53 protein-coding genes, 1 tRNA gene and 1 pseudogene (1 of these 55 only partly in view) are annotated in these 56,234 nt (G+C 56.2%); 30 read left to right on the forward strand and 25 right to left on the reverse strand.

Annotation, left to right across the window (positions count from 1 at the left end; translation table 11 throughout):
* Positions 1–2: 2 nt before the first annotated feature.
* Complete coding sequence (locus RGV06_RS21220) at positions 3–692, reverse strand: crotonase/enoyl-CoA hydratase family protein (protein ID WP_019827429.1); 690 nt, start codon at positions 690–692, stop codon at positions 3–5.
* 307 nt (positions 693–999) lie between these two features.
* On the opposite strand from RGV06_RS21220, the gene RGV06_RS21225 reads away from it, so the two are divergent.
* The 6 genes from RGV06_RS21225 to RGV06_RS21250 all read left to right on the forward strand — a co-directional run bounded on the left by RGV06_RS21225 (position 1,000) and on the right by RGV06_RS21250 (position 5,713).
* Positions 1,000–1,089 (forward strand) — tRNA-Ser (locus RGV06_RS21225).
* A gap of 175 nt (positions 1,090–1,264) precedes the next feature.
* Positions 1,265–1,783 carry a hypothetical protein gene (locus RGV06_RS21230; RefSeq protein ID WP_019827430.1) on the forward strand — a complete coding sequence of 173 codons (519 nt, stop codon included), beginning with the start codon at positions 1,265–1,267 and terminating at the stop codon, positions 1,781–1,783.
* Between the two features lie 362 nt (positions 1,784–2,145).
* Entirely contained in the window at positions 2,146–3,321 is a 1,176-nt protein-coding gene (locus RGV06_RS21235; RefSeq protein WP_322151208.1) for an acyl-CoA dehydrogenase family protein, read from the forward strand.
* 2 nt (positions 3,322–3,323) lie between these two features.
* Entirely contained in the window at positions 3,324–3,599 is a 276-nt protein-coding gene (locus tag RGV06_RS21240; protein ID WP_019827432.1) for a MoaD/ThiS family protein, read from the forward strand.
* A 4-nt stretch (positions 3,600–3,603) separates the two neighbouring features.
* The gene (locus RGV06_RS21245; protein WP_322151210.1) at positions 3,604–4,437 is read left to right on the forward strand and encodes a hypothetical protein; all 834 of its coding nucleotides are present in this window, start codon (positions 3,604–3,606) and stop codon (positions 4,435–4,437) included.
* Positions 4,438–4,501: 64 nt separating this feature from the next.
* Positions 4,502–5,713: a ThiF family adenylyltransferase gene (locus RGV06_RS21250; protein WP_322151212.1), complete on the forward strand. Its 1,212-nt coding sequence runs from the start codon at positions 4,502–4,504 to the stop codon at positions 5,711–5,713.
* Positions 5,714–5,815: 102 nt separating this feature from the next.
* On the opposite strand, the gene RGV06_RS21255 is transcribed toward RGV06_RS21250, so the two are convergent.
* Positions 5,816–6,151 (reverse strand): hypothetical protein, encoded by a 336-nt coding sequence (locus tag RGV06_RS21255; RefSeq protein ID WP_046809643.1) that lies wholly within the window; start codon positions 6,149–6,151, stop codon positions 5,816–5,818.
* A gap of 210 nt (positions 6,152–6,361) precedes the next feature.
* On the opposite strand from RGV06_RS21255, the gene RGV06_RS21260 reads away from it, so the two are divergent.
* A complete protein-coding gene (locus tag RGV06_RS21260; protein WP_046809644.1) occupies positions 6,362–6,880 on the forward strand; it encodes a DUF4142 domain-containing protein in 519 nt (172 codons plus the stop codon).
* Between the two features lie 62 nt (positions 6,881–6,942).
* Here RGV06_RS21260 and RGV06_RS21265 read toward each other — a convergent pair whose 3' ends face one another.
* The 3 genes from RGV06_RS21265 to RGV06_RS21275 all read right to left on the reverse strand — a co-directional run bounded on the left by RGV06_RS21265 (position 6,943) and on the right by RGV06_RS21275 (position 9,013).
* Positions 6,943–7,239 carry a DUF6388 family protein gene (locus RGV06_RS21265; RefSeq protein ID WP_019827437.1) on the reverse strand — a complete coding sequence of 99 codons (297 nt, stop codon included), beginning with the start codon at positions 7,237–7,239 and terminating at the stop codon, positions 6,943–6,945.
* A 106-nt stretch (positions 7,240–7,345) separates the two neighbouring features.
* Positions 7,346–8,548, reverse strand: coding sequence for an MFS transporter (locus RGV06_RS21270; protein ID WP_019827438.1), 1,203 nt, complete (start codon positions 8,546–8,548; stop codon positions 7,346–7,348).
* Between the two features lie 147 nt (positions 8,549–8,695).
* Positions 8,696–9,013, reverse strand: a complete 318-nt coding sequence (locus RGV06_RS21275; RefSeq protein WP_019827439.1) for a DUF883 family protein — start codon at positions 9,011–9,013, stop codon at positions 8,696–8,698.
* A 178-nt stretch (positions 9,014–9,191) separates the two neighbouring features.
* On the opposite strand from RGV06_RS21275, the gene RGV06_RS21280 reads away from it, so the two are divergent.
* A complete protein-coding gene (locus RGV06_RS21280; protein ID WP_016779998.1) occupies positions 9,192–9,446 on the forward strand; it encodes a hypothetical protein in 255 nt (84 codons plus the stop codon).
* Between the two features lie 30 nt (positions 9,447–9,476).
* Here the strand turns inward: RGV06_RS21280 and RGV06_RS21285 are convergent, their stop codons facing one another.
* A complete protein-coding gene (locus RGV06_RS21285) occupies positions 9,477–9,959 on the reverse strand; it encodes a GreA/GreB family elongation factor (protein WP_046809645.1) in 483 nt (160 codons plus the stop codon).
* Between the two features lie 124 nt (positions 9,960–10,083).
* Here RGV06_RS21285 and earP point away from each other — a divergent pair, with 124 nt between their 5' ends.
* The 3 genes from earP (at position 10,084) to RGV06_RS21300 (ending at position 12,727) form a co-directional block, all read left to right on the forward strand.
* Positions 10,084–11,217 (forward strand): elongation factor P maturation arginine rhamnosyltransferase EarP, encoded by a 1,134-nt coding sequence (gene earP / locus RGV06_RS21290; RefSeq protein ID WP_322151219.1) that lies wholly within the window; start codon positions 10,084–10,086, stop codon positions 11,215–11,217.
* A gap of 49 nt (positions 11,218–11,266) precedes the next feature.
* On the forward strand, positions 11,267–11,839 hold the full coding sequence (locus RGV06_RS21295) for an elongation factor P (protein ID WP_016780001.1): 573 nt from the start codon (positions 11,267–11,269) through the stop codon (positions 11,837–11,839).
* A 135-nt stretch (positions 11,840–11,974) separates the two neighbouring features.
* Entirely contained in the window at positions 11,975–12,727 is a 753-nt protein-coding gene (locus RGV06_RS21300; protein WP_322151222.1) for a sulfite exporter TauE/SafE family protein, read from the forward strand.
* On the opposite strand, the gene RGV06_RS21305 is transcribed toward RGV06_RS21300, so the two are convergent.
* Complete coding sequence (locus tag RGV06_RS21305; protein ID WP_019827443.1) at positions 12,717–13,574, reverse strand: LysR substrate-binding domain-containing protein; 858 nt, start codon at positions 13,572–13,574, stop codon at positions 12,717–12,719. The two genes, RGV06_RS21300 and RGV06_RS21305, sit on opposite strands and share 11 nt — an antisense overlap.
* 96 nt (positions 13,575–13,670) lie before the next feature.
* Here RGV06_RS21305 and RGV06_RS21310 point away from each other — a divergent pair, with 96 nt between their 5' ends.
* Positions 13,671–13,850, forward strand: a complete 180-nt coding sequence (locus tag RGV06_RS21310) for a DUF1127 domain-containing protein (protein ID WP_019827444.1) — start codon at positions 13,671–13,673, stop codon at positions 13,848–13,850.
* 135 nt (positions 13,851–13,985) lie between these two features.
* Here the strand turns inward: RGV06_RS21310 and RGV06_RS21315 are convergent, their stop codons facing one another.
* Entirely contained in the window at positions 13,986–15,332 is a 1,347-nt protein-coding gene (locus tag RGV06_RS21315; RefSeq protein WP_019827445.1) for a class II 3-deoxy-7-phosphoheptulonate synthase, read from the reverse strand.
* A gap of 159 nt (positions 15,333–15,491) precedes the next feature.
* Here RGV06_RS21315 and RGV06_RS21320 point away from each other — a divergent pair, with 159 nt between their 5' ends.
* A complete protein-coding gene (locus tag RGV06_RS21320; RefSeq protein ID WP_019827446.1) occupies positions 15,492–16,247 on the forward strand; it encodes a spermidine synthase in 756 nt (251 codons plus the stop codon).
* 370 nt (positions 16,248–16,617) lie between these two features.
* Positions 16,618–18,291 carry a DEAD/DEAH box helicase gene (locus RGV06_RS21325; protein ID WP_019827447.1) on the forward strand — a complete coding sequence of 558 codons (1,674 nt, stop codon included), beginning with the start codon at positions 16,618–16,620 and terminating at the stop codon, positions 18,289–18,291.
* 99 nt (positions 18,292–18,390) lie between these two features.
* On the opposite strand, the gene RGV06_RS21330 is transcribed toward RGV06_RS21325, so the two are convergent.
* Positions 18,391–19,158 carry a DODA-type extradiol aromatic ring-opening family dioxygenase gene (locus tag RGV06_RS21330; protein ID WP_019827448.1) on the reverse strand — a complete coding sequence of 256 codons (768 nt, stop codon included), beginning with the start codon at positions 19,156–19,158 and terminating at the stop codon, positions 18,391–18,393.
* A gap of 101 nt (positions 19,159–19,259) precedes the next feature.
* Here RGV06_RS21330 and RGV06_RS21335 point away from each other — a divergent pair, with 101 nt between their 5' ends.
* On the forward strand, positions 19,260–19,925 hold the full coding sequence (locus RGV06_RS21335) for a thiopurine S-methyltransferase (protein ID WP_019827449.1): 666 nt from the start codon (positions 19,260–19,262) through the stop codon (positions 19,923–19,925).
* A 58-nt stretch (positions 19,926–19,983) separates the two neighbouring features.
* On the opposite strand, the gene htpX is transcribed toward RGV06_RS21335, so the two are convergent.
* Both htpX and RGV06_RS21345 read right to left on the reverse strand, forming a co-directional pair.
* On the reverse strand, positions 19,984–20,871 hold the full coding sequence (gene htpX / locus RGV06_RS21340; RefSeq protein WP_019827450.1) for a protease HtpX: 888 nt from the start codon (positions 20,869–20,871) through the stop codon (positions 19,984–19,986).
* A 313-nt stretch (positions 20,872–21,184) separates the two neighbouring features.
* Entirely contained in the window at positions 21,185–22,396 is a 1,212-nt protein-coding gene (locus tag RGV06_RS21345; RefSeq protein WP_019827451.1) for a pyridoxal phosphate-dependent aminotransferase, read from the reverse strand.
* 301 nt (positions 22,397–22,697) lie between these two features.
* Between RGV06_RS21345 and msrB the strand changes: the two genes are divergently transcribed.
* The gene (msrB, locus tag RGV06_RS21350; RefSeq protein ID WP_019827452.1) at positions 22,698–23,093 is read left to right on the forward strand and encodes a peptide-methionine (R)-S-oxide reductase MsrB; all 396 of its coding nucleotides are present in this window, start codon (positions 22,698–22,700) and stop codon (positions 23,091–23,093) included.
* 16 nt (positions 23,094–23,109) lie between these two features.
* The gene (locus RGV06_RS21355) at positions 23,110–23,595 is read left to right on the forward strand and encodes a glutathione peroxidase (RefSeq protein ID WP_019827453.1); all 486 of its coding nucleotides are present in this window, start codon (positions 23,110–23,112) and stop codon (positions 23,593–23,595) included.
* A gap of 71 nt (positions 23,596–23,666) precedes the next feature.
* On the opposite strand, the gene RGV06_RS21360 is transcribed toward RGV06_RS21355, so the two are convergent.
* Complete coding sequence (locus tag RGV06_RS21360) at positions 23,667–25,982, reverse strand: hybrid sensor histidine kinase/response regulator (protein WP_019827454.1); 2,316 nt, start codon at positions 25,980–25,982, stop codon at positions 23,667–23,669.
* A gap of 175 nt (positions 25,983–26,157) precedes the next feature.
* Here RGV06_RS21360 and RGV06_RS21365 point away from each other — a divergent pair, with 175 nt between their 5' ends.
* On the forward strand, positions 26,158–27,051 hold the full coding sequence (locus tag RGV06_RS21365; RefSeq protein WP_046809652.1) for an ATP-binding protein: 894 nt from the start codon (positions 26,158–26,160) through the stop codon (positions 27,049–27,051).
* Positions 27,044–27,526, forward strand: a complete 483-nt coding sequence (locus RGV06_RS21370; protein WP_322151228.1) for a GAF domain-containing protein — start codon at positions 27,044–27,046, stop codon at positions 27,524–27,526. The genes RGV06_RS21365 and RGV06_RS21370 overlap by 8 nt, the downstream gene beginning before the upstream one ends.
* Before the next feature lie 6 nt (positions 27,527–27,532).
* Here the strand turns inward: RGV06_RS21370 and RGV06_RS21375 are convergent.
* From RGV06_RS21375 to RGV06_RS21410, 8 genes and pseudogenes are all read right to left on the reverse strand, one after another.
* Positions 27,533–30,486, reverse strand: a pseudogene (locus tag RGV06_RS21375) (HD domain-containing phosphohydrolase).
* Positions 30,487–30,581: 95 nt separating this feature from the next.
* Entirely contained in the window at positions 30,582–34,205 is a 3,624-nt protein-coding gene (locus RGV06_RS21380; protein ID WP_322151230.1) for a transporter substrate-binding domain-containing protein, read from the reverse strand.
* A gap of 8 nt (positions 34,206–34,213) precedes the next feature.
* Entirely contained in the window at positions 34,214–34,840 is a 627-nt protein-coding gene (locus RGV06_RS21385) for a response regulator transcription factor (RefSeq protein ID WP_019827459.1), read from the reverse strand.
* A gap of 382 nt (positions 34,841–35,222) precedes the next feature.
* Positions 35,223–36,554, reverse strand: a complete 1,332-nt coding sequence (locus tag RGV06_RS21390) for a deoxyguanosinetriphosphate triphosphohydrolase (RefSeq protein WP_019827460.1) — start codon at positions 36,552–36,554, stop codon at positions 35,223–35,225.
* Between the two features lie 195 nt (positions 36,555–36,749).
* Positions 36,750–37,088, reverse strand: coding sequence for a hypothetical protein (locus RGV06_RS21395; protein WP_019827461.1), 339 nt, complete (start codon positions 37,086–37,088; stop codon positions 36,750–36,752).
* A complete protein-coding gene (locus RGV06_RS21400; RefSeq protein ID WP_322151233.1) occupies positions 37,085–37,459 on the reverse strand; it encodes a phage holin family protein in 375 nt (124 codons plus the stop codon). Before RGV06_RS21400 ends, RGV06_RS21395 begins: the two co-directional genes overlap by 4 nt.
* A 1-nt stretch (position 37,460) precedes the next feature.
* A complete protein-coding gene (locus tag RGV06_RS21405; RefSeq protein ID WP_019827463.1) occupies positions 37,461–37,775 on the reverse strand; it encodes a DUF883 family protein in 315 nt (104 codons plus the stop codon).
* Between the two features lie 141 nt (positions 37,776–37,916).
* Entirely contained in the window at positions 37,917–39,650 is a 1,734-nt protein-coding gene (locus tag RGV06_RS21410) for a cation:proton antiporter (protein WP_322151235.1), read from the reverse strand.
* 210 nt (positions 39,651–39,860) lie between these two features.
* Between RGV06_RS21410 and RGV06_RS21415 the strand changes: the two genes are divergently transcribed.
* Together RGV06_RS21415 and RGV06_RS21420 are read left to right on the forward strand one after the other, a co-directional pair.
* Positions 39,861–40,097, forward strand: coding sequence for a glutaredoxin family protein (locus RGV06_RS21415; RefSeq protein ID WP_048350880.1), 237 nt, complete (start codon positions 39,861–39,863; stop codon positions 40,095–40,097).
* 99 nt (positions 40,098–40,196) lie between these two features.
* Entirely contained in the window at positions 40,197–41,087 is an 891-nt protein-coding gene (locus tag RGV06_RS21420; RefSeq protein ID WP_322151238.1) for a pseudouridine synthase, read from the forward strand.
* A gap of 74 nt (positions 41,088–41,161) precedes the next feature.
* Here the strand turns inward: RGV06_RS21420 and RGV06_RS21425 are convergent, their stop codons facing one another.
* The gene (locus RGV06_RS21425; RefSeq protein ID WP_019827467.1) at positions 41,162–41,383 is read right to left on the reverse strand and encodes a YgdI/YgdR family lipoprotein; all 222 of its coding nucleotides are present in this window, start codon (positions 41,381–41,383) and stop codon (positions 41,162–41,164) included.
* A gap of 104 nt (positions 41,384–41,487) precedes the next feature.
* On the reverse strand, positions 41,488–42,057 hold the full coding sequence (gene mobA, locus RGV06_RS21430; protein WP_019827468.1) for a molybdenum cofactor guanylyltransferase MobA: 570 nt from the start codon (positions 42,055–42,057) through the stop codon (positions 41,488–41,490).
* Between the two features lie 78 nt (positions 42,058–42,135).
* Here mobA and moaB point away from each other — a divergent pair, with 78 nt between their 5' ends.
* Positions 42,136–42,675 carry a molybdenum cofactor biosynthesis protein B gene (moaB, locus tag RGV06_RS21435; protein ID WP_019827469.1) on the forward strand — a complete coding sequence of 180 codons (540 nt, stop codon included), beginning with the start codon at positions 42,136–42,138 and terminating at the stop codon, positions 42,673–42,675.
* Positions 42,659–43,885 carry a gephyrin-like molybdotransferase Glp gene (gene glp, locus RGV06_RS21440; RefSeq protein WP_322151241.1) on the forward strand — a complete coding sequence of 409 codons (1,227 nt, stop codon included), beginning with the start codon at positions 42,659–42,661 and terminating at the stop codon, positions 43,883–43,885. Before moaB ends, glp begins: the two co-directional genes overlap by 17 nt.
* Positions 43,886–43,955: 70 nt before the next feature.
* Here the strand turns inward: glp and RGV06_RS21445 are convergent, their stop codons facing one another.
* The gene (locus RGV06_RS21445) at positions 43,956–45,401 is read right to left on the reverse strand and encodes a mannose-1-phosphate guanylyltransferase/mannose-6-phosphate isomerase (protein WP_019827471.1); all 1,446 of its coding nucleotides are present in this window, start codon (positions 45,399–45,401) and stop codon (positions 43,956–43,958) included.
* 158 nt (positions 45,402–45,559) lie between these two features.
* Here RGV06_RS21445 and yegS point away from each other — a divergent pair, with 158 nt between their 5' ends.
* The 3 genes from yegS (at position 45,560) to RGV06_RS21460 (ending at position 48,362) form a co-directional block, all read left to right on the forward strand.
* Complete coding sequence (gene yegS / locus RGV06_RS21450) at positions 45,560–46,453, forward strand: lipid kinase YegS (protein WP_019827472.1); 894 nt, start codon at positions 45,560–45,562, stop codon at positions 46,451–46,453.
* A 95-nt stretch (positions 46,454–46,548) separates the two neighbouring features.
* Positions 46,549–47,484, forward strand: coding sequence for a chemotaxis protein CheV (locus tag RGV06_RS21455; RefSeq protein WP_019827473.1), 936 nt, complete (start codon positions 46,549–46,551; stop codon positions 47,482–47,484).
* A 71-nt stretch (positions 47,485–47,555) separates the two neighbouring features.
* Positions 47,556–48,362, forward strand: coding sequence for an MOSC domain-containing protein (locus RGV06_RS21460; protein WP_322151243.1), 807 nt, complete (start codon positions 47,556–47,558; stop codon positions 48,360–48,362).
* Between the two features lie 168 nt (positions 48,363–48,530).
* Here RGV06_RS21460 and RGV06_RS21465 read toward each other — a convergent pair whose 3' ends face one another.
* A complete protein-coding gene (locus RGV06_RS21465; protein ID WP_019827475.1) occupies positions 48,531–50,459 on the reverse strand; it encodes a transglycosylase SLT domain-containing protein in 1,929 nt (642 codons plus the stop codon).
* A 215-nt stretch (positions 50,460–50,674) separates the two neighbouring features.
* On the opposite strand from RGV06_RS21465, the gene RGV06_RS21470 reads away from it, so the two are divergent.
* Positions 50,675–52,591, forward strand: a complete 1,917-nt coding sequence (locus RGV06_RS21470; protein ID WP_322151245.1) for an ATP-binding cassette domain-containing protein — start codon at positions 50,675–50,677, stop codon at positions 52,589–52,591.
* 77 nt (positions 52,592–52,668) lie between these two features.
* Here RGV06_RS21470 and RGV06_RS21475 read toward each other — a convergent pair whose 3' ends face one another.
* A complete protein-coding gene (locus RGV06_RS21475) occupies positions 52,669–53,109 on the reverse strand; it encodes a universal stress protein (RefSeq protein ID WP_019827477.1) in 441 nt (146 codons plus the stop codon).
* Between the two features lie 103 nt (positions 53,110–53,212).
* On the opposite strand from RGV06_RS21475, the gene RGV06_RS21480 reads away from it, so the two are divergent.
* The 3 genes from RGV06_RS21480 to fadA all read left to right on the forward strand — a co-directional run.
* Positions 53,213–53,650, forward strand: a complete 438-nt coding sequence (locus tag RGV06_RS21480; protein ID WP_322151247.1) for a hypothetical protein — start codon at positions 53,213–53,215, stop codon at positions 53,648–53,650.
* A 407-nt stretch (positions 53,651–54,057) separates the two neighbouring features.
* Positions 54,058–56,205 carry a fatty acid oxidation complex subunit alpha FadB gene (gene fadB, locus RGV06_RS21485; protein ID WP_019827479.1) on the forward strand — a complete coding sequence of 716 codons (2,148 nt, stop codon included), beginning with the start codon at positions 54,058–54,060 and terminating at the stop codon, positions 56,203–56,205.
* Between the two features lie 27 nt (positions 56,206–56,232).
* Positions 56,233–56,234 carry a 2-nt sliver of an acetyl-CoA C-acyltransferase FadA gene (gene fadA / locus RGV06_RS21490; RefSeq protein ID WP_019827480.1) on the forward strand. It continues 1,174 nt past the right edge of the window, so just 2 of its 1,176 coding nucleotides fall inside the window; the start codon is cut by the window's right edge — 2 of its three bases fall inside, at positions 56,233–56,234; its stop codon lies off the right edge, out of view.

Here is a 56,234-nt window from a genome sequence, read left to right on the forward strand (position 1 = left end):
GGTTAGAGCGGGTGGAGCTGATCTTCTTCGATGGCCTTTTCCAGCGTTTCCAGCAGCGCTTTGCGCACCTTCAGTTTGGTGTTTTTGTGAGCCTTCATATTGATCTTCTTTAGCTGACGGGCCGCTTCCAGAGCCGCAGCCTGCAATTCTTCAGGCTTGACCACCTTGTCGAGGAAGCCTGCGTCTACTGCGGTATGCGGGTTAAACATTTCGCCATTGATGACCGAGCGATGGAATGCCGATTTGCGCAGCCGGTCGCGGGCCAGCTCAATGCCGGCGTGGTGCATGGTCATGCCGATCTGCACTTCGTTCAGGCCGATGGTGAACGGACCTTCGACGCCGATACGGTAGTCCACCGACAACAGCAGGAATGCGCCCTTTGCCACCGCATGACCCGGGCACGCGATAACCACCGGGAACGGGTGGGCCAGCATGCGGCGAGCCAGGGTCGACCCCTGCCTGACCAGTTCAATGGCTTGCTCGGGGCTGGCCGTCATTACTTTCAAGTCATAACCGCCGGAGAGAATGCCTGGTTGCCCGGTAATAATGACCACGGCCCGATCCTGCTCTGCGCGGTCCAGGGCGGTATTAAACGCACTGATCACATCCGGGGAAATAGCATTGACCTTGCCATTGCTCAAGGTCAGCGTGGCGATACCGTCTTCCAGGTGATAGGCAATCAAGTCACTCATGGCGCAATTCCTTGTAATGAAGTGGGGCAGACGTTACCCAGCCCCACGGCGCAGGTAAAGGGCTATGACTGACCGGTGAGTCATGGGATTGGCTTGCGCCTTCTATATAGAAGGCGCTGGCGCGGCGATTGCGGCTGAACGCGCAAAGCGTCAGGACCGGGATTTGGCAGAAACACCCGCGAAAGGCATGCCCCCCAAAACGACTATTTTCGTAAGCACATGAAAATTCTGAAAAAACATTTGTCATATCGAAAGCTTTCGACTACATTAGCGCGCCTCGACAGACAGAACTTGTTTGAAGAGATACGGTGAAGTGTCCGAGTGGCTTAAGGAGCACGCCTGGAAAGTGTGTATACAAGAAATTGTATCGAGAGTTCGAATCTCTCCTTCACCGCCACATTAAGTAAACACAAACCCCTGATTTTCCTAGAGAAAGTCGGGGGTTTGTGGTTTCTGGCGTCTGGAAAAAGGCGATATGGGAACAATATGGGAACAATATGGGAGCACGACCGCTGAACTGCCCGTATTCTGCTTGAAGGCTCTTCTTCGAACTCAAATGGATTTAGATGATTATGAAAGTGCTCCCCCTTGGTGTGCTGGTGTTGCTGACTGCAGGTTGCGTCCAGGTCCAGCAGTACACGCCCCCTCCCGGTGTACCCCAGGCACAGATCCGCAGCGAAATGGACGCCTTGAGCAATTATCGAAACTACCTGACCCTGACCGAAGCTCCGATTGTGGGCTGCAAGTACGGCAGAACCGTGTCGGTTAAGCCAGGTCGGCAATTGTTCGCCGTGCGGGACAAAACATCCCGGCCAGCAGGCTTTATCCCGGTTGAAGCGGCAAAACCCATCCATTTGGTAGTGGATGGTGCAGCTAATGCCGGGCGTAGATGCAAGATCGAATTCGTCAGCGAGTTCGCCCCGGCTGCCCGTTATGTCATTAAGGGAGGCATTGTCGAGAGCCCCGAGACTTACGATTCGTGCCAGGTCAAAATCTTTAATGAGGACACCGGAGCGCCTTTGTTGATGCTCGAGCCGTCAACACTCAAGAACGACTGTGTTCTGGACAAATTGCCGTTTACGGCGCGTTGATTGTTGCAGTAAGGACGTGTATTAGCTGGCAAGCGGCGTGAGGCTGCGTCGGTCGACGCAGTCGTCGCACAATGTGCTGCTATAAGGCGCCCGCTAAATCCTAATGGCTGGATGTGTGATCGCCGTGTTAGCGGGGCACGGTAATGATGCCAACAGTCTCATCTTTAATAGTGAACGTTATCGGTAACTTAGAAGAGTATGAGTGGTGTCATATTTAACGGAGCGGGTTTATTTGCGCTAAAGCGCCTTGCATGTTTTTAGTTCTGACCTAATATCTGTTCGCACTAAGCAGCGCGACACGATTCCAGGACCGGTTTTCTGTCGCGCCTGCTTTCCAATTGTTTGACGTAGAAGGAACTACGATGAATGTTGACTGGCAAGGTGCGGGTGATATTCAGGCTATTTTCGGCACACTGATCGACAAGGAGCTTAATTGCACCGTCGAAGAACGTGACCGTCTCTCTATTCCTATTTCCAACGCGCTGATAGAAAAGTTTGCACGACTGGGGTTGTATAAATACAACTTGCCGGCCGTGTGGGGCGGTCAGGAAGTTGGTTATGCTCAGTGGGGCCGTGTGCTGGAAAAGCTCGGGTATTTATCCACGGACTTATCGTTTCCATTTTTGATATCCGTGAGGATGTCATTTATTTCTTTTTTAATTGCGGTGGGACGGGAGGATGTAAATAACGAATACCTGGTTCACCTGATTGAGGGTAAAACAGGTGGTGCATTTGCTTATACAGAAGATGCCGATGCTTTTTCTTTTGTCTCCCGTGCCGTTCCCGCTGCGGACGGTAAAACCTATACGGTTAATGCCGTGAAGAAAATCGTTACCGGCGGTGAGACGGCGAATTATTTTTTGCTGTTTGTCCATGGTGATACCGCGGACATGCAAGTGTTTCTTGTGCACGCCGACGATCCGGGTGTTGTGGTGACACCGAGCGTGATGCATGGCTGTCGTTCAACAGGGATTGCCTGTTTGACATTGACAGATGTGCGCCTGGATAAACACCGCTTGTTGCTGGCCACGGACGGCCTGAGTTTTGCGCAGCGTTATTTCCTTAATTGCAGGCGCTCATTGCAAACCACCTTGTTTTTAGGGCGCGCCCGCGCCGTGATTGAAACCACCGTGGCGTATTTGCAAAACACTGTGCGTTACGATCAGCAGTTGATCGATATGCAGCATGTTCAGGCCTGTATCGGTGAAATGTATATGGCGCTTGAGTCATCCCGCACCTTGGTCCATTACTCACTGGAGCGTCAGGTCAGGCAAGAGTCTGACGTGTACTGGGATGCAGTGGCTTCAATGGCCAAGTATCAGGCGGTGAAGGATGTGAACAAAATCGCCCTCCAGGCCCTGAACCTGACGGGTGGTTGGGGCTATACCGAAAGCAGCGGTATCGGCCGGGCGCACCGTGACTTTACGGCCCTGGTGGCAGGGGCCGATCCGCAGGAAAAGCTCAAGGTTGATATGGGGATTCGGATGGTGCACGACCTGGACATGATGTCCCGGCGTTCTTCAAAAAAGGAGAGTTGAACATGAAGATCAAGTTGTCAGGCAATTTGGCACGTTTTGTTAACTACAAAAAAGAGTTGCAACTGGAGGGTGATGGTATTCAGACCGTGGGCGATGCGCTGCACGCGTTGGTGGTGAGTTATCCGGTATTGAAGGACATTATTTTTGATAAGGATCGCAACGTTAAAAAAGGCTATTTGATTTCTTTGAATGGCGAAAAAGTTGACGCGGCAGCTCAGGTAAGTAAAGGCGGTGAGGGTGACTGTATTGATATTTTCACTGCGATAGCCGGGGGTTGATGCTATGCAAGCCAGAACAATAAAAGTTTCCCATCCGGTAGAGTCCATGCTGTTTGGACCTTTCCAGTTTCATGCCCATTCGCTGATGTTGCTGAGTTTCAGTTCGATGTGGTCCTGGGGCAGTACCTACCTGTCAGTTTCCTTTCCGGGGATGATCAAGGAGTATCATCAGGGCATGGTGGCTGTGGGTGCCGAAGTTGAATATGTCGAACCTTTTGAAATGTTCTCGGCCGATGAATTTTCGGTGTCGGTCGATGAGTTCAAGGTGCGCCAGGGCAACTCTGTGTTTCAAGTGCTGCACCTGATTCGTGCCCAGGGTATTGTGGTTGCCAGGGTCAAGGTTCGCTGGAAACTGCTGGAACTGGATGGTGATGAAGCACTGTCCGCAACCCCGGGGGTTATTAGGCCCGCTTTTTTGCAAAAATTTCTTCCCGAAGAAGTTGATCCTTCACGGGTTGAACGGCCTTTGCTGGCACAACTGGAAAGCTTGAAAGAGCATGGGCAACTCTGTGCGGAGTTTGAACATGACTTCACCCTGTTCCGACATCGCTGTGAAGTGGCTGATCAATGGGCGTTCTTTGAGTTGCCTACACTGGCCTCGGAAAGCAGGGAGTCATTAATAGACTCCCTGCAGGAAGACCCAGGTGAACTTGCCAGTTCACTGGGCTTGGCCCTGAATAATATTTACATGGAATGGCGTTGCCCTTTTTATCTTTTGGAAAAGGGCCGTGTAAAAACCCAGGCTTATCGGCTGCAGGACAAACTGTATTTTGCACATCATGTTTTCAACCTGACGCGCGCCAATACATTGGCAGCGATCGTAATTGAAGCGTTTTAAATGCGAATCAGGTTTTTTGCCTGTCTCGTCAACCCGATCCTGAAAAAGTGAAGGGAGCAACATCATGAGCAGGGAGGCTAATGCGATCGAGTATGACCAGCTTACCGCGGGTGAAATGGGGATGTATTCCCGTCACTTGCTGATCCCCGCGATCGGCGTCAAAGGTCAGCTGGCATTGAAAAATGCCAGCGTACTAATGATTGGAGCGGGCGGTCTGGGGTGTCCGGCGCTGCTTTATCTGGCGGCTGCCGGGGTGGGGCGGCTGGGAATTATCGATGCCGACCAGATCAATGTGTCCAATGTGCACCGCCAGGTGCTGTTTCGTATCACTGATAAAGGTCAGAACAAGGCCGATGTCGCCAAGCGGCGTTTGCAAAAACTCAATCCTTACATCGAGATCGAAACCTGGATCGAGCGCTTTAACCTCGACAATGCCCAGGCGCTTGTGGCCGATTACGACATCATTGTCGATGGCACTGACAACTTTACCGCCAAGTACTTGATCAACGATGCCTGTGTCTATGGCGGCAAGCCGCTGGTGTATGGCGCCATCATGCAGTTCGAGGGGCATGTCACGGTGTTCAACGCGCTGGATGAGCAAGGCCGTCGTGGCGCCAATTATCGTGATCTCTACGATGGTCCGCCTGACGCCGCGTTGGCGCCCAACTGCGCAGAAGCCGGGGTGCTGGGGGTTCTGCCCGGCATGATTGGCTGCTTTCAGGCCAATGAAGTGATCAAGCTGATTACCGGGATCGGGCGGCCGCTGATCAACCGCCTGATGGTCTACGACGCCCTTGAGGCCACGAGCCGGGAGATCGGATTTTCGCCTGTCGCCGATAACCCCCTCAGGGACCCCCTACGCCCGCCAGTGCTGGAAGAAATGGCACAAGTCTGTAGCGCGCCAGGCGTCACCGATGACTTTATGCTGAGCATTGATGACTTTGCCGCGCTGATCAGTGAAACGTCGATCCATCTGATTGATGTGCGTGAGGGGCATGAGCGCGAACAGGTATCGATCGGTGGCGAACATGTACCGTTGGGGCGGGTGGGCGAGTGGGCAGCACAGTGCCTGGACGACAGGCCGATCGTGATTTACTGCCAGTCGGGTGTCCGCAGCCAGAAGGCGGCGAGAATCCTCGCGCAGCAAGCGCTCAGGTCACCGATTTTCAGCTTGAAAGGCGGCTTGAGTGCGTTTTTGGGCGCAGATAGCTATGCGCAGATGATGGCTGAACTGGTGTTCTGTGAATGTCCCATGAGCCATCAGGCTCTCGTGTAAAAACACTGTGGGTCAGGCTTGTTTGCGATGCAGATGAAGTGGTTTGTCTTGCATTCAGTCGCAAGCAAGCCTGCTCTCACAGGGTCGCCGTTAGCGCGATGATCAGGTAGACGGGTTATTGATATCCAGCGCCTTGGAGATAGCTTGCTCTGCCTCGACGAATGCAGGTGTCCTGCCAGCGTCTGCATAAATGTCTTCACCTTCTTCAACCCTGATGACCTCATTACCTTTCACGTAGGGCATGGCCTCTTCCGCTTGCATGAGCGCACTGTGGATCAGGCCTCGGGTGATGCTGGCCTCATCCAGCCCGTAGGCTTGCGCGAAGGCCTTGATTTTGACCAGGTCATGTTTGTGCAGCTCAAGGGTGTATTCAACCCGCTCACTTGATTCCTGAGACCTGGATTCCCAGTTGTTGAGCATGTCCCTGAAGACGTCCATAAAGCTTCTCCTGTTTGACGGCAGTGTTTGCGGACAGTATGGCTCACGGTTCACTGACATGATGGCAAGTCCAGCACAGATCGTTTATCTGCCAGGGCTGATAGCCTGAAGTGCCACCCGTCAGAAAAAACGGTATTTATCTAAACCTTTGCCGCCACGTGCCTTCAGATCAAGTGCAGGGAATAAACCTGCCTTTTTTTGGAGGACGTTATGAAAACCCTGATTGGCCCTAAACGCTTTGTGGCAGGTTGTGCCTTGGTCTATTCCCTGATCGCGGCCGCCACAGCAGTCGCAGCCAGTCCGGCAGACTTTGTGGATGAGGCCCATGCAGCAGGGATTGCCCAGATAGAAACCAGCCGTATGGCGATCAGTAAAACCTCTTCAACGGACGTAGAAAGCTACGCCGTGGAGGTGATCAAGGACTACACCAACGCCAACCGTGATTTGAAGGACATTGCCAGCAAGCAGGACTTACAGGTTGCCAACGACGAGTTGGTCCTCGACAAAGCCAAAAAGCTGATGCTGCAGGTGCAAGAAGGGGATTCATTCGACGCGGCCTATGCGGCCAGTCAGGTGAAAACCCATGAAGAGGTCATTGAGCTGTTCAAGCAGCAATCCAGCAGCTCTGATTCGCCCGAGTTGCAGGCGCTGGCCGAGAAGTATTTGCCCAAGCTCGAAATGCATCTGGTGATGGCCAGGAAGCTGATGGATGCCCATCACAAATCCTGATGTCCTGAATTAAAAACGCCCGGTGAGTGATTCGCCGGGCGTTGCGTGTGCTGCGGACGGGGTCAGACGGCGATTTCGTTGAAACCGCAGTACTCTTCCCAACTCATGTCCAGTGCCTCGGCGACTTCATGATGCACTTCAAGGCGCATGCTCTTGAGTTCTTCGGGGGAGCGAGCGATCAGTTCCAGCGCCAGTTCCCAGGCTTCCAGGCCGCGACTTTCGGCTTCATCTTCAAAGGCCCATAGAATCTGTTGCTGGCGGTCCTCTGCGCTCAGATCTTTCATTTCTTCGATCAGTTCAGGGTGCGCCTTGATAAAAGTATCCAGGGCCAGTTCGTTACGGGATTCTTTAGGGATCATATGGCGTCTCGGATCGTTAGGACCGCCTGCGTGGGCAGGCTGTCGTCAGGGCGTTTTCTCGCATGCTAGCGAGTTAGCATTACGATGAAAAGCGCCATATAGCCGGTTAGCCTACGGTTTGTATCTTGCTTTCCCGTTGCAGGCTGTACCCCCAGACCGCCAGCGCCAGCGTTGCGACTACCGAGCCGACCACCACGATTCCGTCCCAGCCATATACCGGATAGGTCTGCGCGCCCACCAGAGAGCCCAGTGCGCCACCGATGAAATAGCAGGTGATGTAACCAGCGTTCAGTCGGTTTCGGGCGGCGGGACGTACTTTGAACACTGCATTCTGGTTACTGACATGTACCAGTTGCACAGCGAAATCCAGAGCCAGTACGCCGATCAGCAAGGCGATCAATGAGTGACCGGCAAATGCCATGGGCAGCCAGCACGCCAGCAGGACCAGCAGGCCGACGGTAGTGGCCTGCTGACCTTTGCCGTGATCGGCCATGCGCCCGGCCCAGTTTGCCGCCACTGCACCGACGGCGCCCGCCAGGCCAAACAGACCGATGACTGCGTCCGAGTAGCTATAGGGCGGCACTGCCAGCAGAAAGGCCAACGGTGTCCAGAATAGGGCAAACAACGAGAAGGTCAGCAGGCCCAGCAGCGCGCGCAGGCGCAGTATCGGCTCCTCGACAAACAGGGTGAATACCGAGCCCAGCAGTTTTGGGTAGCTCAGACCGGCGCTCTGATGATGGTTGGGAAGGGCGCAAAACAAGGAGATGGCACTGACCAGCATCAACGCGGCAGCCACCAGATAAATGGTTCGCCAGTCACCGGCCGACGACAGTGCACCGGCCACGGTGCGCGCGAGCAATATCCCCAGCAGCAAACCGCTCATCAGCGTCCCCACCACTCGGCCTCGGCTTAGCGGGTCGGTCAGGCTGGCCGCCATTGGCACCAGTACTTGTGCCGACACGGAAAACAGCCCGGTTATCGCCGTGCCCACTAGAAGCCACGTCAGTGAAGGTGAAAAGGCGCTGAGTAAAAGGCCCAGTGCGCTGAGCACGGTCATGGTCACGATCAGTCGACGTTGCTCGAACAGGTCGCCCAGCGGTACCAACAGCAACAGGCCAGCGCCGTAGCTCAGTTGCGCGGTAATCACCACGGTGCCGGCGCTGCTCATGCTCAAACCCAGTTCCTGGGCGATGGTGTGCAGTAAGGGCTGTGCGTAATAGTTGCTGGCGACAGCCAGGCCGGTGGCGGTGGCCATCAGCAGGATCAGGGCAGTGCTCAAGGGTTTGGTGGCAGTTATAGAAGCGGACATTGACTGTCTCGTAGGCATGGGGAATGCGCAGAAGTATCAGAACGCCGGCGTCGAATGTCACTGAATATGTCGACGATTTTAATTTATAAACGACAAAGCCCCTGGCCATGACGACCAGGGGCTTTGCTTGAAGCCGTATTGCCTGACTTAGTTGCGACGCCCCAGCAGCAAGCCCACTACCAGTCCGAAGCCGGCCGAGATGGCCACTGTTTGCCACGGATGGCCACCGATGTAGTTTTCAGTGGCATCGACCACAGGCTTGGTACGTTCACGCACGTTGGTGACCGAGTCCAGTGCTTGCTTGAGCTTCAAGCTGACCTGAGCACGCAGGGTTTCACCTTCTTCGCCGACCAGGGACACGCTCTCCTTGAGCAGCTTTTCAGATTCGGCAATCAGTTCTTGAAGCTCGCTGAACGCTTGATCCTTGATTTGATCTTCAGCTTGTACGGCATTTTTTCGAGCCATTGCGGTACTCCTTGCAGTTGAAAAGGGTGATGAGTAATGGAGTCAACCCAATGCTAAAAAGTTGCATCTGTTTTGAGCCTGGTGTTGTTCTGACCTGACAGAGTAGTCAAAAACCAGACGGAGACACTTCTTTGTAGGGTGTAAGATGTCACCTAAATTTACGCCGCAGGAAATTCTCATGAGCTTCAACCTCGCCAACAAGCCTCTCGCTGAGCGTGCTGCGCTTGAAGATGAAAAATCCCGTTTGTATGACCTTTGGCAGAGCAATCTGGGTAAGGCTAAAGGGGATGCGGCGCGTTTGTTCGGTGAGCGCGCCAAGCGCAAGGGCAAGTGGGCTGAGTGGGTGCGTTCGGAACTGGACGCCATGTCGCCACCTGAGTACGCCAACATGGTGCGCAGTGAAGTCAATCGCATGATGGCCGCTGCCAAATAAACTTTACGCAAAACCTGTGTGAGCGGGCGTTCAGTGAATCTCGCAGACGGTGAACGTTTGCACCGCGCCCGCCACATTGATCTGCACCTCATCATCCAGCTGCTTGCCCAGCAAAGCGGCCCCCAGAGGTGATCTAGGGGTGATGACGGTCACGGTGCGCCCGTCATGGTTGAGTTTGAGGCCTGCGGCGTCCGGGGCCAGGAATAGCCACTGTCCGCTGCCGTTTTCGGCCTCCAGATTGACCAGTGCCCCGATTTGAATGCCCTGCGCCGCGCTGTGCGCAGTCAGGGGCATGCCCCGGCAGTTTTTCAGCGCCTGGCGAATTTCTTCAACCCGGCGCGCCTGACCTGTGGCCAGGTACGATGCTTCAAGCCCTAACGTGTCGTACTTGTTCTCGGCGATGTTTTCCGCATGGGTCGCCGCTTCATAGGCGGTTTGCGCTGCGCGCTGGAGCACGTCGAGGTCGATGTCGAGCTTTTCCAGCATCAGCAGGTGCACAGCGGTCTTGTTCATGGTCGCAGCTTGATAGTGACGAAGGTCGATTGTCGCACGAGTGCCGCGCAGATTAATCCGCCTTAAAGCTTCTGTACGCGTTGAATTATGCGGACAATCAGCCCTTTGAATGTTGGAGCCCGGAATGAAAGCCTCCTGGGATATTTTTTGCAGTGTGGTCGATAACTACGGCGACATTGGTGTGACCTGGCGTTTGGCGCGCCAATTGGTGGCCGATCATCAGCAGGGTGTACGCCTGTGGGTCGATGATTTGCGGGCATTTGTGCCGCTGTGCCCCGAGGCGGATGTCGACGCGGCGCGCCAATGGCATCAGGGAGTCGAAGTGTGCCAGTGGCCGCAGCCGTGGCAGTCCGTAGACGTCGCTGACGTGGTGCTCGAAGCTTTCGCCTGCAAACTGCCTGAAGGTTATGTGCAGGCGATGAAGGCCCGCGAAACGCCAGCGCTGTGGATCAACCTTGAGTACCTGAGTGCCGAAGACTGGGTCAGTGGTTGCCACGGATTGCCGTCCCTGCGTCCAGATGGCTTGAAACGGATGTTCTTCTTTCCAGGGTTCGATGCGGGCACCGGTGGCCTGCTGCGCGAAGCGGACTTGCTGCAGCGTCGTCGAGCCTTTGAGCAGGACCCTCAAGCCAAACAGGCATTTTTGCGGGGGCTGGGGGTTTATCCGGCAAGCCACGCACGCCTGATTTCTCTGTTCGCTTATGAAAATACCGGGCTGGCCAGCTGGTTGGACGCCCTGGCCACTGGCAGCGTTGCGACGCATCTGTTGGTGCCCCAGGGGCGGATCATGGGCGATCTGCTGCGCTGGCTTGGCATGGATCAGTTGGGGATGGGTGATGTGCAGCAGTGTGGGGCCTTGACCGTCCAGGCGTTACCGTTCGTCCGCCAAGAGGATTACGACCACCTGTTATGGAGTTGTGATTTCAATGCGGTGCGCGGCGAGGACTCATTTGTGCGGGCGCAATGGGCGGGTCGACCGCTGCTTTGGCATATCTACGAGCAGGAAGAGGACGCCCACTGGGTCAAGCTCAATGCGTTTTTGGCGTTGTATGTCAAAGACCTTACGCCGGGCGCCGCCCAGGCATTTACCGGGTTGTGGCACGCCTGGAATGGTGGTTGCGATATGGCTCAAAGCTGGAATTTGCTGCTAGAACACTGGCCCGAGATCACGGCACATGCCGAGCAGTGGTGTCTGGAACAGTCATTGCAGGCCGATCTTGCGCAAGCGCTAGTACTGTTTTATAGAAATTGGATATGATACTCGGCCTAGATTTTTGTAAATCTCATTCCAAATTCGGATACTCGCAATGAAAACTGGTAAAGAGCTTAAACCCGGTACAGTCATCAAGCTCGAAAACGACCCTTGGTTGGTTCAGAAAGCTGAATTCACCAAGTCCGGTCGTAACAGCGCAATCATGAAGACCAAGCTGAAAAACCTGCTGACTGGCTACAAGACTGAAATCGTATACAGCGCTGACGACAAGCTCGAAGACGTGATCCTGGATCGCAAAGAAGCGACCCTGTCCTTCATCAGCGGCGACACCTACACGTTCATGGACACCACTGACTACACCATGTACGAGCTGAACGCTGAAGACATCGAAGCCGTTCTGCCATTCGTTGAAGAAGGCATGACCGACGTTTGCGAAGCCATCTTCTTCGAAGATCGTCTGGTTTCCGTAGAGCTGCCGACCACCATCGTGCGTCAGGTTGACTACACCGAAGGTTCCGCTCGCGGCGACACTTCGGGCAAGGTGATGAAGCCTGCCAAACTGAAAAACGGTACCGAGCTGAGCGTTGCAGATTTCGTTGAAATCGGCGACTGGATCGAGATCGATACCCGTGACGGTGGTTCCTACAAGGGCCGCGCCAAGGTTTAAACCTTGCGTTAACCGCACAATAAAAAAGCCCGGTCATATGGTCGGGCTTTTTTTTGCCTGTCAAAAAGCCTCGGTTTAGAGCTTTGCCCGGCGTAGGGGACTGGTTAGCATGGGCGATCATAAAGAGGGGCTGTAATGCTGATTGATTTTGCAATGTACACAGCGCTGGGGCTCGCCCTGGGTGCACTGGGCGGGTTGTTCGGGATTGGCGGCGGCTTGATCGCGATCCCTGTGTTGGGATTATGGTTCGGGCTGGATCAGCAATTGGCGCAAGGCACTGCGCTGGTCATGGCGGTCCCCAATGTGTTTCTCGCTTTGTACCGGTATCACCAGCGCAACAAAATCGATCTGCGTCAGGCTGTGCCATTGGTGGTGATGAGTTTTTGTTTTGCCTGGTTGGGGGCAATGCTCGCGGTAGGTGTGGACCCGAGCAGCATACGCTGGGGCTTCATCGGCTTTTTGCTGGCGATTACCCTTTACAACCTGATCAAACTGTATCGCTCGCCTGCTCAACCGACTGCAGGCGCCCGCTACGGTTGGCCCTGGTATGGCGCGCTGGGCGCCCTGGCGGGCACCACGGGCGGGCTGTTCGGTGTCGGCGGGGCCGTTGTGGCGGCCCCCGTGCTGACCAGTGTGTTTGGCACTACTCAAGTGGTGGCTCAGGGCCTGTCGCTGGCCCTTGCTGCGCCCAGCACTGCGGTTACGTTGCTGACGTACGCGGTGCATGACGAGGTCAACTGGGTCATGGGTGTGCCGCTGGCCATCGGCGGACTGTTGAGCATCAGTTGGGGGGTCAAGGTCGCCCACGCCATGCCGGAGCGGATATTGCGTGGCCTGTACTGCGCCTTTTTGTTGCTGTGTGCGGGCTTGCTGGCGATTAAAGCTTAAAGCCTTCGACGATGTACTCGGCAAAGCATTCAATGATGGGCGACGACACACTGTTGGGTTTGCGTAGCAGCACAATACTGGCGGAGGGCAGCACGGGCAGGTTCTCTGCTTCGCCAATAATGCGCAGGTCGGGCGTCAGCAGGCTTTGCAACTGGGCGGTCACCGCCAGCCCGGTGCTCACCACGGCATTGATGGCGGCCAGGCTGGCGCTGGTGTAGGCAACCCGATACTCGCGTTGCTGGATATCCAGCGCATTGCAGGCCCAGGTCCGGCAAAAACAGTCGGTATTGAACATTGCCAGTGGCAAGGGCGTTTGTTCGTGGGGCGAGAAGCCCTGGGCCACCATCCACACGAAACGCTCCTGACGCAGGATCTGGCCCATCTCGGTGCCAGGTTTGCGGGTCACGATGGTCAGGTCCAGGTCATTGCGCTGCAAAAGTTGCGATGACGGTTCACAGTGCACTTCGACATTGATCAGCGGGTAGTCCTGAGCAAAACGCGACAGCACGCCAGGCAAAAATCGCATCACGTAATCATCAGGCGAGCCGATTTTGACGGTGCCCACCATTTGCGGCTGACGCAGTGTGTTGAACACTTCGCTGTGCAGCTTGAGGATGCGTCGTGCGTAACCGAGCAGCACGTGGCCCTCGGGGGTAAGGCTTACGTTGCGCCCTTCGCGCTGAAACAGCGCGCACTGAAGTACGTCCTCTTCCAGTCGCTTCATCTGCATGCTGACCGCTGACTGGGTGCGGTTGACCACTTCGGCGGCACGGGTGAAACCACCATGATCGGCGATCGCGGCAAAGGTGCGCAGCAGGTCAGTGTCGATACTGGGGAATTCGGCCATTGATCAATCTCGCAGATGTATCGCATAAGAAACATTCGTTGGATTGATCTTAAGCCCGGGCCGAGACTTGAGCCATACCCCAGGAGGGCTCAAGTGATGAAAGGTCGAAAAAGTGTGATGTGGTTTGCCCGTATATCCCGCTGGTATCAACTGTCGCGGGAAAGGGCGAATCTGAGGCAGATCAGTGATGCGGCGCTCAAGGATCTTGGGCTGAGCAGGGCGGATATCGAGATCGAAAGCCATCGGGCTTTTTGGGACGATCCGTTCAACAAGTGAGACGGACTCACCTCAACCGACCTGTGGGAGCGGGCTTGCTCGCGATGGCATCAACCCGCTTTGTCTTGAGGCACCGGGGTGTCTGCATCGCGAGCAAGCCCGCTCCCACAAGAGTTTCATCCGCAAGGTGGTGGATCAGCGTTTAACTTGCTTTAGCGTCTCGGCAATTAAAAACGCCAGCTCCAGGGACTGATCGGCGTTCATGCGCGGGTCGCAGTGGGTGTGGTAGCGGTCCGACAAGCCATCCTCGGTAATCGGGTTGGCGCCGCCGATACACTCGGTGACGTTCTGGCCGGTCATCTCGATGTGAATCCCGCCGGCGTAGCTGCCTTCAGCCTCGTGAACCTGGAAGAACTGCTTCACCTCGCCAAGAATCTGCGCAAAGTCACGGGTTTTGTAGCCGCTGCTGGCCTTGATGGTGTTGCCGTGCATCGGGTCGCAGCTCCACAGCACCTGCTTGCCTTCGCCTTCTACGGCGCGGATCAGCTGCGGCAGGTGATCGCCCACCTTGTCGGCACCCATGCGCACGATCAGGTTAAGACGGCCAGGGTCGTTGTCCGGGTTGAGGATGTCGATCAGGCGGATCAGGTCTTCGTTGTTCATGCTTGGGCCGACCTTGACCCCGATCGGGTTGTTGACCCCGCGCAGAAACTCGACATGGGCGCCGTCCAGCTGACGGGTGCGGTCGCCGATCCACAGCATGTGCGCGGAGCAATCGTAGTAATCGTTGGTCAGGCTATCGCGGCGCACGAAGGCTTCTTCGTAGTTCAGCAGCAGGGCCTCGTGGGCGGTAAAGAAGCTGGTTTCGCGCAGTTGTGGCGAGCTGTCCATACCGCAGGCACGCATAAAGGCAAGCGTTTCGTCGATCCGGTCAGCCAGTTGGCTGTATTTTTCAGCCAGCGCCGAGTTGGCGATAAAGTCCAGATTCCACTTGTGTACCTGATGCAGGTCGGCAAAACCGCCCTGGGCAAAGGCGCGCAGCAGGTTCAGGGTGGCGGTGGACTGGTGATAGGACTGCAACAAACGCTCTGGATCGGGTACCCGGCTTTTTTCATCGAAGCCGATGCCGTTGACGATGTCGCCGCGATAGGCCGGTAGCGTGACGCCGTTGATGGTTTCGTCGTTGGCCGAGCGCGGTTTGGCGAATTGCCCGGCCATGCGTCCAACCTTTACCACCGGGCAGCCTGCCGCGAAGGTCATGACAATGGCCATTTGCAGCAGGACTTTGAAGGTGTCGCGAATCTTGGCTGCCGAAAACTCCGCAAAACTCTCAGCGCAATCTCCACCCTGTAGCAGAAACGCCCTACCTTGAGTGACTTCAGCAAACTGTCGGCGCAATTCGCGGGCCTCGCCGGCAAATACCAGTGGCGGGTAACTCGCCAGGCTTTGCTCGACGCGTAACAGATGTGCGGCGTCAGGGTAGTGAGGTTGTTGTTGAGCCGGCAGGGCGCGCCAGCTGTCAGGTGTCCAGATTTGGCTCATCGCAGACTCTAGTGTTTGTAGGAGATGACTCATGTTAGCAGCAAATTAGTGCGTGACCTGTTGCGCCGCAATGGCCGACAATTGCGCCTTTGCGCTCGACATCGAGTGGTTGTTTTCTACAGCGTTGCGGGTGATGCCGGGGCGCGGCAAGGAGAGGAAATGTCTGAGGAGCGCGTAGAGCGTCTGCTCGCTGAAGTCCATGATGATTTCGGCATGATTCGAGTGCTGGAGGTGGCTGACTATCGCTTCCTCGAATTTGGCGATGCGATCGAGCAAAGTTGCGTGTTCACTGCGGATCCCAGCTGGCTGGAGTATGACTACACCCGCGCCATGCTGATTGGTGCGCTGTGCCATGAGGCCCCCGAGAGCGCGCTGTTCCTGGGCCTTGGCGCCGGCACCCTGACCCAGGCCTGCCTCAAGTTCTTGCCTCTAGAAGATGTTGAAGCCATCGAACTGCGCCCGGATGTGCCGCGCCTGGCCATCGAGTACCTGGGATTGGACGATGACCCTCGGTTGTATATCCGCATTGGCGATGCGATCGAACTGCTGGACAGTGCCGAGCCGGCGGACCTGATTTTCGTCGACCTTTATAACGATCTGGGGCCTGCAGCCGGTCACCTGGCGTGGACATTCCTGGAGAACTGCCAAAAGAAGCTCGCTCCCAATGGCTGGCTCATCATCAATCAGTGGGCCACCGATGATGGCAAGCCCCTGGGGGCTGCCTTGTTGCGCGGCTTGTATCACCGGCACTACTGGGAGCTGCCCGTCAAAGAGGGCAATGTCATTCTGATGGTCCCTGCTGATCTTGATCAGGATCTGGATATCGACGCCTTGACCGCCCGGGCGCAGGCTCTGGCACCGCGTTTGGGCTACTCGCTTGAGTCACTGATCAAGGCCGTTCGCCCTGCAACCTGATGCTCACGGATGAAACGTTTTAGCGTTTGCCCCAAGGTGGTCAGGCGTTAAACGTTTTTTTGAGGACGAAAATATCGTTAAAGCCCGGTCTATAGAGGGGTACAGACGATTGCATCCCAAAAAAACGCTTCTTTTTTTTGATAAATCCGGTATAGTGCGCGCCGGCCTTTAGCCGGGCCACGTTTAGGTGTCGCATTTCCCGAAGCACGCTTCGGCTGCTCGTCCGTTTCGCGGACAACCCTGAACGCTCCATTCATTTAACGTTTTCGCAAATCCCCGCCGACAAAGCAGCCAGGGCGACTCTTGAGTCTTACACGGCATGCGCAGCTTTGGAGCATGGGTCTTTGCGGATGCACTTAGAGGCAGACCCATGACCCAGGAAACCGGCGGCTTCGCCGCTTTTAATCTTAATCCGAACATTCTTGCAGCTGTCATCGCGACTGGCTACGAAGAACCTTCGGCTATTCAGCATCAATCGATCCCGATCATTATGGCCGGTCACGACATGATTGGTCAGGCGCAAACCGGTACGGGTAAAACCGCCGCGTTCGCACTGCCGATCCTGCACCGCATCGATCCTGCTAAGCGCGAGCCGCAAGCCCTGATCCTGGCGCCAACCCGTGAGTTGGCGCTGCAAGTAGCAACCGCTTTCGAAACCTACGCCAAGCAAATGCCTGGTGTTACCGTTGTGGCCGTTTACGGCGGCGCCCCTATGGGTCCACAACTGAAAGCAATCCGTAATGGCGCACAGATCGTTGTCGCCACTCCGGGCCGTCTGTGCGACCACTTGCGTCGTGACGAAAAAGTTCTGTCGACCGTGAACCACCTGGTTCTGGACGAAGCTGACGAAATGTTGAAACTGGGTTTCATGGACGATCTTGAAGTTATCTTCAAGGCTCTTCCTCCAACCCGTCAGACCGTGTTGTTCTCGGCAACCTTGCCGCAGTCTATCCGTGCCATTGCTGAGCGCCATTTGCGCGATCCGCAACACGTGAAGATTCAGACCAAGACTCAGACCGTTACCGCGATCGAACAGGCTCACCTGTTGGTTCACGCTGACCAGAAGACCTCGGCTGTATTGAGCCTGCTGGAAGTTGAAGATTTCGACGCCCTGATCATGTTCGTACGCACCAAGCAAGCGACCCTGGATCTGGCCAGTGCCCTTGAAGCCAAAGGCTACAAAGCTGCTGCGCTGAACGGTGACATTGCTCAGAACCAGCGTGAGCGCGTAATCGACTCCCTCAAGGATGGCCGTCTGGACATCGTTGTTGCGACCGACGTTGCTGCTCGTGGTCTTGATGTTCCACGTATCACTCACGTGTTCAACGTTGACATGCCTTACGATCCAGAGTCCTACGTTCACCGTATCGGCCGTACTGGCCGTGCAGGTCGCGAAGGTCGCGCACTGCTGCTGGTAACTCCTCGTGAGCGCCGCATGCTGCAAGTGATCGAGCGTGTAACCGGTCAAAAGGTTGCTGAAGTCCGCCTGCCGGATGCTCAAGCTGTTCTCGATGCCCGCATCAAGAAGTTGACCAACAGCCTGACGCCTCTGGTTGCTGACGCTGAATCGACTCACGGTGATCTGCTGGATCGCCTGATTGCCGATATCGGTTGCAGCCCACGTGCTCTGGCCGCTGCTCTGCTGCGCAAAGCAACCAATGGTCAGGCTCTGACTTTGGCTGCCATCGAACGTGACCGTCCACTGGTTCCTAACAGTGCACCGCGTGAGCGTTCATCCGAGCGTTCGGGTGACCGTCCTGATCGTGGTGATCGTGAGCGTCGTGCTCCGGTTCCATTGGCCGAAGGCCGTGCTCGTTGCCGTACCGCTCTGGGTGCGCGTGATGGTATCGCCGCCAAGAACCTGCTGGGCGCTATCCTCAATGAGGGTGGCCTGGCACGTGAAGCAATCGGTCGCATCCAGGTGCGTGACAGCTTCAGCCTGGTAGAGCTGCCGGAAGTGGGTCTGGAAAGTTTGCTGGCCAAACTGAAAGACACCCGCGTTGCTGGCAAGCAGCTTAAGCTGCGTCGCTATCGCGAAGATTAATCACCGCTTGCTGTGATTGATCGCTAAAAAAATCCCCGACTGGTTCGGGGATTTTTTTTGTCCGTGATTTGTAGTCGCTGCCGAGGAATGGGCCCGGATTCAACCAAATCTATAGATATCCATCCCCAGAGCACCCAGTGTCCAGCCCTGATGGGCAATGCTGAACGGGCCACCTGCGCCTCGGGCGAAGTACAGTGGCAGCAGATGTTCATCGCTGGGATGGTTTTTGGCTGCGTAGGGCGCCAGTGTTCGGTAGTCGTGCAGCGCCGATTCGTCGTCACTGGCCAGGGTTTGGATCATCCAGTCGCGGAACTCCCTGGCCCAGGGCTCGATGCTTTCAGGGCCCGCGTGCCAGTCCAGTTCGTGCAGATTGTGGGTGATGCTGCCCGAGCCGATGATCAGGATTCCTTCATTTCTCAAGGTGCCCAGGGCGCGTCCTATCTCGGTCTGGGCTTTCGGGCCCAATTGGCTGGGCAGTGAAACCTGCACCACAGGAATATCGGCTGCCGGGTACATCAATGACAGTGGCACCCAGGCACCGTGGTCAAAAGGGCGGTTGGCGTCCAGCCGGGCCGGTAAGCCTTTGTCTGCAAGCAGTTGAACAATGCGGGCGGCCAGCGCCGGATCCCCGGGGGCAGGGTATTGCACGGCAAACAATGCAGGCGCAAAACCACCGAAGTCGTGCCAGGTTTCTGGTGCTGGATGGCTCGCGACCCTGAGGTCTGGGCTTTCCCAATGCGCGGAAACCAGCACGATGGCTTTCGGGCGGGGCAGTTCGTTGGCCAGACGTGTGAGCGCCGGGCCACTGGCGCCCGGTTCCAGTGCTAGCATTGGCGAGCCGTGGGAGATGAACAGGCTGGGAAGCATTAAAAACATCCTCAAGGTTAAGATGCCTCATCTTCATCCTGATCATTGATCTAAATCCAATATAAGTTTTAGTGCTTATCTATCGAATTTAAAGGTGAATCATGCAGCCCGAATTTTGGCACGACCGTTGGGACCGCAATCAGATCGGCTTTCACCTGGAACAGGTCAATCCCTATCTTCAGCGCCTGTGGCCCCTGCTTGAGCTTGAGCAGGGTGGCCGTGTGCTGGTGCCGTTATGTGGAAAGACCCTTGATTTGAGCTGGCTGGCGGCCAGCGGCTTTGAAGTGCTGGGCGTGGAGCTGACGCAGACCGCTGTGGAGCAGTTTTTCAGTGAGCAGAAGGTCGAGCCACAGATTAGCCAGCGGGGCGCCTTCACGGTGTACGAGGCGGGCCCAGTGACGATCTTGTGCGGTGATGTCTTTGCACTGACGGCAGCCGATGTCTCCACCTGTGTGGGGCTGTATGACCGTGCGGCTATGATCGCGTTTCCTCCTGACATGCGAGAGGCCTACGCTCGACATCTGACGGAAATTCTTGTCCCGGGGTGCAAGGGGCTTTTGATCACGCTCGACTACGACCAGTCGCAAATGAAGGGGCCGCCGTTCTCAGTGCCGGACGCCGAAGTACAGCGCCTGCTGTCGCCTGACTGGGCGCTGGAGGTCGTCGAGCAGCCGGATGTACTCGACCAGGAATGGAAGTTCCTCAAGGGCGGTGTGACGCGTCTGGTGGAGCGCGTCTATCGCCTGGAAAAAACCGGCAAGGCCTGAATACGGTGCCCATAAAAAAGGGCGACCTCAGTCGCCCTTTTCTTTGGTTGCCGTGGGGTTAGCCGCGGCGACGCAGTGCATCGATACGTTCTTCCAGTGGCGGGTGGCTCATGAACATCCGCGCCAGGCCTTGTTTGAGGCCGCCGTTGATCCCAAAAGCCGCCATGGTGTCCGGCATGTGAACCGGCAGGCCCTGTTCGGAGCGCAGGCGCTGCAGGGCGCTGATCATGGCCGCTGTACCAGCAAGCTGAGCACCGGCTTCGTCAGCCCGGAACTCGCGTTTGCGCGAGAACCACATCACGATGGCGCTGGCCAGGAAACCCAGGACCAGTTCAGCGAAGATGGTCGCGACGTAGTAGGCAATGCCACGGCCTTCGTCGTTCTTGAAAATCACCTTGTCGACAAAGTTGCCGATGATCCGGGCAAAGAACATGACGAAGGTGTTCACCACGCCCTGCACCAGTGCCAGGGTCACCATGTCACCGTTGGCAACGTGGCCGATTTCGTGAGCCAGTACCGCTTTTACTTCATCGGGTGAAAAACGCTCCAGCAAACCTTGGCTGACAGCGACCAGCGCATCGTTTTTATTCCAGCCCGTGGCAAAGGCGTTGGCTTCATATGCCGGGAAAATCCCCACCTCGGGCATTTTGATCCCGGCTTCGCGGGACAGTTGCTCAACAGTTTGCATCAACCATTGTTCGTGACGAGTACGAGGTTGAGTGATCACCTGGGTGCTGGTGCTCATCTTCGCCATCCATTTGGAGATGAATAGCGAGAACAAAGACCCTGCAAAACCAAAGACCGCACAGAACACCAACAGCTGACTGAGGTTCAGATCAACCCCGTTGGCCGCCATGAACCCGTCAAAGCCGAACAGGCTCAGGGTGATGCTGGCAATCAGCACGACCGCCAGGTTAGTGGCCAAAAACAGCAGAATGCGCATCATGGTTGTAAGAATCTCCTCGTCTTAAGGGTGTTGCCGTATGCGGGTATATAAGGTGCCGCCTCGGGCTATTCAACCGGGTGACTATTTCAAACTGTGTCCTACAGGCAGATTCTAGTGATGTACCTGACATTTCCTAATGTGAATGAGCATTTTTTTTAGGCAAAAGTTCCACCGAAAGCCAGTAAATAAAGGGCTTTTCCGATTTTTTTGGTTTTTTGACGGAAGCTGCAGGTCGGGAACGGCGGTGCGTGAAGAATGTTTCATCAGACACATGCTGTGCGACTTTTCATTGGTCGCACAGCATGCTCAGAAATTACTGACGGTATGTCTTCAGGAAGTTACCGATCCGGCCGATGGCCATATCCAGTTCATCAACACGGGGCAGGGTAACGACGCGGAAGTGGTCAGGCCATGGCCAGTTGAACGCCGTACCTTGAACCACCAGCAGTTTTTCCGAGAGCAGCAGGTCCAGGACGAACTTTTCGTCGTTGAGGATCGGGCACACTTTTGGGTCGATACGCGGGAATGCGTACAGCGCGCCCATTGGCTTCACGCAGCTTACGCCGGGGATATCGTTGAGCAATTCCCAGGTGCGGTTACGCTGCTCCAGCAGCCGGCCATTCGGCAGTACCAGGTCATTGATGCTCTGGTAACCACCCAGTGCGGTCTGGATGGCGTGCTGGCTCGGTACGTTGGCGCACAGACGCATGTTGGCCAGCATGTCGATGCCTTCGATGTAACTTTGGGCGTTTTGCTTGGGGCCTGAGATAGCGATCCAGCCCGAGCGGAAACCCGCGACCCGGTATGACTTGGACAGGCCGTTGAAGGTCAGGCACAACACGTCCGGGGCCAGCGAAGCGGTGCAGATGTGCACGGCGTCGTCATAAAGGATCTTGTCGTAGATCTCATCCGAAAACACCACCAGGTTGTGCTGGCGTGCAATCTCCAGCATGCCGAGCAGCACTTCCTTGGAGTACACCGCACCCGTCGGGTTGTTCGGGTTGATAATGACCATGGCTTTGGTGTTGGGGGTGATCTTGGCTTTTATATCTTCCAGATCAGGCCACCAGTTGGCTTGCTCGTCGCACAGGTAGTGCACCGGGTGGCCACCGGCCAGAGTCACGGCAGCGGTCCACAGCGGGTAGTCAGGTGCTGGCACCAGGACTTCGTCACCGTTGTTGAGCAGCGCTTGCAGCGACATCACGATCAACTCGGAGACGCCGTTGCCCAGGTAGATGTCTTCAATGCCGACACCTTCCACCTGCTTTTGCTGGTAGTACTGCATCACGGCCTTACGCGCGCTGAACAGACCTTTGGAGTCGCTGTAGCCCTGGGCGGTCGGCAGGTTGCGGATCACGTCCTGAAGGATTTCGTCCGGCGCTTCAAAACCAAAGGGGGCCGGGTTGCCGATATTCAGCTTGAGGATGCGATGACCTTCCTCCTCCAGGCGTTTGGCGTGCTTGAGCACTGGGCCGCGAATGTCATAACAGACGTTGGCGAGCTTGTTTGATTTGCTGACCTGCATGGCGATGTGATCCCGAAAATGAACGATCCAGGCAATGTGATGACCACGGCTCTGGGAAATTCTGTGTTTTCACACAGTGGCTAACACCGGTTTGCTTCAAGAGTCCGTTTGAATGCGGCGAGTGTCCTGTCTTACAAATACGGTCCATTGTTGATAACAGACGCCGTCAAAATGGATCAGTATTTTCGAGACAGGACACTAGGGCGATGCCAGACTGGCGTTTAACGAGGCGCAATCATACGTGCCACCCGACCCCTGGAAAAGCCACCGATCGGGGTTTTTCAGTTGCAGAGGCAGAACCATGGAAAAGTTGACCAAAACCCTGGACGAATGGAAGGCCATGCTCGATCCCGAGCAATACAACGTGTGCCGCCTGAAGGGTACTGAACGTCCGTTTTCGGGCAAATACAACGCCACTAAAACGGACGGTGTTTACCACTGTATTTGCTGCAAGGAACCGTTGTTTGATTCCCGCGCAAAGTTTGACTCAGGTTGCGGCTGGCCCAGCTTCTACGAGCCGATTGGCGAGAGCGCGATGGTCGAGATCCGTGACGTCAGCCACGGCATGGTGCGTACCGAAGTGGTTTGTGCCAAGTGTGATGCGCATTTGGGCCATGTGTTCCCCGACGGTCCGCCACCCACCGGTCTGCGCTATTGCATCAACTCGGTGTGCCTGGACCTTGCTCCCCGCGACTAATTATTGAGGCGCCGTCATGAACGACAATCTGCTCGATATTGCATGCATCACGCTGGGCGGCGAATCCAAAACCCTGGCGGACTTCGGGGCAAGGGCGTTGCTGGTGGTCAATACCGCGAGCAAATGTGGATTTACCCCCCAGTACAAGGGGCTCGAAGCCTTGTGGCAGCAATACAAGGACCAGGGGTTGGTGATTCTGGGGTTCCCGTGCAATCAGTTCGGGCAGCAGGAACCGGGTGATGAAGCGGCCATCTCTGAATTCTGCGAGTTGAATTTTGGCGTGACGTTTTCGCTGTTCAAAAAAGTGGACGTCAATGGCAGTCAAGCTCACCCGCTGTTTGCCCAGCTCAAGAAGCGCGCGCCGGGGTTGTTGGGCTCGCAGGGCATCAAGTGGAACTTCACCAAGTTTCTGATCAGTGGCGATGGTAAAAGCATCAAGCGTTATGCCCCGACTACCAAGCCAGAGGCACTCAAGGCGGATATTGAAGCGTTGCTGCGCTAAGCAGTAGCCGCTTGAGTCTTTGTAGCCGCTGACTCGCTCCGTGAGTCAGCGGCTACAGAAAAATCCCATTATCAGTTTTTTTGCGGCACCCAGGTATCGATCAGCGCAGCCAGCTCTTCACGCCTGAACGGTTTGGCCAGATAGTCGTTCATCCCCGCCGAGCGGCAGCGCTCGCGCTCTTCGGGCATTGCATTGGCGGTCAGGGCGACAATGGGCAACTTTGGCCAGCGTCCGCGGTGACGGATTTGCCGGGTGGCCTCGTAGCCATCCATCACAGGCATATTGCAGTCCATCAACACCAGATCAAAAGTCCTCTGTTCCAGCTGGGTCAGCGCTTCGCCGCCGTGGGCCGCAACCACCACGTCACACCCCAGTTTGCTCAACATGCCCTTGGCCACCAGTTGGTTGACCGGATTGTCTTCGACCAAAAGAATCCGTGCTCGATGCGAAACAGGGGGGGTGATGATTCGGTCGCCCGGGATGTCATCATCTTTTTTCAGCAGCAGGTACTGTAGGGTTTGATACAGCGCCTGGCGCGACAGCGGCCTGGCTTTTTGCTGCAGGGGTGCCAGCGCATTGACCTGATCGCCGGGCATGAAGTTGCCATAAGCGGTGACCAGCAGGATCGGCGCGCTGATGGCTGGCCGCAGGCCAAACAGGCATTCGGGGCAATCAGTAATCAACAGATGAGGGTCTGTATCGGCCAGGGACTCGTCCAGTGAGTAGTGCTTATAGTCGAGCCCCCACAGGGGCAAATAACTGCCAAGCAATTCGCTCAGGCCGCTGCTCGCCGCGCTCACCACAATAACCCGCCCGGACAGTGATTTAGGTGTGATAGCAGGGGTGTGGCAGGGCAAGGGCAGCTCGGCACAAAACTGGCTGCCAAAACCGATTTGCGAACGGATGGTCAATCGCCCGTGCATCACTTCGCACAAGCTGTTGGTCAGGGTCAGCCCCAGCCCGGTGCCGCCAAATTGACGGGTGATGCTGGCCCCGGCCTGGGTAAATGGGCTGAAAATTCTCGCCTGAGCTTCTTGGGCAATACCGATACCGGTGTCGCAGACCTCGATGCGCACCAGATCATCCTGAGCGCTGAGGCGCACATCCACTCGTCCGAACCGGGTGAATTTCAGGGCATTGGACAACAGATTACTGACGATCTGGCGCACCCGTGTCGGGTCACCCAATACCAGTGTGGGGAAGTTCGGGTCGATCAGGCACGTCAGTTCTACGCTGGGCGCTGCGTTCTGCGATAGGAGGTTGGCGGTGTCTTCGATCAGCGAACCGAGGTCGAAGGCAATATGTTCGAGTTCCAGTTGACCGGCGTCGAACTTCGACAGGTCCAGAATGTCATTGAGCAGTTCAACCAAGACCTTGCCCGAATCGTGGGCTATGGACAGTTGTTGGTGTTGTTCAGCATTCAGCGGGCTGTCTAGGCATAGCGCCAGCATGCCCAGCAAACCATTGAGCGGGGTACGAATTTCGTGGCTCATGTTGGCCAGAAATGCCGACCGTGCCTGAGCCATTTCCAGTGCAGTGCTGCGAGCCGCTTCTAGCTCTTCATTGGAGTGGCGCAGTTGCTCGTTGATGGCTTCCAGCTCTTGGGTGCGCACCGAGACGATGGTTTCCAGTTGTGCCAGGTACTCGGTCAGGCTGTTTTCGGCGCGCCGCCGATATTCCATTTCACGGGCCATGGCCTCGAACTGCTGATTGGCGGCGTTGACCAGCACACCAATCTCATCGTCTTGATGACCGCAAGGGCAACGCACCTTTGATTGGCCAGGGCTGCCGGGTTTGTTCTTGGTTATCTGACTGATTACCCGCACCAGCGGCTTGGTCAGCATCACGTAAAACAGACCCAAGAGGATAAAGGTCAGGATAATACTGCGAATGAAACCGCCGAGCAGCGTGACTTCGGCCCGCTGCAAAAAACGCTTTCCGAAGGGGTAGGTATCCACCTCAAGGTGTAACGCGCCGATGCTTTGTTCAGGTAAGTGATTAAAGTACAGTCGTTCTTCAAAAGAACGATTGGAACCAAACAGGGAATCGCTGAGCGCTCGATAGCGCCCGCTTTCGGGTTGATCCTGAACGGAACCCAGAATCACATTATCGCTGTCGACAAGTTGTGCGCCGATGATGGCAGGCGATCGCAACAGACCCAGCAGAAGCTCTTGGGCCAGCTCTGAGTCAAGGTTGTAGGCAATCCGTGATGCCGGGTTATGGCTGATCTCAAGCAACGATTGGATTTCGCGATTGATGGCGGCGTTTTCACTGGCATAATCGATGCCGATTTGCAGCAGGCTAAGCATGGCCCCGAGAACCAGACCGACCAGCACCGTCAGTTTTGCTTGCTTGAAAGACAGGCGATGGGTGAGTTTTATATCCATGGGGTGCTGCACCTGTTTCCATTTCCTTGCGGCGTGCAAGAGTAGTCGATGTGTAGGGTAACCGGCAGGCATAACTGCGGTATTTGCCGCTAACCGAGTGAGTCATGTCGTGGATGGCGGCTAAATATACGTCATATCAATATGCCATCATTGTGTATCAGTCTGAGGAAATGTTGTGAATTCTAAACTGGATGCCTTTCTGGAGCGTGCCGAAGCGGTCCTTGCTCGCCTTGAACCCTTGCTGCCAGCGCAGCGTGAACCGATCGAATGGCACGAGTGCCTGGCTGCACGGTGGCAGCGTGAAGGTCGCTCTGGTTATTTGATGCCGTTGCACGTCAGTCTTGAAATGCGCCTTTCGGACCTTATCGGCATTGATAACCAGCGCGACCAATTGGGGCGCAATACCAAGCAGTTTCTTGATGGCTTGCCAGCCAACCATGCTCTGTTATGGGGATCGCGGGGTACAGGCAAGTCTTCGATCATTCGCGCCCTGCTGGCGGAGTATGCCGGAGCGGGTCTGCGCCTGATTGAAATCGAGCGCGATCATCTGGCCGACCTGCCGCGAGTCGTCGAACTGCTGCAGGGTTTGCCTCAGCGTTTTGTACTGTTTTGCGATGACTTGTCCTTTGAGGCCGGTGAAAGCGATTACCGAGTGCTGAAAAGTGTGCTCGATGGCTCTCTGGAGCAAGCGCCGGATAACGTATTGCTCTACGCAACGTCGAACCGTCGCCATCTGGTGCCAGAAAAGGAGAGCGACAACGAGAACTGGAAGAACGTCGACGGTGAGCTTCATCCCAATGAGGCCGTAGAGGACAAGATTGCTTTGTCCGACCGCTTCGGCCTTTGGCTGTCGTTCTATCCCTTTACTCAGGAGCACTTCCTGAGTGTGGTTGAGCACTGGATTGATGTATTGGCCAGCAAAGCCGGTTTGCAGTGGCAGCGTGACGAGGCGCTGGATATTCTGGCTGTACGCTGGGCGACCGGGCGCGGCAACCGCAATGGCCGTTGCGCCTATCAGTTCGCGCGTTACTGGGTGGGTTTGAAATTGTTGGAGCAAGCGAATGATTGATTTGAACGCCACAGGGGCCGGCCTGAACGGCTATACCTTGTTGCAGGCTCAACTGGAGTCGTTGTTGGCGGATGAGCGAGACTTTATTGCTAATGCCGCGCAGTTTTCGGCGTTTTTGTTTCACCAGCTTGATGATCTGAATTGGGCAGGGTTTTACCTTAACCGCAATGAAGAGCTTGTGCTGGGCCCGTTTCAGGGACAGATCGCCTGTATTCGGATCCCTTTCGGGCGCGGCGTTTGTGGGGCTGCGGCTGCGAGCCGGGAAACACAGCGTGTTGAGGATGTGCACGCATTTGCCGGGCATATCGCTTGCGACAGCGCTTCCAACAGTGAACTGGTTGTTCCGTTGATCAAGGGTGGTCGTCTGATAGGTGTGCTTGATCTGGACAGTCCCAGTGTCGGGCGGTTTAGCGAGCAAGACCAGCAGGGCATTGAAGCTCTGGCTGCGATTTTTCTGCGCTTGAGCGAGTGTTGAAACCGGTCAAATTGTCAGCCCGGCCTTGGACATGAGCGCTTCGATGTCGACGGCATCGATTTGTTCCGGCTCGAGAAACTGCCGGGCGTATTCCATAAACACCTGTTCGTGCATAAACAGCGCGAACAGTTGGGGATCAATATGGGCATCGCGGCACATGCCGGCCATGATGCTCAGCGCCTCACTTAACGTTTTGCTGCGTTTATAGGGGCGGTCCGAGGCGGTCAGTGCCTCGAAAATGTCGGCAATCGCCATCATCCTTGACTCCAGGCTCATCTCTTCGCGTTTCAAGCGTTTTGGATAACCGCTGCCGTCCATTTTTTCGTGATGCCCGCCCGCGATTTCGGCGATGTTGCTCAGGTAACTGGGTAGGGGCAGGCTGCTGAGCATCAGAATGGTTTGAACAATGTGATTGTTGATGATGTAGCGTTCCTCGCTGGTCAATGTGCCGCGCCTTGTGCTCAAGTTGTACAGCTCGCCACGGTTGAATTTGTATTTCGGCACGTCGAGTTTGAAGCCCCAAGGGTTTTCATCGGCAATTACGTCAGCTTCAGGCCGAGTGAACAGGTGCTCGGGTTTGTCGGCCAGCAGCCGCTCTGTAACCGGCAAGTCTTGTTCCTCACGGGTGGACTGGCGTTTGTGCTCTTCCCAGGACACGCCAATGCGGTCGTCCAGTGTGCGCGTCCATGTGCGCCGGGAAATGGCATTCAAACGCTCAAGATCAGCGTCCATCATGGCCTCACCGCCCATATTGCTTTGGGCGACAAACGCAAACTCTTCATCCAGCGCCGACAGGCTGGCGTCGCGCAGCTCTGACAGTTGTTGATCGTCGCCGCCCAAGGCCAGTGCTTGCCAGTAATTGATCCACGTATCGCGTTTGAGCACTTCAAAGCGTGTGCGGATTTCGTGAATACGGTCGTACAAGGTTTCAAGTTTGGTGGCCTTGTCGACCACATATTCCGGCGTCGTGACCTTGCCGCAGTCGTGCAGCCAGGCCGCGATGCGCAGGGCTTCCCATTGTTCTTCCGAGGGGTTGTATTGCTCAAACGGCTTTTGTTGGCTAGCCGCCGCTGCTTGGGCCAGCATCAGGGTCAGGGTTGGAACCCGTTGGCAATGGCTGGCTGTATATGGACTTTTGGCATCAATGGCTCCGGCCAGCAGTTGAATCAATGCATCCAGCAACTGTTTTTGACGTGCTTGCAGGCGCTGGCTTTCAATCGCGACCGCAGCCGTACCTGACACCGCCTGGATAAAGGCAATCCGGTCTGCCCGCAGGTGATCCTGATCGTCAAGCGAGCCACTGTCGTTCAACACCAGTACCAGAATCCCCACGGTTTCACCGTGACGGTTGTGCAGTCGAATACCGATAAGATGGATACTCTGGCTGTCCAGTTCATGCATAAGTGGCTGCAAGTCACCAGCCTGCTCGAGATTGAGTGCGCGGGCGACACTGTCATGGCCTTCGAAAAGTGCCCGCAGCCATTCGGGGCTCTGGCTGTCGTCGGGGTCCAACACTGGCTGCGGCTGGGTGGTGAGGTCTTGGGGCTGGCCATTGATGATCAAGCCCTTTAGCTCCAGTTGCGTACTGTCGTTTTTTGCAAGGTAGATCAGCCCGGCCTCTGCCTGGGCGATTTTGAGCGTTTCAAACAGAACTGACTGCAACAAAGGTTCAAACCGGGTGTGAGCAGAGAGACTTGAGGTGATTTCAAAAAAACTGGCTAGCGTTTCCCTCATGCGCCCCATGGAAGCTTCCAACTGATCGATTTCGAGGACGGGCGACTGCTGCCTGGGTGTGTAGTTGAAATCGAAGCGCCGAATGGCATCGGCCTCACGAACCAGTGCCTGCAAGGGCTTGACCAGTAATCGTGAGGTCACCCAACCCATGGGGACACACAGGAAGAGTGCAATCAGCGTCACCACAGCACCTTGCCATCGCAGCCGGTAGGCATCCGCCAGCAGCTCGTCTTCGGGGACCATCATTGCCAACTTCAAACCATTAGCGCCGCCGTCGTCCACGGTGAATTGTGAAACGATCCATTGGCGATGGCCGTCGTTGAGGCGCCGGTGCGGATTTGCGCCCTGATCGATCAGATAACTCAGTGCCGGACTCAACTCTGAAACTTTGGGCAGTTTCGCGGGATCCTGAGCGGTTAAAAGCTTGTTGAAATCCGGATAGGCGATCGCTCGGCCATCGCTATCGAATAAAACGATTTGCGTGCCTGGGGTTGTCTGATGGTTAGCGAGAGTGCTCGATAGCTGAGAAAGGGTTACATCGGCCCCCATCACCGTATTGGTCGCACTGCGTCTGGCTAATGTGGTGCCGACCTCCCGCGTGGAAAAAACAAATAGGGGCTGGTGGTGGCTTGATCCTGGCCGGCGTGCGCCGGGATAAACCACTTGCGGGTGCGAGGGTCGAAGGTTTCATCGGGGATGCTTCGCTGTTCCAGTTGGGTCAAGTGTGCATCCAGGTATGTTTTTTTGGATTCAACCGTACCTTGTTGTTCGGATCGCTTTATTGACCAGACTTCATAGTTCGCTTGTGGCGGTGCTTGCACCTTCAATCTTGTCGCTTGATCGCGTAAAGGCCGGACCAGGAAAAAGTTGCCGTTGTCATCTCCCAGAAATAAAGCAGACAAGGTGTGATTGTCTTCCAGCGTTTGTACGAAAGGTTGCAAGAGCTCCGTTCGACGCTCGACTCGATCAGTCATGGCATCAGGATTGAGGATCAGCAGGTTTAGAGCGTGTCGTATGGGTTGGTAGGCATTGAGCAAATCATGCTGCACATCCTGCTCGATATAACCGAACAGTTTTTTACTGCTGTCGAGAATGATGTGGGTGGTTTGCTGGTAATTAAAAACGCCCAGCACTACGCCCAGCAGGAGCAACAAAAATGTAAACATCGCACTAATGTGGACATGCAGCGGGAATTGGCGCTTGTGGGAGTGCGCAGAATTGCGCATGAGTGTTTTCTCCACAGACAAATGCGTGCTGATGCATGTAAGCATAGTAAATGCGGGCCAAACTGCTCATTCTTTGGCTCGGATCTGCGGGCGGCTCAGGTGTTATTTACCCGCTTTTCAAGTTGCAGGGCCAATGCATCTTCGAGCTCTTGCATGGCGGCTTGAACGTGATTACGAGCCGGAGTCAGGCTGTGCTGGCTGGCCTGCTCCAGCGCTTCACACTGCTTGATCAGGGTATTGGCTCCCACAATGCGGGCGGCGCCTTTTATGCGATGAGCAATGTCGACAAATGCTTGCAACTCCCCGTTGTCAGGAAGCTCAAGCAACGCTTTGAGATCCTGCCGGTTACTGCGCAACAGCTCTTCGAGCAAGCGTTGAGCCTGAACGGCGTTGTGACCTGACAACGAGTTGAGGCAATCAACGTTGAACACTTGCGAGCACGTGTAGAGCGGCTCAATCGTCGTTATGCGCTGGCTCAGCAAAGTCAGGCTGATGGGCTTGAACAGGCAGTCGTTCATTCCTGCCTGCTCGCAGCGCTGGCGCTCCTCAGGTTGAGCATTTGCAGTAAAGCCCAGCACTGTGCACGGCGGTTGCTGCCGTGCCTGTTCATGCTGGCGTATGGCCCTAGTCAGGTCATAACCATTCATGACTGGCATGTTGCAGTCCGTAATCACCAGATCGAATGCGCCTTGTTTCCAGGTTTCCAGGCCAGAGGCGCCATCGTGTTCTATGGCAAAACTGTGACCTAAAAACCCAAGTTGCTGACACATCAACAAGCGGTTCGCGGGATGGTCATCTACCACCAGAACGTTAAGTTGGCGAGCGGCGGGTTTGATATTCGGCTCTTGTGTCTCGGCGATTGGAGAGGGCGCCAGAGTTGGAACCTTGAGCGCTATCTGAACCAGGGTTCCTTCTTGTGGCTGGCTGCTCAGTTCGAGGCTTCCACCCATCATTTCACACAGACTGCGGCAAATTACCAGGCCGAGTCCTGCACCGTTAAGGGCAAGCTGCCCGCTATTTTCCACTTGTGCGAAGGGTTCAAACAACCGTGCCTGGTCGCGCTCACTGATACCGATGCCCGTGTCCTTGACACTCAACTGGAGTTCAACCTGATCCGCATTGCCCGTGGGCAGCAAGTTGAGTTCGAGGGTTACCTGGCCATGTTGGGTGAACTTGATTGCGTTGCTGATCAGGTTGGTCAGGATTTGCTTGAAACGAAGCGGGTCGATGAGTACATCGGGGGGGCTGTCTGCTGGATTGAATATCAGGGAGAGGGTCAGGCTTTTTTGCCGGGCCAGACCATCAAAGACCCTGATCACCGAACTGGCAAGACTGCGCAGGTTCACGCGTTCTGGAGACAGATTCAGTCGTCCAGATTCGATGCGGGCAATATCGAGAATATCGCCGATCAATTCCAGCAGGTCCTTGGCCGAGTTGTAGGCAACCTCAATGGAGGGCCGGTCCAGATGCCCTTGGTCTGCACGCTTCAGGGTAAGTTCAAGCAAACCGATCACCGCATTCATCGGCGTGCGAATCTCATGACTCATGGTTGCCAAGAAGGTGCTTTTGGCCCGATTGGCGTCATCTGCCAACTCTTTTGCTGCGCGTAGTTCATCAAGGAGTTGGCGGCGTTCACTGATATCGATCCAGCCTCCAATAATGCCCTGTACCTCACCCAGCGAATCCCGATAAGGAAGGATCCAGTGGTAGATGGTGAACGTTTTGTCGCCAATATTCAGTGGCCGATCAACGATAAGCGGTGTGCCTTCACTCATGACCCGCAAGTAGTCAGCCTGATAATCATGGGCTTCACACTTGTTGTTCAAAAGGCTGCAGGTTTGCATCACCGTTTTGCCTATGATTTCTTCTCGCTTGGCTGAAAAAGCTTCCAGGTAGCTGTTATTACAGGTTTTCAGAATGCCCTCCCGATCACGCACATAAATCGGGTGAGGGGTCCCATCGACCAGCGCGCGCATAAACTCGAACTGATCATTGAGTGCACGTTCTGCCATTTTTCGTTGGCGGATCTGACGCCGCATATAGGCATTCCAGACCAGTGACAGCAAGAGCAAAAGACTTGTGCCAATGATGATCTGGTAGATCAGGCGGTGATAGTTGCGCCAGTAACTGTCAGATGCCGGAATGTATCCGCGCCAGCGACTGTTGATAATCCCCAGCTCATCAGGTGCGATGCTCAGTAGTGCCTTGTTGAGGATAGAACCCAGTTCGGTGGCGTCCCGTGCCGTTGCCAGGGAAAAAGCAGCTTGTTGGGTGCCTATGGTGGCGCTGATTTGCAAACGGTCCTGAAACAGATCCGAACTCAGCAAGTAATTGGCAATGACCAGCGTACTGACCGCGCCTTGTACTTGTCCTTCGGCCAGTAATTCTGTGGCGCCATGGATATCCTCGGTTTCGACCAGGGTTATCTGTGGGTATTCACTGCGCAGGTATTCGGTCAGCGGGTTGCCGTTGGGCAAGGCCAGTTTTTTACCCGACAGTTGTTCAAGGCTTGTGGGTTGGTCATGGCCTTTTGCGGTGAGCAGGACAAATGAGTTTACGAGATAGGGTCGACTGAAGTTGAGGGCATCTTCCCGGGAAATAGATGGGTTGATGGCCGCTATGATGTCGGTTTCGTGTTGATTGACCATCCGGATCATGGACCTGAGGCTATGTGCACGCTGTATCTCGAAGCGCAGCCCCGTACGCAAGCGAATCATCTCCAGCAGGTCGGCAGTAATGCCTCTGAAATTTCCTTTGGAGTTAAAGAAGGTCAGCGGTGCAAGGGTCTCGTTGACGACCACTTTCACTACCGGATGCTGAGCCAGCCAGCGTTCTTCAAGCTCCGTAAGTTGCAGTTTTTGATCGGAGAGTAAAATGTCACTGCCTGCGCTCCAGCGTTTGGCAATGCTTTCCTGTTCGCTGTTGGGGACGGCTTTGAGTGTGGCATTGATGATGTCGAGCAACTGCAAGTTGTCACGGCGGACGGCAAAACTGAAACCGTGGGCTTCGTGTTTGCCAAAGTTGGCCATTTTTATGTTCTTCAGATACCCCTTGTTGATCATGTAGTGGGTCGACACCGTGTCTCCCAGGAACACATCGGCCTGATCGAACGCCACGGCGTTAATGGCATTTTGATAGGAGGGGTAAGACTGAATGATTGCCTTGGGGTAGAGCGCCTTGACCTCCGCCAGTGGCAAGTAGTGATAAACCATGCTCAGGCGCAAGCCTGCCAGGCCTTGGGAGAGTGAGCGAGTTTCTCCTTCTCGGGTTACCAGTACGGACTGGTCGATGGCGTATGGAGTGGAAAGCAACAGATTCTGGTTGGCGGCTTCGAAACCATTTGACGTGCCGAGCAGGTCGATTCGTCCTTCTTCAAGTGCCTTGATGGCCCCGTCTCTGGAGGCAAAGCGCTGAACCTGTATCGACACGTTGAGGGCTTTTTTCAGAATACCGACGTAATCGGCGGTGAAACCTTCGTAGTCCTGACCGCTGTCGGTTATGTCGAAAGGCGGGTAGTCCGCTGTGGAGGTACCCACCACAAGTTTAGGTTTGTTCTGTAGCCAATAGCGCTGTGCTTTATCCAGCGGGACGTCCATGTGATAGGTGCCCGAGCGGCTGAGCAATGAAAAGGTTTCAGTGCGGGTAGGCTCGGCGAACACTGAAGTACAGAGGATCAACCCTGCGAACAGTGATAAATACTTGTTTAACCGCGTGGGCATCCTATTTCTCACACCAGGGCGTTACGTTTGGCCAGCTCGATAAGATCGACCAGAGAGTTGGCTTTTAATTTCTGCATGAGTCTTTTTTTGTAAGTACTCACGGTCTTGTTACTGAGGAACATGCCAGTGGCAATTTCCTTGTTTGTTTTACCTTGTGCGAACAGTTTCAGGACCATGAGTTCACGATCATTAACTTGTTTGAAAAGCTCGATTTCGGAAACGCTGTCAGCTTCATTCTTTTCAGGAGTCAATGCTTGACTTGGGAAGTAATTGTAGCCAGAAAATACAGCTTTTATTGCACTGACAAGTTCGCTGAGTTCTTCTTGTTTGCACACGTAGCCCGCAGCGCCGGATTGCATGCAGCGCATGGCAAAAAGCTTGGGTGATTGAGCCGTGAGAACCAGTGTTTTAAGGGTTGAGTTCATTGTGTTGAAGCGCGAGAGCACTTCCAGACCATCGAGTTTTGGAATGCTGATGTCGAGAATTATCAAGTCTGGAACGCATTCACGGATCATTTGCATTGCATCTACGCCATTGTCGGTTTCCCCGACTATTTCATAACCTTCATGTTCTAACAACATTCGAATGGCCAGTCGAATAACCGGATGGTCGTCGACAATAAAAACGGTACTCATATTGATTCTCCCCATAAAAATCTGCATAGAAAGCGCGCACCTTAGCTCAGATATAAGAGTGGGGGCACGAATCGATTTGCTTGCAAGCGTAGTATGGGAATTTTCCTACGGTAAATCAGGCGCGTGCTCACGGTTTGTTTGAAGTGGTGGAGGGCTTTAGTCGTATTTAGGTGTATATGTTTAATGCGGTGGTTAAAATATTTGCGCTGTAGTAAGAAGAGTCCTACATGTAGTTACTTGGAGTCTACAAGGTGTTTTGTTTGAACTCTTTAATGGGTAGGTTGCTAGTGTTGATTATGACTGGAAGTTCACTGCTGTATGCCGCGAGCAGATGCTTTATAACGGAGGGCCCTCCCGTTTTACGGGGGGAGGGCATCAGGTATCAGCTCGGGCTGGATTGGCCGGTCATAGCTCGCGCCATTTCGGTGGCATAGCTATCGGTCATACCGGCGATAAAGTCGATGATACGCATGAACGAGCGGTGTAATGGCCAGTTCGGATCGGGTGCATTGTTACCCAGCAAGTCGAGGATGCGTCGATTCTTGAACGATGGGACCCGCCCCCCATGTTGTTCCAGTGCTGCGCCACAAAAGGCATTGAGCAAGATTTCCAGAGAGGTATAAGCGCCGATTTCATGCAGGGTTTTGCGTTTGTCCTGAAAGATTTTCTTGCGTGCCATGTCCTTGGCATCCAGCACACAGCGCTTGGCCGGTCCGTGCATATGCTCGACCAGATCCCCCGACAGAGTGCCTGCCAGCAGAGCATCCTGTTGCTCTACAAAGGCCTGGGCGGCAGCGTTGGTCAGATGCTCGATGGCCTTGCCGCGCAGGATTGCCAGCTTGCGTCGCCGGGAGTCGCCGGGGCCTAGCAGGCGGTAAGTTTCTGGCAAGTCTTCACCCACCAGGTCCAGCAGCAGGGATTCGACTTCAGCGTACTGCAGCAGATCCATCTCCAGACCATCTTCAAGATCGATCAGCGCGTAGCAAATGTCATCGGCCGCCTCCATCAGGTAGACCAGAGGATGGCGCGCCCAACGCTGGTCTTCTATCTGTGGCAGGCCCAGCTTGTGGGCGATACCTTCGAGCAGGTGCAGTTCACTCTGATAGCACCCGAACTTGTGTTTCTTATAGCCCAGCGAGTCTGCATGACGTGCAGTCCAAGGGTATTTCAGAAAGGTGCCCAGCGTTGCATGGGTCAGGCGCGTGCCGCCGTCAAACTGGTGGTATTCGAGCTGTGTCAGCACCCGGAAACCTTGGGCATTGCCTTCGAAGCTCAAGAAATCATTGCGCTCAACGTCACTCATGTCGTCCAGCCAGCCACGCTTGGCTGCCTGATCAAACCAGTTGCGAATGGCGTCCTCCCCGGAGTGCCCGAAGGGCGGGTTACCAATGTCATGGGCCAGACAGGCCGACTGCACCACCATGCCCAGATCGGCCGGATCGCACCATTCAGGCAAGGCGCTGCGGATTGTTTCACCCACGCGCATGCCCAGTGAGCGACCGACGCAGCTGACTTCGAGTGAGTGGGTGAGCCGGGTATGGATATGATCGTTGCTGTTCACCGGATGGACTTGAGTCTTGCGTCCCAGACGACGAAATGCGCCAGAAAAGATGATCCGGTCGTGATCTTTGTGGAAAGGGCTGCGCCCGAGCTCTTCCGGGCTGTGATGAGGTTTTCCCAAGCGTTCGCGATTAAGCAGGGTTTGCCAATCCAAGGCGCAGTGCTCCGTTAATGACTGAGGGTGCAGCTTCTCGCTTCAGAACGGATGGTGCAAGTGTGGGGCGTGCTCAAAAACTCCGCTGTGGGAGCGAAGCCGCCCGGGAATCAAACAATACGATTTTTCGGGCAAACCGCATTGATGCTTTCGCGAGCCGGCTCGCTCCCACAGAAGGAGGGTGGTCTTATCTGTTCAAGGCTTGCGCGAGGCCTGGATAACCATCTTGATCAGCGGTATCAAGCCGGTGGTCAGGCCGATCCAGCGGGAAGCCCCCTCGGCGTTTTTACTTTTGGCGCCTCTGCCTGTTAGAAAACCGAGCAAGGTCACAATCCCGACCCCCCACAGGGGCGCGTGCTTGATCCCAAGGGTTTCTTGCCAGTTGCTGGTCATTCCACGCATTTTTTGCAGGGGCTGCAGCAGCTGTTGCGATTCATGACGAATCTCTTGGCGATGCATTTCCATACGCAAGCGAATCAGCGTTTTACGCAGTTCCTGGCGTGAGGCGTTTTTCGGCATTTCAGGCAGGCTCATGGCAGCAAACGCTCGCGGTCTTTGGCCAGCTCTTCGAGCGTGGCGTTGAAAGGAGATGATTCATCGAACACCGCGGCTTTCAGGCGCAACCCGCAGAAAACTGCGGCCAGCGTATAAAACACACAAAGTCCGAGAATGCCGCTGATGCGGTAACTGTCCCACAGCAAAATCATCACCAGCGCCGACAGCCCGATCAACAGCAGTAACCCGAAAACCAGTGCCAGCCCGGCAAACAACAACAGACTGACCGTGCGTGCCTTCTGTTCTTGCAGCTCGATGCCCAGCAATTCGACATGACTGTGCAACAGACCCAGAAACGCGGCACCCAGGCGCCGCGGTGAGGAACGGGGCGAACCGGATTCGTCTGTCATATCAGCGCCGCGTTGCCAGCAGACCAATCAAAAAGCCTGCGCCAGCCGCGATTCCAACGGACTGCCAAGGATTTGTCTGAACGTAATCTTCAGTGGCCACCACGGCAGCCTGGCCACGGTCTTTGAGTGATTCCTTGGTTTCTTCCAGTGTTTCGCGGGCTTTGAACAGGCTCTCCTTGATCTGGGCGCGCAGTTCTTCAGCTTGATCCCCGGCCAGGGATGCGGTGTGCTCCAGCAGCCTTTCGGCGTCAAACACCAGAGCCTGGAAATCGGCCATCAGTATTTCTTGAGCATTCTTTGCTGTTTTGCGGGCCATGATTAACTCCGTGAGTGGCTTGTTGATCGTTCGAGTGTAGGTCTTCGGCGAAGGTTCATTCGCTTCTGTGCCATTGCATAAGCTTTGGCAATGGGCAGGCAAAAGATGTTTGTGTTGAACAGGGACCAACCTTAGCTTAAATCAATCGTTTTCGCGGGGGGTGGATGCATCCCGCGAGTCTGTATTTTCAAAACAGCCTTCGAGCAAGTGATAGCGATCATGACGCACTTGATCCACCCGGCGTTGCACGGTTTTTTCAGGCAGCCCAAGCATGATCAGTGCATGAGAGGCGAGCATCAGGCTGGACTCCAGTAATTCGGGCACCACTTCTGTCGCCCCCGCGGCCTTGAGCTCTGCAAGTTGGCTGTCATCGCGGGTTCTGACCAGGATGGGGACCTCGAGGGTTATCAGTCGGGCCTCCTTGAGCACGCTCATGGCCACCTCTGTGTTGTCTACGGCAATCACCAGCAGCCGCGCACGATCCACGCCCACAGCGCGCAGTAGATCACCTCGACGGGCGTCACCGTAGTGCACGCTGTTGTCCGCTTTTGCAGCTTCCTGAATGCGGTCCGGGTCGTAGTCCAGTGCGACAAAATCCTTGTTTTCACGGCGCAAAAAACGCCCGATGGACTGGCCTACGCGGCCATAGCCACACATCACCACGTGCCCATGCAGTTCGGCACTTTGTGCGGCTATTTCTTCCAGCTCGGCCTCTTCATAGGACTGGCGGTGCAGGCCGGCAGCAATTTTCGGGGCGGCCCTTAACAGCAGGGGCGTCAGCAACATAGAGCAAAAGGTGGCTGCCAGCAGGTAGCCTGCAATCTGCGGTGGAATCAGTGAGTTGAGCTGCATTTGCGCCATCAGTGCAAAGCAGAATTCGCCGCCTTGGGCCAGTGCAAGGCCACTGCGCCAGGCTGTTTCACCGTCGCTGCCGCGCAGTTTGACCAGCAGTGCGACCACGCAGCCTTTTATCAGCATCAAGGCCAGGGTCAGCCCCAAAATCAGGAAGCCATCGTGAATGAACAGTTGCAGGTCAATCAGCATGCCGATACTGACGAAAAACAGGCCCAGCAAGATGTCACGGAATGGTCGGATATCGGCTTCAATCTGATGCCGGTAGTGGCTTTCACCCAGCAGCATCCCGGCAAGAAACGCACCCAGTGCGGGCGACAGGCCAAGCAGGTGAGTGAGCCAGGCGGTGAGCAGCACGATGACCAGCGCCAACAATACAAACAGCTCGGCTGAGCGAGACGCGGCCACTTCGTGGAACAGGCGCGGTAACAGGAAACGGCTGGCAAACAGAAGCCCGCAAAACAGAATCACCGTCTTGCCCAAGGTAATCGGCAAAGCCCAGTACCAAGCCTGATCGCTGCTGCCAGCGAAAACCGGCACCAGGGTCAGCAGCAGCACTGCAACCACGTCCTGGAACAGTAAAACGCCGATCGCGTTCTGGCCGTGACGACTGAAGATCTCACCCAGGCTGGTGAGCTCTTTGCTCACGATAGCGGTGGACGATAAGGCAAGCCCGGCGCCGAGTAAAAAAGCACCGTTAAAACTCATGCCAAACGCATACAGCAGGCCGCCCAGTGCAACGGCAGAGCACAGCACTTGCAGGCTGCCAAGACCAAACACCACTCGACGCAGCTTGAGCATCTTGGGCAGTGAGAACTCCAGCCCCAGTGAGAACAGAAGGAACACCACCCCGAGCTCGGCCAGATCCGGAAGATCCGGACTGTCATTGACCCAGTCCAGTGCGGTGGGGCCGACGAACAGGCCAACACACAAATAACCCAGCACCGGGGGTAGTTTCAGGCGCCGGAACATTGCGATGACCACCAGTGATGAGGCAAGGATGATTAACAAATTGGCAAACACGAAAGTCTTCCCTGTCAGATCGAGTAAAAAAGTCGCGAGCATCCGGTAGTTGAGCAGGGATGGCGCTGATGTGGGTCAAGCGTAGTCGCAAGGATCGCTAAAGAGCGATTGTATTGCCCGGCCGGTCAAGTGACTGATGGTGTCTGCTGCAGGTCGACGTCTTGGGCCAAGGCTCTTAAAATAAGTACTTTATTAATCAGGTCGTTATTTATGCCTCCCGAATGTCAATTGTTCGGCACCCTGGGCTGTCACCTGTGTGAACTGGCCGAAGCGATTCTAATGCCTTTGGTTGAGCATGGGCTGATGGTCGAGCTGGTCGATATCGCCGACAGCGACGCGCTGTTTGAAACCTACGGTTTGCTGATCCCCGTATTGCGCCGGATCGATACTGGCCAAGAGTTGGGCTGGCCGTTCGATACCGAGCAGGTAGTGAGCTTTCTGGGGTAAACCCTGCCGTGTTTTGCAGGCGCGACCACGACGAAACGTGAACAGGCCTCTGGTCTTTGCGCGATAATCGCCAACTGCATTTATCGCCTGAGTGTTCCTATGTCGCCCCAGCCTTTCAACGCCGCCGAGCATCAAGCCAGCACTTTGTATCTGCCGCCGGGCAGTTGGCAGACGGTGCTCGACTGTCTGTGTGAGCACTTTCGTGCCATCAGCCGCGATCAGTGGCTCGACCGAATTGCCCGTGGCCGGGTGCTGGATGCCAACGGTGCGCCTATCAGCCCGCAGTTGGCCTACAAGGAAGGGCTGCGCATTCACTACTTTCGCGAAGTCCCGAACGAAACACCGATCCCTGTGCAGGAAACCATTCTGTACGCAGATGAGCATCTGGTGGTCGCGGACAAACCGCACTTTCTACCCGTGACTCCGGCGGGTGAATATGTCGAACAAACGCTGTTGCGACGCTTGATTCGAACGCTGGATAACCCGCATCTGGTTCCGCTGCATCGGATCGACCGGCACACGGCAGGCCTGGTGTTGTTTTCGGCCAACCCTGAGACTCGCTCGGCGTATCAGTCGTTATTCCCCACGCGAAAGATCGAAAAGCGCTACGAGGCCATTGCTCGAGCCTTGCCTGATCTAGAGCTGCCGCGTGTGCACAAAAGTCGTTTGGTGGAGGGCGAGCCCTTTTTCCGCATGCAAGAAGGGAAGGGCGTCAGCAACACTGAAACCTTGGTCGATATCTGTGAGAAAAAGGGTGAGTTGTGGCGCTACGCACTGTATCCCGTGACCGGAAAAAAGCATCAATTGCGGGTGCATATGGCGGCACTGGGGGCGGGAATCTGCAATGACCCTTTCTATCCGGACGTGATCAAGGATGCAGTCGATGACTATGCCAATCCGCTAAAACTGTTGGCACAAAGCCTGCGCTTTGCAGACCCACTGACGGGGGAAGAGCGTTTTTTTGAGAGCCGGATCCGGCTGGACTGGTAAAGCAAAACCCGCACAAGGGTAAGGCCGTTCACGATATGTGCGGGAGCGAGCCGGCTCGCTCCCGCGGAGCCGGATTACAGCTCTTTAACGGTGCGAATCTGGTCTTTGTTGATGCGGGTTTCTTTACCGTCCAATTGCTCGAACTGATAGAAACCGGAGGCATCATCGTACTTTGGCGAATCGACTGTCTGGATTTCACGGCCGTCGTTCAGAGTGATCACTGAAGGCGAAGAACAGCCAGCAAGGGCGGCCAGGCCAGCAGCAAGCATAAGGGCGGCGAGAGTCCGGTGAGTCATGGTGTATCTCCAACAAGTGAATGTGCTGTTATAGATTACTGTCCCTGAGACGTATACATCGTCTGCAAGTTCCATTGCTAGTGTCTGGCGGACACCAGCACGGTTTATTCCAGTAAGTCCGGAGTGTTGAAATTGATCAGTCGAGGGTCATTTTCAGCGCATTGCCAAGCCCGCGCATTGAGCTGGAGCATGATTTTGCGCGGACTGCGCTCACCTGCTAGCCATGCGGCTTCGAAGGCGGGCGCCAGCGTAGTCGGAATCACGCACAGCAGCGGTTCCCAATGTTCGCCATGGCGCACCATCACCGGTTGATCCGGGTGTTCACTGGCTGCGCCAAGCAGGGCACCAAGCAAATCACTGTCAATGTTGGGTACGTCGCAGGGCAGCACCAGTAAGTGCGAATGCCGGGCTGCGGCAAGGCCGGCACGAATCCCCGCCAAAGGCCCGTCAAAGTCATCATTGCCATCACTGATCAGTTGATCGGCATAGAGTGCGTATCGATCGTGGTTGCGATTACACGAAATGATCAGGTCATCGGTCAGCGGTCTTGCGACGCGCTGCGCGAACTCGATCAGTGGCTTGCCCTGCCATGTCACCAGACCTTTGTCCTGGCCGCCCATGCGCTGGCCGCGTCCGCCCGCCAGCAGCAAAATGGAGCATTGAAACTGGCCCATGAGGTACTCCGCACAACCAGCGAAAAGAAGGGCTGTGATATAACACCGGGCTGTTTATCCTACAACTGGACCTCGTCTATGAAAGCCAAGGTTGATGCACCTTTCGTCCCTCTGAACATCGCTGTTCTGACCGTCAGTGACACCCGAACCCTCGAAACCGATACCTCTGGCCAGGTCTTTGTCGACCGCCTGAGCGATGCCGGGCACAACCTGGCGGCGCGGGTGTTGCTCAAGGACGACCTGTATAAAATTCGCGCCCAGGTCGCCACCTGGATTGCCGAAGATGTGGTGCAAGTGGTGCTGATTACCGGCGGCACCGGCTTTACGGCCCGCGACAGCACGCCGGAAGCCGTGAGCTGTTTGCTGGACAAACAGGTAGATGGCTTCGGCGAGTTGTTTCGTCAGATCTCGGTGGCCGACATCGGCACTTCGACCGTGCAATCCAGGGCACTGGCCGGTCTGGCCAATGGCACGCTGGTGTGTTGCCTTCCGGGGTCGACCAATGCGGTACGCACCGGTTGGGACGCAATCCTGGCCGAGCAACTGGACTCCCGTCATCGTCCCTGCAACTTCGTCGCCCATTTGAAGCAGGCGCCGGCCTGTGGCACCCGTGGATAAGCCGGGCCGTACGGGCGAGTTGATGCCTGTCGAAGTGGCGTTGGCGCGCCTGCTGGCGCTGGCTGAAGCTGCGCCGATCCTGGGCACCGAGTCGGTCCTCCTGGCTGCGAGCGAAGGCCGGGTCTTGGCCCATGACCTGATTTCAAGCCTTGACCTGCCGCCCTGGCCTAACAGTGCCATGGACGGTTATGCCCTGAATATGGCGGATTGGTCGGGCGAGCCGCTAATGGTCAGCCAACGTATTTTTGCTGGCGCTGCCCCGGAACCGTTGGCCCCGGGAACGTGTGCCCGAATCTTTACTGGCGCGCCGGTGCCGGCGGGTGCGAACTGCGTCGAGATGCAGGAAAACACTCAGGTACAGGCCGACGGTCGAGTGGTCTTTACCCACGCATTGCGTGCAGGTCAGAACATTCGTCCACAAGGGCAGGAAACCACCATTGGGGAAGTCGTCCTGTCGGCTGGCACCCGCTTGGGGCCGATTGAGCAGGGCCTGGCGGCGTCCTTGGGGTGCGCGGCGCTGGAGGTGATTCGGCGGGTCAAAGTCGCGGTGTTGTCCACGGGCGATGAGTTGGTTGAACCGGGCCTGCCGTTAGGGCCGGGGCAAATCTACAACAGCAACCGCGTGTTGCTGTGCAGCTGGCTGACGCGACTGGGTTGTGAGGTGGTCGATGCGGGTATTTTGCCCGATGACTTGGCAGCGACTCGTCAGCGCTTGGGTGAGTTGGGCGCTGTCGACCTGATTTTGTCCACGGGCGGAGTGTCGGTGGGCGAGGCGGATTTTTTAGGGATTGCGCTTCGCGAAGAAGGCGAGCTCGCCTTGTGGAAATTGGCGATCAAACCGGGAAAACCCCTGACCTGCGGGCACTTTCGCGGTGTGCCGGTGATCGGTTTGCCGGGCAATCCGGCGTCGACCCTGGTGACGTTCGCGTTGCTTGCACGGCCTTACCTGCTACGCCTTCAGGGCGTGCAGGCCGTCGAACCGCTCAAATTCCAGGTGCCTGCGGGGTTCGTCTGGCCCAAGGCGGGCAATCGTCGCGAGTATCTGCGTGGGCGGTTGGAGCAGGGGCGTGCGGTGATCTACAAAAACCAGAGTTCGGGCGTCTTGCGCAGCGCGGCATGGGCCGAGGGGCTGGTGGAAGTCCTCGAAGAACGCACTCTGGTTGAAGGGGACTGGGTTGGGTTTATCCCGCTGAGTGAAGTGCTGGTGTAACGCTTTGTGGGGTGGGGCTTGTAGCAGCTGCCGTATCACGCCGAACGGAGCCTCGTTCCTACGGCAGCGGCTATGTAATCGGCACCCGACCATACAGGTCGGTCAGGCGAACGATGTCGTCTTCGCCCACGTACTCGCCGCTTTGCACTTCAATCATTACCAGATCAACTTCTCCTGCGTTGCTCAGTCGATGAGGGCTGCCGGGTTTGATAAAGGTGGACTCATTGGTGGCGAGGGCAAAGTCGAGATCACCATTGATCACCTGCGCTGTGCCGCTGACCACGATCCAGTGTTCGCTGCGTTGCTGATGGACTTGCAATGACAGCGCGGCCTGAGGCTTGACCACGATGCGCTTGATCTTGAACCCCGGACCTTCCTCCAGCACGGTGTAAGTACCCCAGGGCCGAGTTACGGTACGGTGCAGGCGATAAGCTTCGTGGCCCTGAAGTTTGAGCGTCTGGGCGATATGCCTGACGTCCTGACTGCGTCTGGCATCGGCAACGAGCAGAGCATCCGGCGTGTCGATAATGATCAGGTCATTAAGACCCACCCCGCCCACCAGGCGCTTGGGCGAATCGATGTAGCAGTTGTGCACATCGTGCAGCACGTTCTGGCCATTGCACTGGTTGCCATTGGCATCTGCGGGGCTTAACTCGCGCACCGCCTGCCATGAGCCGATATCGCTCCAGCCCAGTTGGCAAGGCACTACGGCGACTTTTTGCGAGTGTTCCATCAACGCGTAATCGATGGAGATATCGGGTACCAGGGCAAAGTTTTGGCTATCCAGTTCCAGGTGGCGCTGCTGTTTGCCCTGGAACACCTGGCTGTGCTCCAGGCAGTTGATCACTGTGGCCAGAATGTGGGGCGCGTGGGTCTGGAATTCGCGCAGCACACTGTCGACCCGCATACAAAACATGCCGCTGTTCCACACATGCAAGCCACCCTCAAGGTAGTCCCGGGCTGTTCGGGCGTCAGGTTTCTCAACAAACCGCTCGACCTTAAAGCCGTCGCTGCCCAGCGTCTGGCCTTTTTCGATATAACCAAAGCCGGTTTCAGCCCGGGTTGGCAAAATGCCAAAGGTCACCAGCCAGCCCTGGTCCGCCAGGTGCCGGGCGCTGTCTACCGCCCGGCCGAAAGCGGCAATATCGGTAATCAGGTGATCGGCGGGCAGGACCAGCAGTTGGGCGTCCTCGCCGTAACGCCGGGCCACGTGCAAGGCAGCCGCCGCGATGGCCGGGGCAGTGTTGCGGCCAAAGGGCTCGAGGATAAAGTCCAGCTCTACACCGGAGGCGTTCAGTGGGCGATAGTCGTCGAGCGTGCGGAAAAACACGTCCCGATTGGTAACGGTCAGCAGCCGATCCACGTCACGCAGCCCGATTGCGCGACTGAACGTCTTCTGCAACAAGCTCTCGCCATCTGGCAGGCACATAAAGGGCTTTGGCATGGCCTCTCGTGACACTGGCCACAGCCGGGTGCCAGCGCCACCAGCGATGATGCAGGGAACGAGTGTGCTCATTCAAAACGCCTCTAGAATCTTTGGATTGCTGTCAGATCGTGAAGTCTGACGGGTTCTGCGGCTTTGATCGACCTGTGGATGTTAAATCACGGGGGTATGAGTCGTTTTTGTCGGGCTGTTGTCCAAGCTGTTAGACCGAATATGTCGAGGGATGGAACATGAGTGCAGGTAAGGCGTTTTTGATTCTGCATGGCAAGCAAGCACTCAATGAAGAGGTGCGGGCGGCCGTTGAGCAGCAGCGTGAGGCGGGGTGGGAGTTGGCGGTACGCCTGACGTGGGAGGCCGGAGATGCGCAGCGTTTGGTGCAGGAGGCGCTGGACGCTGGTTACACCCACCTGATTGCAGGCGGGGGGGATGGCACCCTGCGGGATATTTGTGAGGCCATGGCGCTCGCCGATACCGAGGCCAGCCTGGTGCCGTTGCCGTTGGGCACCGCCAATGATTTTGCGCGGGCGGCGGGCGTCTCGCTGGAGCCGAGCGAAGCCCTGGCCTTGCTGAATGTGCCGGCCAGGGCTATCGACCTGGGCGAGGTGGGCGGTCAGTTGTTTTTGAACATGGCCACGGGGGGCTTTGGCAGTCAGGTTACAGCCAACACCTCGGAAGACCTGAAAAAGGTGCTGGGTGGCGCGGCCTATCTATTTACCGGGCTGACGCGCTTCAGTGAACTGCACGCGGCTTACGCCGAGTTACAGGGGCCGGACTTTCACTGGAAAGGAGAGTTGCTGGCGCTCGGGATCGGCAACGGCCGTCAGGCTGGAGGAGGGCAAGTGCTGTGCCCTGAAGCCCTGGCCGATGATGGCATGCTGGATATCAGTATTTTGCCTGCCCCCCAGGAAATTGTAGGCACCCTGAAAAGCCTTATGGCAGAGGGCTGGGGGCTGGATAACCTGTTTGTTCGGGCGCGCTTGCCCTGGGTTGAGATCAAGGCGGCCGAGGGTCTCTCAATGAATCTCGATGGCGAGCCGCTGGAGGGTGATGCCATGCGGTTCACCGTGCGCAAGAGTGCATTGAAGGTTCACTTGCCCGAGGGCTCGCCTTTGCTTGGACAGTAAGTGCCTGCGGGTTGGTTGATGGCTATCCGACATCAAGTTTCCGAGCGTCCGGCCGATAACGACAGTCATCAAGTCCCCACGCTCAGGAGTTACTCATGGCCGGCATTCTCGACACGGTAGACCAGCGCACTCAGTTGGTGGGCGCAAACCGGCTGGAGCTTCTTATGTTTCGTTTGGCCGGTCGGCAGTTGTTCGCGATCAACGTGTTCAAGGTGCAAGAGGTTTTGCAATTACCCAAGCTGACGCTCATGCCACACCGCCACCCCCATGTGTGTGGAGTGGTCAATTTGCGCGGCAAGACCCTGCCGGTGATCGACCTGTCCCGGGCGATTGGTATGCGGGCCCTGGTGCCGGGCCCGGACAGCACGATTATCGTCACCGAATACAACCGCTCGGTGCAGGCTTTCCTGGTGGGCGGGGTCGATCGCATCGTCAATATGAACTGGGAGGCCATCCTGCCACCGCCCACGAGTGCGGGCCGCCAGCATTACTTGACGGCCATCAGCAAGGTTGACGAGCAACTGGTCGAAATCATCGACGTGGAAAAAGTCCTGGCCGAGATCGTGCCGTACAACGCCAAAGTCTCCCGTGAGAACCTTTCTGATCCGATCTTTGAACAGGTGCGTGGACGTGAGGTGCTACTGGTTGACGACTCCAGCGTGGCGTTGGCGCAACTGCGCGAAACGCTCTCGCAGTTGGGGGTCAAGATGCATATCGCCAGCGATGGTCTTAAGGCATTGAATCTGCTCAAGGGCTGGGCTGATACGGGCCAGGTCATGACCGACAAGCTGCTGATGATTTTCACCGATGCCGAAATGCCGGAAATGGACGGCTACCGTCTGACCACTGAAATCCGCAACGATCCGCGTTTGCGCGGCTTGTATGTGGTGCTGCATACCTCCCTGTCGGGCAGTTTCAATGAGTCGATGGTTAAAAAGGTCGGCTGCGACAATTTCCTGTCCAAATTTCAGCCTGACAAGCTGGTGGATGTTGTCCGCCAGCGTCTGATGCTGGATCAAATCCCTGCATGAAACCTTGTGTCTTTGCTTTGGGGATCTGCTCGTATATTGTGGCTTTTTTTACCAGGCAGGGAGCATGAACCATGCTGCGTCTAAGCGCGCTTTATCGTTTTCCACTTAAGTCCGGCAAAGGCGAAAGCCTGCTCCAGGCCCGGCTGGACAAGCTGGGGCTGGTTGGTGATCGACGCTGGATGCTGGTGGATCAAGCTAGCGGGCGCTTTCTTACCCAGCGTGCGGACCCCAAAATGAGCCAGCTCTCGGCGCTCTGGAACGCTTCGGGCGGCTTGACCCTGAATGCCCAGGGCTTTGAGGCACTGGACGTTGCGGTGCCGGAGATCGACACGGATCTGCGGGGTGTCACCATCTGGCGCGACACCCTGCGGGTACCGGATGCGGGCGATGTCGCCGCCGATTGGCTTAGTCGTTTTATCGAAAAACCAGTGCGTCTGGTACATGTACCGCTTGAGCGTGCGCGGACCACTGAGGCGGGGTATGGCCGTGATGATGACAAGGTCGCGTTTGCCGATGGCTACCCGCTCTTGCTGATTGGTCAGGCGTCGCTGGACGACATTTCACACAAGGTCGGACGACCTTTGGATATGCTGCGTTTCCGGCCCAACCTGGTAATCGAAGGCAGCGAAGCCTTTGCCGAAGACGGCTGGAAGCGCATCCGCATTGGTGATGTCGAGTTTCGTCTGGTCAAGTCCTGCTCGCGTTGCATCCTGACCACCATCGACCCGTACACCGGTATCCGCGATGAACAGCGCGAACCGTTGGCAACCCTGATGACCTATCGCAAGCAGGACGACGGCATCATGTTCGGTCAGAACCTGGTGAACGATGGCAGTGGCGTGCTGGAAGTCGGGATGCCGGTGACAATCCTGGAATAGAGCCAAACCTCGTAGCAGCTGCCGAAGGAACGAGGCTGCGTCCGGCGACTTAGTCGTCGTAAAACCAGATTGCGCGATTTAACAGAATAACCGCGTAATCTGGTTTTACGACCGCTTCGCGCTCGGGCGCAGCCTCGTTCCTTCGGCAGCTGCTACGGGATCTATGTATTACTGATCATCAAAAAACCGTTCATGCCAGTCGACTACGGGTTGTGGCGCGTTGAGCTTCTGCCCGTAGATCACCGAATAAGACAGCACGTTCTGTACGTACTGGCGAGTTTCGTCGAAAGGGATGCTTTCGATCCAGACATCAAAGCCCAGATGGTTGGCGCCCTTGAGCCACTGGCGAACGCGACCTGGCCCTGCGTTGTAAGCCGCTGAAGCCAGTACCCGGTTACCGTTGAACTGGCCATGCACCTGGCTCAGGTAAGCCGCGCCCAGCTGGATATTTTTGTCGGGGTTCAGCACTTGCTGCGGGGACGCCAACGGGATATTGAATTTACGCGCCGTCTCTTTGGCAGTGGCTGGCATCAACTGCATCAGCCCGCTGGCGCCTACACCGGATCGGGCGTCGTCCATAAAGGCACTTTCTTGACGGGTAATGGCGAATACCCAGCTTGAGTGCAAGCCACGAACCTTGGCTTCACGTACCAGTGTGTCGCGGTGGGCCATTGGGAAGCGAATATCCAGATCATCCCAATACTGTGCCTGACTGATGGTTCGAATAGCCGGGAAGTACCACTTAAGGTCGTAGGCAAGCTTGGCCTGGGCGACCATTTCATCGCGGCTGAACAGACGGCTGACGTAGTACCACTCGCGACGACCATCGACGATTTGCCCGCGATCATGGAACTCCAGTGCGCGCTGGACACCCGGAGTGTTGCGCACTTTTTTGATCAGTTGCGGGCTCAGCATCAGGGGCCGGTTGTTGAGCTGGTAAGGGGTCTGGGCACGGTCTGCGGCCAGGAAGCCGTAAAAATCACGCTCATTGGCGACTTTTTTGAACAGGGCCAGCGCTTGCGGGTTTTTCGGTTCGGCCAACTCAAGGCTGCGGGCCTGCCAGTAGCGCCAGCGGCTGGTGGTCGCCAGGTCCTGGGGCAGTTTGCGGGTCAACTGGTAGGCGTCTTCCCAACGGCCCAGACGCAGCAGCAGGCGCAGGCGCCATTCGGTGACGGTGTTGTCCCGAAGCTCCGGGTCATATTTGGTCATGATATCCAGGCCGCGACTGTCGTAGCGGCGGGCGAATGTCAGACCGATTTCCCGGGCGATGGCGACTTTTTCGTCGCGTGAGAAATGCATGTTGGTGGCGTAGGTGTCGAGCAGTGACGCGGCTTTTTCCGGATCTTGCCGGGCCAGGCGGCGCAGCCCCAGGCCTACGGCGTCAGACATGGCTTCGCTGGCTGGCGCAAAACGTGAAGGCTGGCTCAGCATGTCGGGTTTTTGCGCCACATCAATCATCAGCTTGGCCTGTGGGCCCAGCGTGGTGAGGCCATTGGCCAGAGAGGTCGCCAATGCGTAATTGCGAGCTTCGGCTGCCAGCTTGACCCGCTGCCAGCGTTTTTGCTCGGTCAACTGGCCTTCGGCGGCCCATTGGCTGAACAGCGCGTCGCATGCAGCTGGCTGCGCTTTACCCACCAGCCACAGTTTTTCGGCGTTGGCATAGCCTTCTGCCTTGCGGTTGTGTTGCAGCTCATATTGGCCGTTGAGGCAGTCCAGCTCGGTGAAATTGAGTTTTGGGTCGTAATACTTGGCGAAGGTAGCCCAGTCGCCACGGTCTGCCAGCCAGCGCAGCCAGCGCAGTTTCATCCAGTTGGCTTGAGGCAGGTCGCCGTGGTCGGCCAAAAACTGCTCAATTTCGGTGTTACTGGCTGACTTCAGGCGGGCGGTCAGTTCGTCATAGGCGAGATAGGGCGTCAGCGGATAGCTGCGCAGAGCCGCGGCATTTTGAAAATAAGGCCCGGAGTTACCTTTGGCCAAGGCGCTCTTGGCCTGGTCGTAGAGTTGGCGTTGTTGAGTAAGGTCTGCGCCATGGGCGGCTTGCACGGCACAGCTGGTGAGAAGCAGGCAGGATAAAAAGTTGAAGAGACGACTGCGCATGAGGCTTCCGTACTGATAAAAAACGCGACGAGCACAGGTGTTGTCTGCACTGATTATTTCCTAGCTTAGCCTTTTGCCAGCAGCACGTGAAAGCCCGGTCGACTAACCGACACAACTTGGCGGTAAAAGAAGGCAAGTGGACTGCGTACACGAAATACCCGGCCGCCTGGGGGTTCAAATCAGGTAGAATACGCGCCCAGTTTTTGGAGAAGCTCATGACCCTGCTCAAATTCAGCGATGTGTCCCTTGCTTTCGGCTCTATGCCGTTGTTGGACAAGGTGTCCTGGCAGATCGCCCGTGGAGAGCGGGTGTGCATCATCGGCCGCAACGGTACCGGCAAGTCCAGCATGATGAAGCTGGTTAAAGGTGATCAAAAACCCGATGACGGCTCTGTTTGGCGCGCGCCCGGCCTCAAGATTGGCGAATTGCCGCAAGAGTTGCCGGTAGCCGACGAGCGGACCGTGTTCGACGTTGTGGCCGAAGGTCTGGACGGTGTTGGCGAGTTGCTGGCGCAGTACCATCATCTGAGCCAGAACATCGTGACCGATGCTGACCTGGACAAGCTGATGCATGTTCAGCAAGACCTTGAAGCCCGCGATGGCTGGCGCTTGCAGCAATTGGTAGACAGCACCCTGAGCCGTCTGCAGTTGCCTGCCGATAAAACGCTCGCCGAATTGTCTGGCGGCTGGCGTCGTCGCGTCCTGCTGGCGCAAGCACTGGTTTCCGAACCGGACTTGCTGCTGCTCGACGAACCGACCAACCACTTGGACATCGGCGCAATCGCGTGGCTGGAAGAGGCCCTGAAGGACTTCCAGGGCGCGGTTCTGTTTATTACCCACGACCGTTCATTCCTGCAAAATCTGGCCACCCGGATTCTGGAACTGGACCGTGGCGGCCTGATCGACTGGAACGGCGACTACGCCAGCTTCCTGGTCCATAAGGAAGCCACCCTGGCAGCTGAAGAAACCGCCAACGCGCTGTTTGACAAGCGACTGGCCCAGGAAGAAGTGTGGATCCGCCAGGGCATCAAGGCCCGTCGAACCCGTAACGAAGGTCGTGTACGCGCCCTTAAAGAGTTGCGTGTAGAGCGCAGCGAGCGTCGCGAGCGTACTGGCAAGGCCAACATCCAGCTGGATACGGCAGACAAGTCCGGCAAGCAAGTGATGGTGCTGGAAAACGTCAGCTTTGCTCACCCGGGTGGCCCGTTCCTGCTCAAGGACTTCTCGATGGTGCTCCAGCGTGGCGACCGTATCGGTCTGCTGGGTGCCAACGGTACAGGTAAAACCACGCTGCTCAAGCTGATGCTGGGTGGCCTGGTACCGACCGAGGGTACGGTTGAGGAAGGTACACGCATCGACGTGGCTTACTTCGATCAGTTGCGTCATCAGCTGGATCTGGAAAAAACCGTAATCGATAACGTGGCTGAAGGCCGCGACTTTATCGATATCGACGGTCAGAGCCGCCACGTACTCAGCTACCTGGGTGACTTCCTGTTCAGCCCTCAACGTGCCCGCACGCCGGTCAAGGCGCTGTCGGGTGGTGAGCGTGCGCGTCTGTTGCTGGCCAAGCTGTTCAGCAAGCCAGCCAACCTGCTGGTGCTCGATGAGCCTACCAACGACCTGGACGTTGAAACCCTGGAGCTGCTCGAAGAGGTCTTGCTGACCTTCAAGGGCACCGTGCTGATGGTCAGTCACGACCGGGCATTCCTCGACAACGTGGTAACCAGCACCCTGGTTTTCCAGGGCGAAGGCAAGGTTCGCGAATACGTAGGTGGCTATCAGGACTGGCTGCGTCAGGGCGGTTCGCCGCGCCTGCTGGGCGTGACCGAGAGCAAGTCCGGCAAGGCCGACTTGAACTCTGCCGTGGTCGAGGCTGCACCTGCTCCAGTCGCAGCGCAGGCTGCTCCCACCGCGAAAAAGAAGCTGAGCTACAAATTGCAGCGTGAGCTGGAATCGTTGCCGGCAGATATCGACGCGAAAGAGCAGGCAATTGCTGCGGTTGAAGCAGAGATGGCTGATGCAGGTTTTTATCTGTTGCCAGCTGCTAAAACGGCTGAAGTTATTGCCAGGCTCGAAACGTTGCAAGCTGAGCTTGAGCAACTGGTTGAGCGCTGGGCTGAGCTGGATGCCTGATTGATCGAGTGCTGAACTGAAAAAGCCCGGCCCTTTCACAAGGTGCCGGGCTTTTTTGTTGTTACATACAGATAAACTTAATCAGGTTTTTTCAGGCTGACAGCCAGTACGTCGCACGGAGCACCATGTAGAACGTCGTTGGCGGTAGAGCCCAGCAAAAGTGCGAGGCCGTGACGGCCGTGGCTGCCGACCACGATCAGGTCGCATTTTTGTGCTTTGGCCAGTGCATGGATTTCCTGGCGTGGCTGACCGTAGTTCAGGTGGCAGTAATCCTTGTGCAGTTGCGGGTACTTGGCGATCAAGCGCTCAAGCCGCTCCTTGGCCTGATCGAACTGTTGCTGCTGCAGTTGCGAGAGGTCCATGGGCACGTCGCCACCAAACGCCATCGCCATCGGTTCGACGATGTGTATCAGTGACAGTTTGGCACCGTTGGCCTTGGCGCTTTCACTCGCGCGATTGATCACGGGGTCGCACTCGTCGGTCAGGTCGACAGCGACCAAAATATGTTCGTAGGGCATGTGGGGTGCTCCTGTAGATGGCGATTAGTTATGAGTATGGCCCTTTTCCAGAGCCTTGGTTCAAGTCTGGGTCACTCGTTTATCACGTAATGAGAGTACAGATATGACGGTATGGATAGTGGTGTCAATCCTGGCACTGGTTCTGAGTCCCTTGGCCTGGCTGAGGCCTTCGCGGGGGCAGAGCGGGCGTATGGATTTGCGCATGGAGGCACGGCGCATTGGTTTGTCCATGCAGCTGGCGCCTCAGGAGTGGCCGTACTGGCTTGAGCCGCAGCCGCCCGGTTCCTGCGCGCAGTACCATCGCCCGCGCCGCAGTACTAAACCTGATGTTTGGTGCTATTGGCAATCGGCACCTGGAAAATGGCTCAATCGTTGGCAGGAAGAATGTGAGGATGAGCGCATGCTCGCGCAGTTCAAAAAGTTGCCAGCCAACGTCTATAAAGTTGAGGCTGATGCACAAATGATTGTGCTGGTGTGGGGCGAGAAGGGCGAGGCCCAGGTGCTGAAGGCGATTGATGAGGTGCTCAAGGCGCTGGCATGACCTTTGTGGAGCGCGCTTGCTCGCGATGGGATCGGCGTGGTGTGGCGGACAAACCGCGTCGTCTTAATCGCGAGCAAGCCCGCTCCCACAATTTTCACCTGAATGGCGCTTCAATGGTTTCGAGCACTCGAACCGCAGGTGTCTAAACTGACTGCCGGGTCGTTTTGTCATCATTGTTTTGGACAATTGACAATCGATCGCTTTTCCGTGAAGGTGTCGACACCCAAATCAAACGGGCGTATGAATTGAGTGTTTGTCATGTAAGACGGCTCTCATTTCCAACCCCGAATATCGCGTTTGCGGGTGTGTCTGGCGGATTGGCATCAACCTTGACGCAAAGGTCAATGGCAGCCAGACGCAGGCGTGCGACGTGTACTGTTCAGCTTCCATATCCTGGAGATCAGTTGATGATTTACGAAGGTAAAGCCATCACGGTTACGGCTCTTGAAAGTGGCATCGTCGAACTGAAGTTCGACCTCAAGGGTGAGTCCGTCAACAAATTCAACCGTCTAACCCTGAACGAATTGCGTCAGGCAGTGGATGCGATCAAGGCAGATGCTTCGATCAAGGGTGTCATCGTTTCCAGTGGTAAAGACGTCTTTATCGTGGGCGCCGACATCACCGAGTTCGTCGAAAACTTCAAGTTGCCGGACGCCGAGCTGATAGCAGGCAACCTCGAAGCCAACAAGATCTTCAGTGACTTCGAAGACCTCAACGTTCCTACCGTCGCGGCCATCAATGGCATCGCACTGGGCGGTGGTCTGGAGATGTGTCTGGCTGCTGACTTCCGGGTCATGGCTGACAGCGCCAAAATTGGTTTGCCAGAAGTCAAGCTGGGCATCTACCCGGGCTTTGGCGGCACGGTACGTCTTCCTCGTCTGATCGGCGTTGATAACGCTGTTGAGTGGATTGCCTCAGGAAAGGAAAACCGCGCAGAAGACGCGTTGAAAGTGAGCGCCGTTGATGCTGTGGTGACGGCTGACAAGCTGGGCGCTGCTGCGCTGGACCTGATCAAGCGCGCCATCAGTGGCGAGCTGGATTACAAGGCCAAGCGCCAACCCAAGCTTGAAAAGCTCAAGCTGAACGCAATCGAACAAATGATGGCTTTCGAAACCGCCAAAGGTTTTGTTGCCGGTCAGGCCGGTCCGAACTACCCGGCCCCGGTTGAAGCGATCAAGACCATCCAGAAAGCCGCGAACTTCGGTCGTGACAAGGCACTGGAGGTGGAAGCTGCAGGTTTCGCCAAGCTGGCCAAGACCTCGGCTTCGCAATGCTTGATCGGCTTGTTCCTGAATGATCAGGAGCTGAAGAAAAAAGCCAAGATCTACGACAAGATCGCCAAAGACGTGAAGCAGGCGGCCGTTCTGGGCGCAGGTATCATGGGTGGCGGTATTGCCTATCAGTCGGCCTCCAAAGGTACGCCGATCCTGATGAAAGACATCAACGAGCACGGCATCGAGCAGGGGCTTGCAGAAGCCGCCAAGTTGCTGGTGGGTCGCGTTGATAAAGGTCGCATGACCCCGGCGAAAATGGCCGAAGTGCTGAACGGCATTCGTCCTACTTTGTCTTACGGCGATTTCGGTAACGTTGACCTGGTGGTCGAAGCGGTAGTCGAAAATCCGAAGGTCAAACAGGCTGTTCTGGCGGAAGTGGAAAACCACGTTCGCGAAGACGCCATTCTGGCTTCCAACACCTCGACCATTTCCATCAGCCTGTTGGCCAAGGCCCTTAAGCGTCCGGAAAACTTCGTCGGCATGCACTTCTTCAACCCGGTGCACATGATGCCGCTGGTTGAAGTGATTCGTGGCGAAAAGTCCAGCGACCTGGCTGTTGCAACTACCGTTGCTTACGCCAAGAAAATGGGCAAAAACCCGATCGTGGTCAACGACTGCCCGGGCTTCCTGGTCAACCGCGTGCTGTTCCCTTACTTCGGCGGTTTCGCCCGACTGGTCAGTGCCGGTGTCGACTTCGTACGTATCGACAAGGTCATGGAAAAATTCGGCTGGCCAATGGGCCCGGCGTACCTGATGGACGTGGTCGGCATCGACACCGGCCACCATGGTCGCGACGTTATGGCTGAAGGCTTTCCGGATCGCATGAAAGACGATCGTCGTTCAGCGATTGACGCTCTGTACGAGGCCAAGCGCCTGGGTCAGAAGAACGGCAAGGGCTTCTACGCCTACGAAGAAGACAAGCGCGGCAAGCAGAAGAAAGTCGTTGATTCGAGTGTGCTTGAAGTCCTCAAGCCTATCGTTTACGAACAACGCGACGTGACCGATGAAGACATCATCAACTGGATGATGATCCCGTTGTGTCTTGAAACCGTGCGTTGCCTGGAAGACGGCATTGTTGAAACCGCAGCCGAAGCCGACATGGGCCTGGTCTATGGCATCGGCTTCCCGCTGTTCCGTGGCGGCGCCCTGCGTTACATCGATTCGATCGGTGTTGCAGAGTTTGTAGCACTGGCTGATCAGTACGCTGAACTGGGCGCGCTGTACCACCCGACTGCGAAGCTGCGTGAGATGGCCAAAAACGGCCAGAGCTTCTTCGGTTAAGCGCCCCATTAGAGTGAGAGTGAAATTAT

The organism is Pseudomonas sp. CCI3.1 (genome assembly GCF_034313985.1).
GTDB lineage: Bacteria > Pseudomonadota > Gammaproteobacteria > Pseudomonadales > Pseudomonadaceae > Aquipseudomonas > Aquipseudomonas psychrophila.

Excerpts from the sequence above, each read along its gene's own strand:
- RGV06_RS21220 (WP_019827429.1), bottom strand. The coding sequence starts at position 692 with ATGAGTGACTTGATTGCCTATCACCTGGAAGACGGTATCGCCACGCTG.
- RGV06_RS21230 (WP_019827430.1), top strand. The coding sequence starts at position 1,265 with ATGAAAGTGCTCCCCCTTGGTGTGCTGGTGTTGCTGACTGCAGGTTGC.
- RGV06_RS21235 (WP_322151208.1), top strand. The coding sequence starts at position 2,146 with ATGAATGTTGACTGGCAAGGTGCGGGTGATATTCAGGCTATTTTCGGC.
- RGV06_RS21240 (WP_019827432.1), top strand. The coding sequence starts at position 3,324 with ATGAAGATCAAGTTGTCAGGCAATTTGGCACGTTTTGTTAACTACAAA.
- RGV06_RS21245 (WP_322151210.1), top strand. The coding sequence starts at position 3,604 with ATGCAAGCCAGAACAATAAAAGTTTCCCATCCGGTAGAGTCCATGCTG.
- RGV06_RS21250 (WP_322151212.1), top strand. The coding sequence starts at position 4,502 with ATGAGCAGGGAGGCTAATGCGATCGAGTATGACCAGCTTACCGCGGGT.
- RGV06_RS21255 (WP_046809643.1), bottom strand. The coding sequence starts at position 6,151 with ATGGACGTCTTCAGGGACATGCTCAACAACTGGGAATCCAGGTCTCAG.
- RGV06_RS21260 (WP_046809644.1), top strand. The coding sequence starts at position 6,362 with ATGAAAACCCTGATTGGCCCTAAACGCTTTGTGGCAGGTTGTGCCTTG.
- RGV06_RS21265 (WP_019827437.1), bottom strand. The coding sequence starts at position 7,239 with ATGATCCCTAAAGAATCCCGTAACGAACTGGCCCTGGATACTTTTATC.
- RGV06_RS21270 (WP_019827438.1), bottom strand. The coding sequence starts at position 8,548 with ATGTCCGCTTCTATAACTGCCACCAAACCCTTGAGCACTGCCCTGATC.
- RGV06_RS21275 (WP_019827439.1), bottom strand. The coding sequence starts at position 9,013 with ATGGCTCGAAAAAATGCCGTACAAGCTGAAGATCAAATCAAGGATCAA.
- RGV06_RS21280 (WP_016779998.1), top strand. The coding sequence starts at position 9,192 with ATGAGCTTCAACCTCGCCAACAAGCCTCTCGCTGAGCGTGCTGCGCTT.
- RGV06_RS21285 (WP_046809645.1), bottom strand. The coding sequence starts at position 9,959 with ATGAACAAGACCGCTGTGCACCTGCTGATGCTGGAAAAGCTCGACATC.
- earP (WP_322151219.1), top strand. The coding sequence starts at position 10,084 with ATGAAAGCCTCCTGGGATATTTTTTGCAGTGTGGTCGATAACTACGGC.
- RGV06_RS21295 (WP_016780001.1), top strand. The coding sequence starts at position 11,267 with ATGAAAACTGGTAAAGAGCTTAAACCCGGTACAGTCATCAAGCTCGAA.
- RGV06_RS21300 (WP_322151222.1), top strand. The coding sequence starts at position 11,975 with ATGCTGATTGATTTTGCAATGTACACAGCGCTGGGGCTCGCCCTGGGT.
- RGV06_RS21305 (WP_019827443.1), bottom strand. The coding sequence starts at position 13,574 with ATGGCCGAATTCCCCAGTATCGACACTGACCTGCTGCGCACCTTTGCC.
- RGV06_RS21310 (WP_019827444.1), top strand. The coding sequence starts at position 13,671 with ATGAAAGGTCGAAAAAGTGTGATGTGGTTTGCCCGTATATCCCGCTGG.
- RGV06_RS21315 (WP_019827445.1), bottom strand. The coding sequence starts at position 15,332 with ATGAGCCAAATCTGGACACCTGACAGCTGGCGCGCCCTGCCGGCTCAA.
- RGV06_RS21320 (WP_019827446.1), top strand. The coding sequence starts at position 15,492 with ATGTCTGAGGAGCGCGTAGAGCGTCTGCTCGCTGAAGTCCATGATGAT.
- RGV06_RS21325 (WP_019827447.1), top strand. The coding sequence starts at position 16,618 with ATGACCCAGGAAACCGGCGGCTTCGCCGCTTTTAATCTTAATCCGAAC.
- RGV06_RS21330 (WP_019827448.1), bottom strand. The coding sequence starts at position 19,158 with ATGCTTCCCAGCCTGTTCATCTCCCACGGCTCGCCAATGCTAGCACTG.
- RGV06_RS21335 (WP_019827449.1), top strand. The coding sequence starts at position 19,260 with ATGCAGCCCGAATTTTGGCACGACCGTTGGGACCGCAATCAGATCGGC.
- htpX (WP_019827450.1), bottom strand. The coding sequence starts at position 20,871 with ATGATGCGCATTCTGCTGTTTTTGGCCACTAACCTGGCGGTCGTGCTG.
- RGV06_RS21345 (WP_019827451.1), bottom strand. The coding sequence starts at position 22,396 with ATGCAGGTCAGCAAATCAAACAAGCTCGCCAACGTCTGTTATGACATT.
- msrB (WP_019827452.1), top strand. The coding sequence starts at position 22,698 with ATGGAAAAGTTGACCAAAACCCTGGACGAATGGAAGGCCATGCTCGAT.
- RGV06_RS21355 (WP_019827453.1), top strand. The coding sequence starts at position 23,110 with ATGAACGACAATCTGCTCGATATTGCATGCATCACGCTGGGCGGCGAA.
- RGV06_RS21360 (WP_019827454.1), bottom strand. The coding sequence starts at position 25,982 with ATGGATATAAAACTCACCCATCGCCTGTCTTTCAAGCAAGCAAAACTG.
- RGV06_RS21370 (WP_322151228.1), top strand. The coding sequence starts at position 27,044 with ATGATTGATTTGAACGCCACAGGGGCCGGCCTGAACGGCTATACCTTG.
- RGV06_RS21380 (WP_322151230.1), bottom strand. The coding sequence starts at position 34,205 with ATGCCCACGCGGTTAAACAAGTATTTATCACTGTTCGCAGGGTTGATC.
- RGV06_RS21385 (WP_019827459.1), bottom strand. The coding sequence starts at position 34,840 with ATGAGTACCGTTTTTATTGTCGACGACCATCCGGTTATTCGACTGGCC.
- RGV06_RS21395 (WP_019827461.1), bottom strand. The coding sequence starts at position 37,088 with ATGAGCCTGCCTGAAATGCCGAAAAACGCCTCACGCCAGGAACTGCGT.
- RGV06_RS21400 (WP_322151233.1), bottom strand. The coding sequence starts at position 37,459 with ATGACAGACGAATCCGGTTCGCCCCGTTCCTCACCGCGGCGCCTGGGT.
- RGV06_RS21405 (WP_019827463.1), bottom strand. The coding sequence starts at position 37,775 with ATGGCCCGCAAAACAGCAAAGAATGCTCAAGAAATACTGATGGCCGAT.
- RGV06_RS21415 (WP_048350880.1), top strand. The coding sequence starts at position 39,861 with ATGCCTCCCGAATGTCAATTGTTCGGCACCCTGGGCTGTCACCTGTGT.
- RGV06_RS21420 (WP_322151238.1), top strand. The coding sequence starts at position 40,197 with ATGTCGCCCCAGCCTTTCAACGCCGCCGAGCATCAAGCCAGCACTTTG.
- RGV06_RS21425 (WP_019827467.1), bottom strand. The coding sequence starts at position 41,383 with ATGACTCACCGGACTCTCGCCGCCCTTATGCTTGCTGCTGGCCTGGCC.
- mobA (WP_019827468.1), bottom strand. The coding sequence starts at position 42,057 with ATGGGCCAGTTTCAATGCTCCATTTTGCTGCTGGCGGGCGGACGCGGC.
- moaB (WP_019827469.1), top strand. The coding sequence starts at position 42,136 with ATGAAAGCCAAGGTTGATGCACCTTTCGTCCCTCTGAACATCGCTGTT.
- RGV06_RS21445 (WP_019827471.1), bottom strand. The coding sequence starts at position 45,401 with ATGAGCACACTCGTTCCCTGCATCATCGCTGGTGGCGCTGGCACCCGG.
- yegS (WP_019827472.1), top strand. The coding sequence starts at position 45,560 with ATGAGTGCAGGTAAGGCGTTTTTGATTCTGCATGGCAAGCAAGCACTC.
- RGV06_RS21455 (WP_019827473.1), top strand. The coding sequence starts at position 46,549 with ATGGCCGGCATTCTCGACACGGTAGACCAGCGCACTCAGTTGGTGGGC.
- RGV06_RS21460 (WP_322151243.1), top strand. The coding sequence starts at position 47,556 with ATGCTGCGTCTAAGCGCGCTTTATCGTTTTCCACTTAAGTCCGGCAAA.
- RGV06_RS21465 (WP_019827475.1), bottom strand. The coding sequence starts at position 50,459 with ATGCGCAGTCGTCTCTTCAACTTTTTATCCTGCCTGCTTCTCACCAGC.
- RGV06_RS21470 (WP_322151245.1), top strand. The coding sequence starts at position 50,675 with ATGACCCTGCTCAAATTCAGCGATGTGTCCCTTGCTTTCGGCTCTATG.
- RGV06_RS21475 (WP_019827477.1), bottom strand. The coding sequence starts at position 53,109 with ATGCCCTACGAACATATTTTGGTCGCTGTCGACCTGACCGACGAGTGC.
- RGV06_RS21480 (WP_322151247.1), top strand. The coding sequence starts at position 53,213 with ATGACGGTATGGATAGTGGTGTCAATCCTGGCACTGGTTCTGAGTCCC.
- fadB (WP_019827479.1), top strand. The coding sequence starts at position 54,058 with ATGATTTACGAAGGTAAAGCCATCACGGTTACGGCTCTTGAAAGTGGC.